Origin of the sequence: Coprococcus sp. RTP21428st1_C9_RTP21428_210409 (assembly GCF_040227395.1) — a bacterium.
Taxonomy (GTDB): domain Bacteria; phylum Bacillota; class Clostridia; order Lachnospirales; family Lachnospiraceae; genus Coprococcus; species Coprococcus aceti.
This window is the reverse complement of the sequence record NZ_JBEHVV010000009.1, coordinates 1-57,671: the sequence shown is the minus strand read 5'-3', so window position 1 is coordinate 57,671 and position 57,671 is coordinate 1. Positions and strand designations below refer to the sequence as shown.

General features: G+C 44.1%; 53 protein-coding genes (1 of these 53 running past the window's edge). 36 read left to right on the top strand and 17 right to left on the bottom strand.

Translation table 11 applies throughout. The features are described from left to right. From ABUA34_RS03435 to ABUA34_RS03425, 3 genes are all read left to right on the top strand, one after another. A protein-coding gene (locus ABUA34_RS03435) for an acetyl-CoA carboxylase carboxyl transferase subunit (protein WP_015534523.1) crosses the window boundary here: on the top strand, positions 1-910 show its 3' portion. It extends 827 nt beyond the left edge of the window; the window shows 910 of its 1,737 coding nt (coding positions 828-1,737); its start codon lies beyond the left edge, outside the window; it ends in the stop codon at positions 908-910. A gap of 154 nt (positions 911-1,064) precedes the next feature. Further along, on the top strand, positions 1,065-2,117 hold the full coding sequence (locus ABUA34_RS03430; RefSeq protein WP_022215986.1) for a glycoside hydrolase family 5 protein: 1,053 nt from the start codon (positions 1,065-1,067) through the stop codon (positions 2,115-2,117). A gap of 33 nt (positions 2,118-2,150) precedes the next feature. Further along, positions 2,151-3,113, top strand: a complete 963-nt coding sequence (locus tag ABUA34_RS03425; RefSeq protein ID WP_117550048.1) for a beta-ketoacyl-ACP synthase III — start codon at positions 2,151-2,153, stop codon at positions 3,111-3,113. 5 nt (positions 3,114-3,118) lie between these two features. Here ABUA34_RS03425 and ABUA34_RS03420 read toward each other — a convergent pair whose 3' ends face one another. Together ABUA34_RS03420 and ABUA34_RS03415 are read right to left on the bottom strand one after the other, a co-directional pair. Then, a complete protein-coding gene (locus ABUA34_RS03420; RefSeq protein ID WP_349822830.1) occupies positions 3,119-3,679 on the bottom strand; it encodes a M48 family metallopeptidase in 561 nt (186 codons plus the stop codon). Positions 3,680-3,685: 6 nt separating this feature from the next. Beyond that, complete coding sequence (locus ABUA34_RS03415; RefSeq protein ID WP_055147352.1) at positions 3,686-5,041, bottom strand: citrate synthase; 1,356 nt, start codon at positions 5,039-5,041, stop codon at positions 3,686-3,688. Positions 5,042-5,188: 147 nt separating this feature from the next. Between ABUA34_RS03415 and ABUA34_RS03410 the strand changes: the two genes are divergently transcribed. Then, complete coding sequence (locus ABUA34_RS03410) at positions 5,189-6,106, top strand: immunoglobulin-like domain-containing protein (protein WP_349822829.1); 918 nt, start codon at positions 5,189-5,191, stop codon at positions 6,104-6,106. 98 nt (positions 6,107-6,204) lie between these two features. Here ABUA34_RS03410 and ABUA34_RS03405 read toward each other — a convergent pair whose 3' ends face one another. Further along, on the bottom strand, positions 6,205-7,479 hold the full coding sequence (locus tag ABUA34_RS03405) for a transglutaminase domain-containing protein (protein WP_349822828.1): 1,275 nt from the start codon (positions 7,477-7,479) through the stop codon (positions 6,205-6,207). A 174-nt stretch (positions 7,480-7,653) separates the two neighbouring features. On the opposite strand from ABUA34_RS03405, the gene ABUA34_RS03400 reads away from it, so the two are divergent. Continuing rightward, on the top strand, positions 7,654-7,830 hold the full coding sequence (locus ABUA34_RS03400; RefSeq protein ID WP_022215981.1) for a DUF6472 family protein: 177 nt from the start codon (positions 7,654-7,656) through the stop codon (positions 7,828-7,830). Between the two features lie 67 nt (positions 7,831-7,897). Here ABUA34_RS03400 and ABUA34_RS03395 read toward each other — a convergent pair whose 3' ends face one another. Then, positions 7,898-9,730: an ABC-F family ATP-binding cassette domain-containing protein gene (locus ABUA34_RS03395; protein WP_349822827.1), complete on the bottom strand. Its 1,833-nt coding sequence runs from the start codon at positions 9,728-9,730 to the stop codon at positions 7,898-7,900. Positions 9,731-10,107: 377 nt separating this feature from the next. Between ABUA34_RS03395 and ABUA34_RS03390 the strand changes: the two genes are divergently transcribed. The 3 genes from ABUA34_RS03390 (at position 10,108) to udp (ending at position 11,568) form a co-directional block, all read left to right on the top strand. Then, complete coding sequence (locus ABUA34_RS03390; protein ID WP_015534531.1) at positions 10,108-10,353, top strand: HPr family phosphocarrier protein; 246 nt, start codon at positions 10,108-10,110, stop codon at positions 10,351-10,353. Between the two features lie 118 nt (positions 10,354-10,471). Continuing rightward, positions 10,472-10,705 (top strand): HPr family phosphocarrier protein, encoded by a 234-nt coding sequence (locus tag ABUA34_RS03385; protein ID WP_015534532.1) that lies wholly within the window; start codon positions 10,472-10,474, stop codon positions 10,703-10,705. Positions 10,706-10,803: 98 nt separating this feature from the next. Continuing rightward, on the top strand, positions 10,804-11,568 hold the full coding sequence (gene udp / locus ABUA34_RS03380; protein ID WP_055147365.1) for a uridine phosphorylase: 765 nt from the start codon (positions 10,804-10,806) through the stop codon (positions 11,566-11,568). On the opposite strand, the gene ABUA34_RS03375 is transcribed toward udp, so the two are convergent. From ABUA34_RS03375 to ABUA34_RS03365, 3 genes are all read right to left on the bottom strand, one after another. Further along, complete coding sequence (locus ABUA34_RS03375; protein WP_015534534.1) at positions 11,558-12,124, bottom strand: LOG family protein; 567 nt, start codon at positions 12,122-12,124, stop codon at positions 11,558-11,560. The two genes, udp and ABUA34_RS03375, sit on opposite strands and share 11 nt — an antisense overlap. Positions 12,125-12,309: 185 nt before the next feature. Next, positions 12,310-13,353 (bottom strand): hypothetical protein, encoded by a 1,044-nt coding sequence (locus tag ABUA34_RS03370; protein WP_015534535.1) that lies wholly within the window; start codon positions 13,351-13,353, stop codon positions 12,310-12,312. A gap of 39 nt (positions 13,354-13,392) precedes the next feature. After that, positions 13,393-13,614 carry an acyl carrier protein gene (locus ABUA34_RS03365; RefSeq protein WP_349822826.1) on the bottom strand — a complete coding sequence of 74 codons (222 nt, stop codon included), beginning with the start codon at positions 13,612-13,614 and terminating at the stop codon, positions 13,393-13,395. Positions 13,615-13,901: 287 nt separating this feature from the next. Here ABUA34_RS03365 and ABUA34_RS03360 point away from each other — a divergent pair, with 287 nt between their 5' ends. The 3 genes from ABUA34_RS03360 (at position 13,902) to ABUA34_RS03350 (ending at position 16,777) form a co-directional block, all read left to right on the top strand. Then, positions 13,902-14,855 (top strand): D-2-hydroxyacid dehydrogenase, encoded by a 954-nt coding sequence (locus ABUA34_RS03360; protein WP_117874382.1) that lies wholly within the window; start codon positions 13,902-13,904, stop codon positions 14,853-14,855. Positions 14,856-14,917: 62 nt separating this feature from the next. Then, complete coding sequence (locus ABUA34_RS03355; protein ID WP_015534538.1) at positions 14,918-15,718, top strand: DNA alkylation repair protein; 801 nt, start codon at positions 14,918-14,920, stop codon at positions 15,716-15,718. A gap of 39 nt (positions 15,719-15,757) precedes the next feature. Then, the gene (locus tag ABUA34_RS03350; RefSeq protein WP_349822825.1) at positions 15,758-16,777 is read left to right on the top strand and encodes a PTS sugar transporter subunit IIB; all 1,020 of its coding nucleotides are present in this window, start codon (positions 15,758-15,760) and stop codon (positions 16,775-16,777) included. Between the two features lie 20 nt (positions 16,778-16,797). Here ABUA34_RS03350 and ABUA34_RS03345 read toward each other — a convergent pair whose 3' ends face one another. Then, the gene (locus ABUA34_RS03345; RefSeq protein WP_015534540.1) at positions 16,798-17,331 is read right to left on the bottom strand and encodes a TetR/AcrR family transcriptional regulator; all 534 of its coding nucleotides are present in this window, start codon (positions 17,329-17,331) and stop codon (positions 16,798-16,800) included. A gap of 313 nt (positions 17,332-17,644) precedes the next feature. On the opposite strand from ABUA34_RS03345, the gene glgB reads away from it, so the two are divergent. The 6 genes from glgB (at position 17,645) to ABUA34_RS03315 (ending at position 25,593) form a co-directional block, all read left to right on the top strand. Continuing rightward, positions 17,645-19,522, top strand: a complete 1,878-nt coding sequence (gene glgB, locus ABUA34_RS03340; RefSeq protein WP_015534541.1) for a 1,4-alpha-glucan branching protein GlgB — start codon at positions 17,645-17,647, stop codon at positions 19,520-19,522. 12 nt (positions 19,523-19,534) lie between these two features. Then, positions 19,535-21,094 carry an ABC-F family ATP-binding cassette domain-containing protein gene (locus ABUA34_RS03335; RefSeq protein WP_349822832.1) on the top strand — a complete coding sequence of 520 codons (1,560 nt, stop codon included), beginning with the start codon at positions 19,535-19,537 and terminating at the stop codon, positions 21,092-21,094. A gap of 234 nt (positions 21,095-21,328) precedes the next feature. Next, positions 21,329-23,149 carry a bifunctional homocysteine S-methyltransferase/methylenetetrahydrofolate reductase gene (locus ABUA34_RS03330; RefSeq protein WP_349822824.1) on the top strand — a complete coding sequence of 607 codons (1,821 nt, stop codon included), beginning with the start codon at positions 21,329-21,331 and terminating at the stop codon, positions 23,147-23,149. Between the two features lie 140 nt (positions 23,150-23,289). Beyond that, entirely contained in the window at positions 23,290-24,459 is a 1,170-nt protein-coding gene (locus ABUA34_RS03325) for an NAD(P)-dependent malic enzyme (RefSeq protein ID WP_022215972.1), read from the top strand. Between the two features lie 154 nt (positions 24,460-24,613). Beyond that, positions 24,614-24,913, top strand: a complete 300-nt coding sequence (locus ABUA34_RS03320) for a helix-turn-helix domain-containing protein (RefSeq protein WP_161171382.1) — start codon at positions 24,614-24,616, stop codon at positions 24,911-24,913. After that, positions 24,907-25,593 (top strand): LytTR family transcriptional regulator DNA-binding domain-containing protein, encoded by a 687-nt coding sequence (locus tag ABUA34_RS03315; protein ID WP_055272066.1) that lies wholly within the window; start codon positions 24,907-24,909, stop codon positions 25,591-25,593. Before ABUA34_RS03320 ends, ABUA34_RS03315 begins: the two co-directional genes overlap by 7 nt. 11 nt (positions 25,594-25,604) lie before the next feature. Here ABUA34_RS03315 and ABUA34_RS03310 read toward each other — a convergent pair whose 3' ends face one another. Continuing rightward, positions 25,605-26,384, bottom strand: coding sequence for a YlmH/Sll1252 family protein (locus tag ABUA34_RS03310; RefSeq protein WP_349822823.1), 780 nt, complete (start codon positions 26,382-26,384; stop codon positions 25,605-25,607). A gap of 528 nt (positions 26,385-26,912) precedes the next feature. Then, complete coding sequence (locus ABUA34_RS03305) at positions 26,913-27,740, bottom strand: hypothetical protein (protein ID WP_022215969.1); 828 nt, start codon at positions 27,738-27,740, stop codon at positions 26,913-26,915. Positions 27,741-27,858: 118 nt separating this feature from the next. Between ABUA34_RS03305 and ABUA34_RS03300 the strand changes: the two genes are divergently transcribed. The 11 genes from ABUA34_RS03300 to ABUA34_RS03250 all read left to right on the top strand — a co-directional run bounded on the left by ABUA34_RS03300 (position 27,859) and on the right by ABUA34_RS03250 (position 42,801). Beyond that, the gene (locus tag ABUA34_RS03300) at positions 27,859-28,443 is read left to right on the top strand and encodes a transcriptional regulator (protein ID WP_015534548.1); all 585 of its coding nucleotides are present in this window, start codon (positions 27,859-27,861) and stop codon (positions 28,441-28,443) included. Positions 28,444-28,630: 187 nt separating this feature from the next. After that, complete coding sequence (locus ABUA34_RS03295; RefSeq protein ID WP_022217055.1) at positions 28,631-29,641, top strand: LacI family DNA-binding transcriptional regulator; 1,011 nt, start codon at positions 28,631-28,633, stop codon at positions 29,639-29,641. 511 nt (positions 29,642-30,152) lie between these two features. Then, positions 30,153-31,460, top strand: a complete 1,308-nt coding sequence (locus tag ABUA34_RS03290; protein WP_015534549.1) for an extracellular solute-binding protein — start codon at positions 30,153-30,155, stop codon at positions 31,458-31,460. A gap of 104 nt (positions 31,461-31,564) precedes the next feature. Then, entirely contained in the window at positions 31,565-33,001 is a 1,437-nt protein-coding gene (locus ABUA34_RS03285) for a carbohydrate ABC transporter permease (RefSeq protein ID WP_015534550.1), read from the top strand. Next, positions 33,001-33,843, top strand: coding sequence for a sugar ABC transporter permease (locus ABUA34_RS03280; RefSeq protein WP_015534551.1), 843 nt, complete (start codon positions 33,001-33,003; stop codon positions 33,841-33,843). The genes ABUA34_RS03285 and ABUA34_RS03280 overlap by 1 nt, the downstream gene beginning before the upstream one ends. Before the next feature lie 210 nt (positions 33,844-34,053). Continuing rightward, on the top strand, positions 34,054-35,895 hold the full coding sequence (locus tag ABUA34_RS03275; protein WP_022217051.1) for a DUF3863 domain-containing protein: 1,842 nt from the start codon (positions 34,054-34,056) through the stop codon (positions 35,893-35,895). Then, positions 35,868-36,080 (top strand): hypothetical protein, encoded by a 213-nt coding sequence (locus ABUA34_RS03270; RefSeq protein WP_015534553.1) that lies wholly within the window; start codon positions 35,868-35,870, stop codon positions 36,078-36,080. Before ABUA34_RS03275 ends, ABUA34_RS03270 begins: the two co-directional genes overlap by 28 nt. A gap of 141 nt (positions 36,081-36,221) precedes the next feature. After that, positions 36,222-37,349, top strand: coding sequence for a glycoside hydrolase family 53 protein (locus ABUA34_RS03265; protein ID WP_349822822.1), 1,128 nt, complete (start codon positions 36,222-36,224; stop codon positions 37,347-37,349). A gap of 195 nt (positions 37,350-37,544) precedes the next feature. Further along, positions 37,545-39,614, top strand: a complete 2,070-nt coding sequence (locus ABUA34_RS03260) for a diguanylate cyclase (RefSeq protein WP_173794994.1) — start codon at positions 37,545-37,547, stop codon at positions 39,612-39,614. A gap of 388 nt (positions 39,615-40,002) precedes the next feature. Continuing rightward, a complete protein-coding gene (locus ABUA34_RS03255) occupies positions 40,003-41,160 on the top strand; it encodes an FprA family A-type flavoprotein (RefSeq protein WP_015534555.1) in 1,158 nt (385 codons plus the stop codon). 294 nt (positions 41,161-41,454) lie between these two features. Continuing rightward, positions 41,455-42,801, top strand: a complete 1,347-nt coding sequence (locus tag ABUA34_RS03250; protein WP_349822821.1) for an MATE family efflux transporter — start codon at positions 41,455-41,457, stop codon at positions 42,799-42,801. Between the two features lie 199 nt (positions 42,802-43,000). Here the strand turns inward: ABUA34_RS03250 and ABUA34_RS03245 are convergent, their stop codons facing one another. After that, entirely contained in the window at positions 43,001-43,258 is a 258-nt protein-coding gene (locus ABUA34_RS03245) for a hypothetical protein (protein ID WP_349822820.1), read from the bottom strand. A gap of 268 nt (positions 43,259-43,526) precedes the next feature. Here ABUA34_RS03245 and ABUA34_RS03240 point away from each other — a divergent pair, with 268 nt between their 5' ends. From ABUA34_RS03240 to ABUA34_RS03230, 3 genes are all read left to right on the top strand, one after another. Beyond that, positions 43,527-44,150: a UBA domain-containing protein gene (locus tag ABUA34_RS03240; protein ID WP_349822819.1), complete on the top strand. Its 624-nt coding sequence runs from the start codon at positions 43,527-43,529 to the stop codon at positions 44,148-44,150. Between the two features lie 420 nt (positions 44,151-44,570). After that, the gene (locus ABUA34_RS03235) at positions 44,571-45,248 is read left to right on the top strand and encodes a response regulator transcription factor (protein WP_055147401.1); all 678 of its coding nucleotides are present in this window, start codon (positions 44,571-44,573) and stop codon (positions 45,246-45,248) included. 86 nt (positions 45,249-45,334) lie between these two features. Further along, positions 45,335-46,588: a sensor histidine kinase gene (locus ABUA34_RS03230; protein ID WP_349822818.1), complete on the top strand. Its 1,254-nt coding sequence runs from the start codon at positions 45,335-45,337 to the stop codon at positions 46,586-46,588. A gap of 19 nt (positions 46,589-46,607) precedes the next feature. Here ABUA34_RS03230 and ABUA34_RS03225 read toward each other — a convergent pair whose 3' ends face one another. The 4 genes from ABUA34_RS03225 to ABUA34_RS03210 are packed head-to-tail and all read right to left on the bottom strand — an operon-like array spanning position 46,608 to position 50,179. Then, a complete protein-coding gene (locus ABUA34_RS03225; RefSeq protein WP_015534560.1) occupies positions 46,608-47,237 on the bottom strand; it encodes a hypothetical protein in 630 nt (209 codons plus the stop codon). A 2-nt stretch (positions 47,238-47,239) separates the two neighbouring features. Next, positions 47,240-47,998 (bottom strand): ATP-binding cassette domain-containing protein, encoded by a 759-nt coding sequence (locus tag ABUA34_RS03220; RefSeq protein ID WP_022217041.1) that lies wholly within the window; start codon positions 47,996-47,998, stop codon positions 47,240-47,242. A 36-nt stretch (positions 47,999-48,034) separates the two neighbouring features. Beyond that, complete coding sequence (locus ABUA34_RS03215; protein WP_055147407.1) at positions 48,035-49,792, bottom strand: hypothetical protein; 1,758 nt, start codon at positions 49,790-49,792, stop codon at positions 48,035-48,037. Positions 49,793-49,813: 21 nt separating this feature from the next. Then, positions 49,814-50,179: a hypothetical protein gene (locus ABUA34_RS03210; protein ID WP_118649583.1), complete on the bottom strand. Its 366-nt coding sequence runs from the start codon at positions 50,177-50,179 to the stop codon at positions 49,814-49,816. Between the two features lie 132 nt (positions 50,180-50,311). On the opposite strand from ABUA34_RS03210, the gene ABUA34_RS03205 reads away from it, so the two are divergent. The 5 genes from ABUA34_RS03205 (at position 50,312) to ABUA34_RS03185 (ending at position 55,547) form a co-directional block, all read left to right on the top strand. Continuing rightward, entirely contained in the window at positions 50,312-51,055 is a 744-nt protein-coding gene (locus ABUA34_RS03205) for a LytR/AlgR family response regulator transcription factor (protein ID WP_349092869.1), read from the top strand. A gap of 39 nt (positions 51,056-51,094) precedes the next feature. Further along, on the top strand, positions 51,095-52,348 hold the full coding sequence (locus ABUA34_RS03200; RefSeq protein WP_055147413.1) for a sensor histidine kinase: 1,254 nt from the start codon (positions 51,095-51,097) through the stop codon (positions 52,346-52,348). Between the two features lie 62 nt (positions 52,349-52,410). Beyond that, on the top strand, positions 52,411-52,668 hold the full coding sequence (gene spoIIID, locus ABUA34_RS03195; protein WP_055222251.1) for a sporulation transcriptional regulator SpoIIID: 258 nt from the start codon (positions 52,411-52,413) through the stop codon (positions 52,666-52,668). A 117-nt stretch (positions 52,669-52,785) separates the two neighbouring features. Then, positions 52,786-53,838 carry a metallophosphoesterase family protein gene (locus tag ABUA34_RS03190; protein WP_022217036.1) on the top strand — a complete coding sequence of 351 codons (1,053 nt, stop codon included), beginning with the start codon at positions 52,786-52,788 and terminating at the stop codon, positions 53,836-53,838. Positions 53,839-53,858: 20 nt separating this feature from the next. Beyond that, positions 53,859-55,547, top strand: a complete 1,689-nt coding sequence (locus ABUA34_RS03185; protein WP_502880259.1) for an ATP-binding protein — start codon at positions 53,859-53,861, stop codon at positions 55,545-55,547. 105 nt (positions 55,548-55,652) lie between these two features. Here the strand turns inward: ABUA34_RS03185 and ABUA34_RS03180 are convergent, their stop codons facing one another. Continuing rightward, positions 55,653-56,852: a ribose-phosphate pyrophosphokinase gene (locus ABUA34_RS03180; RefSeq protein ID WP_015534565.1), complete on the bottom strand. Its 1,200-nt coding sequence runs from the start codon at positions 56,850-56,852 to the stop codon at positions 55,653-55,655. Positions 56,853-56,883: 31 nt separating this feature from the next. Beyond that, a partial coding sequence (locus ABUA34_RS03175; RefSeq protein WP_349822816.1) for an ATP-binding protein occupies positions 56,884-57,671 on the bottom strand: 788 nt, incomplete at its 5' end.

Here is a 57,671-nt window from a genome sequence, read left to right as displayed (position 1 = left end):
GGACACAATGTATGATCTCATCGTCACACATAAGCAGAGACAGGGCTATGCTAACTTTGACAGTGCTGTTGAAGATGAGAAATTTGACATAAGCGAGATCCTCAAGGAGAGACTCAAGGATGACGAGCCTAAGACTCCGTGGGAGAAGCTCAGAGGTGCTCGTCAGATGAGCAGACCTTCAGGTTTCGACTATGTGAAGTATATATGCGATGATTTCCGTGAGATCCACGGAGATAGAACCATGAATGATGACAGAGCCATTGTGGGTGGTATCGGTCATATAGATGGACAGCCTGTAACAGTTATATCACAGGTCAAGGGAGCTTCCATGGCAGAGTGCATGGAGAGAAACTTTGGTATGCCTCTTCCTGATGGCTACAGAAAGGCTCTTCGTCTGATGAAGCAGGCTGAGAAGTTCGGCAGACCTATCATTACATTTGTAAATACACCGGGTGCGTTCTGTGGACTTGAGGCTGAGGAGCGAGGAATGGGTGAAGCCATAGCGAGAAATCTCTATGAGATGTCATCACTCAAGGTTCCTGTACTCTGTATCCTTATCGGAGAAGGCGGAAGCGGTGGAGCACTTGCCCTTGCAGTCGGCAATGAGGTATGGATGCTTGAGAATGCGACATACTCAATCCTTTCACCTGAGGGATATGCGTCTATCCTCTGGAAGGACAGCAACAGAGCTGAGGAGGCTGCAGAAGTTATGCAGATTACAGCGCAGGATCTCAAGAGACTGAACGTTATCGAGCAGGTCGTACCTGAGTACGGCGGAGCAGATGAGCAGTCAGTTCCATATATAGGCAAGTACCTTAAGATGAACATTAAGGAATTCCTCAAGAAGTATTCAGACAAGACTCCTGAGGAGATCGCACAGGACAGATACGACAGATTCAGAAATCTGTAGATCACAGATATACTATAGATGAAAGGCATTTCTCAAGTGAGAAATTTATCTCACGGGGAATGCCTTTTATTCATGCATATGTTGAAGTGATGGTGTTTTTTTGGTAAACTTTATGTATATGGCTGAAGATACAGCTTGAATTGGAGGAGCGTTTATGAAGAAACAGATAAAGGTTACTTTGATAGTTATCGTGGCCGCCATCATTGCGGCAGCAATCATATGGTACGTGATGTACCTGCGGGGCAAGGAGCAGGATCTGCTGACACCTGTGGGAACACGTGCAGAATTTATCGGTGATACAGACAAATATCCTACCATGCTTACAGCGAAGGGGACTCAGATCCTGAATGCAGACGGAGAACAGGTTGTTCTCAAGGGTGTGATGGTTCCAGAGTCGCGCAGTCTGTATGAGGAGAAGAAGTTTAATGAGGATTTCTACAAGGATGTATTTGCCAAGGGTGGTAATGCCATAAGGGTGCCAATAAGCCCTGTGGAGTACAAGAATGACGATTACTATATGTGGAGATATCTTGACCGCATAGTTACCTGGGCCGGAGAGAACGATAACTATGTTATTCTCGACTGGGATTATACAGGTAACCCGATAGATGGTTCCGGGGATGAGATGCCGGATCTCGACGAGAATCCGCTGGATTATTCTGCTGAATTCTGGAAGAACATTGCGGATTATTTCAAGAACACTCCAAATGTTATATTTGAGATATACAATGAGCCGGTTGGCATGAGTGATTCAGAGTGGAAGAGATGCGCGGAGAGCCTTATAGGAGTTATAAGGGATGCCGGCGCAAAGCAGCTTATAATCGTTGGAAGTCCGGATTACTGTTATGATCTCGGATGGCTTGACGAGCTCGGCGTGAAGAATGACAATACTGCGTTCTCTGTTCATGTTTACCCGGACAAGGTGTTCTGGCAGAAGTTCCTGTCGGGCTATGTGACAAGTTATCCTCTTATAGTGACAGAGTGGGGATATGCAGACGATGATGTCGAGGTCAAGAATGAGAAGCTGAAGGGCACCAGAAATGTATTTGGAATAAAATTTACCAGATATCTGGAAAAGCATGATATAGGATGGATTGCAGTTGGATATGACGATACGGTGGAGCCATCCATGTTTACTAAGGGATATAAGAAACTCACAAAATGGGGCGAGTATGTGACTGAGCTGCTTGGAGACAAGGAAGAATAAAGAGAATAACGGATAAAAGGGAGAAAATATATAATGGCAATCAGAATATTAGGAACAGGAAGCTACCTTGCGGAGAAAGAGGTATCAAATGATGAGCTTGCAAAGTATGTTGATACATCTGATGAGTGGATATCTTCAAGAACAGGTATAAAGAACAGAAGAATAGCTGTTAAGGAGACAACGACGAGCATGGCTGCTGAGGCTGCTGAGAGAGCACTTGAGATGGCAGGGAAGTCCGCAGAGAATGTGGAGCTTATAGTGCTTGCCACAGTCACTCCGGATTATTACACACCAAGCGGGGCGTGTCAGGTTCAGGCGGCTATAGGTGCGGATAAGGCGATTGCGTTTGATGTGAATGCGGCATGCTCGGGCTTTGTATTTGCCCTCAATGTTGCAAAGATGTATATAGAGACAGGGTTTGTGAAGAATGCTCTTGTAATAGGTTCGGAGACGCTGTCAAAGATACTTGACTGGAATGACAGAGGTACATGCGTATTGTTTGGAGATGGCGCAGGTGCCGCTTATATAGAGGAGTCTGACAAGGGAATCATAAGCATTGTCCAGGGTTCAATCGGCAAGAAGGGTATGGTGCTAAACTGCGAGAGCAGAAAGACCAACAATATATTTGTAAAAGATGAGATCAATCATGACTATCTGTATATGGATGGACAGGAGGTGTACAAGTTTGCGGTGAGACAGTGTCCTAAGTGCCTCCAGGAGGCTCTTGACAAGGCTGGAATGACCGTTGACGATGTGGATTACTTCGTACTCCACCAGGCAAATGTAAGAATTATTGAATCTGTTGCCAAGAGACTTAAGGCACCGCTTGAGAAGTTCCCTACGACTCTCGACTACACAGGAAATATGTCTGCGGCGAGTGTACCTGTACTTCTCGACCAGCTCGTGAGGGAGCACGGGCTGAAGCGCGGCGACAAGATCGCCATGTCGGCATTCGGCGCAGGGCTCACATACGGCGCTGTGGTTATGGAGTGGTAGAGGCTTTAACACCTGTAATTTTTGAGGGCGGAACGGAGCTCCTTGTAGTTTGGGAGTACTTTTTCTACCTCGGCCCAGAAAAGTGCGGAGTGGTTCATCTGCTTTCTGTGACACAGCTCGTGGACTACCACGTAGTCTATGATTTCGGGAGTGGTGTTCATCAGTGCACAGTTGAAATTCAGGTTACCGGAGGAGCTGCAGCTTCCCCAGCGAGTCTTCTGATGCCTGATGGTGATCCTTCCGTAGGTCACGCCTATTATCTGAGCAAAATGTTCTACACGTGAAGGAATATATATCCGAGCCTGTTCTGACAATGCCTTTATATCGGCATCTGTCAGGGCAGTGCTTGGATTTTTTTCGTCTGACATATTGGAAATTCTTTTCTGCATGATTTCCAGATGGCTGCGGATCCAGTTTTGTCTGGAATCCACAAAGCTTTGGATCTGACTGTCGGTCATTCTGAGGGGCGCACGAACCTTTATGTTGAGGTCTCTGTCTATCTCGATACAGATAGATTTGCGCCTGCTCCTGACGACAGAATATTCGAATTTATCAGAATTGTTCATGGCATATTACCTGTCTTTGATAGGTACGTAGTCCTTAGGCTCTACAAGACTTGGATAAGCCGGACGCATTATCTTGTAGCTGTTGATCAGCTCCTCCATACGATGCGCACTCCATCCAACCACTCGGCCAATGGCAAATAGTGGTGTGTAGAGGGCGTAAGGGATCTTGAGCATCTTGTATAACAATCCGCAATAGTAATCTATGTTGATGCACACACCCTTGTAGATCTTGCGCTCCTCGGCAATGACCTCAGGTGCGATGCGCTCTATGAGCTCGTATAATTTGAATTCGTCCTTCTCGTGCTTCTCCTCGGCGAGCTTTTCTACATACTCCTTGATAATGACAGCTCTTGGATCTGACAGAGAGTATACAGGCTGGCCCATTCCGTATACCACGCCCGATTTGTCAAATGCTTCGCCGCGCACGATCTTCCTGATGTACTCACGGATCTGCTCCTCGTCCGTAACATCCTCGACATTGCAGTGTATGTTCTTCATCATCTCCATGACCTTGAGGTCTCCACCGCCGTTGAGCGGTCCCTTGAGTGAGCAGAGTGCTGCTGCGACTGTGGCATATGTATCTGAGCCGGATGATGTGACAACACGTGTTGTAAACGTAGAGTTGCTTCCGCCTCCGTGTTCCATGTGGAGAACAAGGGCAAGATCGAGAACCTTTGCCTCAAGCTGTGTGTACTTTCTGTCTGAACGGAGCATGCTCAGGATATTCTCCGCAAATGAAAGCTCAGGATCCGGCTTGTGTATATAACAGCTCTTGCCAAGCTCATAATGTCTGTATCCCTGGAAAGAATATACAGCGAGTCTTGGGAATACACTTATTATCATAAGACACTGCTGAAGAACGTTGTCCAGAGATATATCCGTCTCAGACTTATCGTATGATCCGAGGGCAAGGATACTCTTGGTCATATTTGAAATGATATCCTTGGTAGGGTTCTTCATTATGACATCTTGTATAAAGTTGTGTGGAAGGTCGTATGCAAGGTTGAGGACCTGTTTGAACTTGGCAAGCTCATTCTCGTCCGGAAGCTTTCCAAACAGTAACAGATATGTACACTCCTCGAAACCGAATCGTCCTTCCTTTGTAAATCCGTCTATCAACTGGCGGATCTCGTAACCTCTGTAATATAATTCACCGTCAGTAGGAGTATGCTTTCCGTCCTCCATTGTATACGCCCGGCTTAGTGAAATGTTGGTGATGCCGGCATTTATTCCTATTCCATTCAGATCACGAAGTCCACGCTTTACGCCGTATTCCTCGTAGAGGTTGTTATCTATGGTATCGTTCTCAATACAGAGACCAAGACGCTCCTTCGTAAATGAACTAAGATTATTGATTGACATATATAATACTCCTTTCAGGTAAGTCTTCATTGAATTATCTCACTTATTTACAACTATTGCAATCCGAAATGATTGTATGGGTGTAAAATATTATGTATAATGTACTGAGAATAAAGTTAAGACAAATGTTTTAGGAGGTAATATAAATTGGCAGACAGACAGGATATGGGGCAGAATAAAGGGAGCGCAGGAGCTCATAAGGGAACTGTGAGCCGTGCAACAACGAGCAGTGTGAAAAAGACACAGCCGGGCAAGGGAGTAGCGTCAGGCAGTCGGTCAGCATCAGGCAGCCGTCCTGTGTCGGGAAATCGTCCGGCATCGGGCAGCCACTTATCATCGGCGAGTCGTCCGAAAAGTGCAACTGCGCAGGACAAAAGGCGCACAAGTACGGGACGTCCACTTGAAAAGTCGGTGAAGTCCGTGTCTTCAGGAAGCAAGACCAGGAGACCGGCGAATAGCAGATCGTCAACAGGTTCCGGTAAAAAATCCGCGCAGAGCAGAAATAAAAAGAAGCGATATGAGCTGAATACGAAAATGATGGCCGTGGCGGCTCTGGTGGTTGGAATAGTGCTTGCACTTGTGATCACGATGATCATGAGATCCAGCATGCTCAGGGTCAAGCAGATCCAGACGGATTATAATATGGGTGATATATTTGATATAACAAACTATATTGAGCCGGACAGCAATGATGCCAGGCTGGAATATGACAACTCAGAATTTGCACCGGATAAGCTTGGTAAGTACACCATCAAATATAAGATCAGACGTGGAAAGTTAAGCAAGACAAAAAAGGCTGTGATAAATGTTGTTGACGAGGTAAATCCATACATAGACGGCCCGGACGAGATAGACGTTTCTATGGGAACGGATATAAACTGGAGTGATTATTACAATGTCACAGATGAGGATCCGGATGTGCAGGATTCGCTTAAAGCTTCTCAGGATGTGGACACAAGCAAGGAGAGAACCGTAACAGTGACTCTCACAGCGGAGGACTGGGCAGGCAACAAGGCGTCCAGACAGATCACCGTAAATGTACTCAAGAGTAACTTTGATGAGTAGGGTGTGAACGAAATAAAATATCTTGAAAAATGACAGAAAAAAGCTCAATGCTGACGGGGATGAAATCCGAAAGCATTGAGCTTTTTGATTTTAGTATTTTATGAGATAGGCGGCTTTCTCAGCTCTGCATCTAGCTCTGAGTTGTCAACCACTGTTGTCTTGGTCTTTTTAACCTTTTCCTTTTTCTTCTTCGATCTGCTCTTGTGTATGTTCTTGATGAGCATTACCACCAGAAGCAGGATAAGACCTATGCTTATGAGGACTACGGATAAACCGTATTTGTCCAGTATCTTGTCGATTATGTTGTAGCTTGACTTCTCCCACAGTCCATCCGCTTCAAGATCTGCCTGAACCTTTGAGAGGCAGTACTTTGTTCCGGTACACTTTGGTATACCCGGAAGTCTTGATGTGATGGCTGTAAGGTTGCTTGCCTGTTCGTCGGTTACATTGAAGTATGTATATGACAATGCCTCCTTACCTGTTGTGGTTATAGGATCGTCCAGACCGAGATTGATGAGATACCACTCTCCGCCGAGATAAACGGCATTCCATGCACAGTTGTTGATGTAACTCTCTTCTTTGAGCTGCTTCTGTGTGTCCATCGAGTCGTCCAGAAGATCTGAATTCTGTCCCTCAATGTACAGACATGGCACACCGACGTAATCCATAATGGCCTTGAAAGCCTTTGCATATCCGTAGGTGACTGCCGACTGATACTTGGAGTTGAACACGCCGTCTGCGGTGTATGCGTATATGTTGTCCTTGCTCTTAGATGTTGCATCTGAGGCATAATAAACTTTGTTGATGATCGAATTATGTATGAGATATACCTTCTCGTAATCCTTTGCGCTCTCATCCAGAGAAGCTGCATAATTCTTGACGGTCAGGTCAAAGTTGTTCTTGTATATGGAACGTGTATCTCCGTTGGCATACAGTGAATAGCACTCGATGGTGAGAGCTGTATATCTGAGTTCTCCCGAGGATTCCTGCTTGCACTGATAGCTGTCGGACATCCAGAAATACTCAGGATGATCGGCGAGCACAGCGTTGACGATCTGATCCATTCCATCGTTGCCGATAACTTCCCAGTCTTTGTTGCTGACCGACAATGTAAATGCTGTGTAATATCCGCCGTCCTGATAAGAAGCATTGGATGTCGACTCGTTGAATTCCTGAGCTGCATCGTTGATCTGTTTGTAGACGGTTCTGTACGCACTGTTGTCAAACTGGTCATAGAAATAAGTTCTGCCATCTATGGTATCGGTTTTGTTACTGCTGTCCGTATCATCTGTATCCGCCGCCTTTGCGACATATGGAGAAGATGATAATATCATGGTAAGCGTAAGCAGCAGTACAAGAAATTTTTTCTTCATAACTGGAACACACTCCTTCTTTTGCTTATGCAAAGCCCCTTTATATACTTCTTTCAATAATAACACATTATGGTTATTATTGAAAGAGAAAATGGGTTAAAGCGGTTGGATTTTGCTTCGCATATGTGTATAATAGTAAAAACCTGATGGTTAACGGATGGAAGGAGGAAACACATGGCTTCCAGTTGCGATATGTGTGCACACTATGTGTACGATGAAGAAGATGATTTTTATGAGTGCCTGGTGAATATGGATGAGGATGACTTTGCCAGATTTGTGGCAAGAGGCTACGACAATTGTCCGTATTTTCAGTTGGATGATGAATACAGGATAGTGAGACATCAGATGTGACGATTGAAGAAAAACGGGAGATGTGCAGCAGCGCGTCTCCCGTTTTTCTGGCAAATGATCAATGTGATCAGTTCTTTTCAAATGACTCCGCCAGCTCCGTGAGATACACATACCTCTCCAGAAGCTGATCCAGCTCTGATTCAAGCTGTTCCTTTTTCTGCGTGAGTTCGTTAAGCTTCACGAAATCTGACACAGAGTTGTTGATATCGGTCTCCGTCTGCTCTATCTCAGCTTCTTTCCGGGCGATGGTGTCCTCTATGGTGTCATATTCCCTCTGCTCATTGAAGGAGAACTTTTTCTTCACGGATGGATTCTGCGTTTTCTTTTTCTGGGCAGGTTCCTTGTCCGCTGTGCTGACACGCTCCGGCTTTGTCTGGGTATTTGCCCCTGCCGATGCGCTGTTGGCAAATGAACCGTGGGTCAGATAATAATCGGTATAACCGCCCTCAAACTGTGAGATCCCGCCGCAGCCGTCAAACACCAGAAGCTTTCTTATGACTCTGTCCAGAAAGTATCTGTCGTGTGATACGACTATCAATATGCCCTGGAAGGAATCGAGATAGTCCTCAAGTATACACAGTGTGGAAATGTCCAGATCGTTGGTCGGCTCGTCAAGGATCAGTACATTTGGCGATGATACGAGAACCTTCAACAAATACAGTCTTCGCTTCTCGCCTCCTGAGAGCTTCTCTATGCGCTGGTGCTGCAGAGTGCCGTCAAATAAAAATCTCTCACACATGGTGGATGCTGACATGAGACCTTCGGCGGTCTGGATATACTCTGCGGTTTCTTTGACGTAGTCGAGTACCTTCATGTTGGGATCCAAGGCTTCATTTTCCTGAGAGAAATATCCTATCCTTACGGTGTCTCCGATCTCTATGGTTCCGCTGTCCGGCTTGGTGACACCGGTTATGAGCTTCATGAGCGTTGTCTTGCCACAGCCGTTTGGGCCAACAACACCTATCCTGTCAGTCCTCAGGAAGTTGTATGAGAAGTCCGTTATGACCGGACTTGGTCTGCCCGGCCAGGTCTTGGCTATATGGGAGAGCTCTATTGTTTTGTTTCCCAGCCGGCTCGCGATTGAGCTCATGGTAACCGACTGAGTTTCCTTTATAAGCTCCTCACTTGCAAGCTTCTCATATCTCTGGATATGGGCTTTCTGCTTTGTGCTTCTGGCTCTAGCACCTCTCTGCATCCATGCGATCTCCTTGCGCAGGATATTCTGATGTTTGTTCTGAGTGGCAAGTGCGATGCTCTCACGCTCTGCCTTCAGCATGAGATAGCCTTCGTAGTTGGTATTGTAGCTGTAGGTTTTGCCTTTGTCGATCTCTACTATGCGGTTGCACACCTTGTCAAGAAAGTATCTGTCGTGGGTGACCATGACCAGAGCGCCCTTGTAGTTGTTAAGGTAATCCTCCAGATATTCTGTCATATCGTTGTCGAGGTGGTTGGTGGGCTCGTCCAGAACAAGAATGTCACATCTTGACAGCAGTGCCGCAGCCAGAGCGACCTTTTTTCGCTGACCTCCTGAAAGTGTGCTCACCATGAGGCTGGTGTCGTCAAATCCGAGACGGTGAAGAAATGCCTTGGCATCACCCTCTATGCTCCATTTGTTCTCCTCGTCGACATTTGCAGTGATGACATAGTCGTATATGCTGACCTTCTCTGCGAAGTCGGGGGTCTGTGGAAGATATTTTATGACCACGTTGTTTCCCTTTGACAACTGTCCTGAATCACATTCGTCTATGCCGGCTATGATCTTGAGGAGTGTTGATTTACCCGTGCCGTTTACGCCTATGACACCGATCTTTTCTCCTGAATTTACTGAAAAGTCTGCGTCATCGAACAGAATCTTGTCAGTGTATGCTTTTGAAAATCCTTTTATTGTAAGTAGGTTCATATATGTTCTTATGGGGCTTTGTGCCCGCCCTTTCGTCAAAATGAGCCGTGAAAACGGCTTTGCATGTAAGTATTATTGTAATTGGGGAGAATTGACGAGTCAAGAAGCATATCATAATAGAAATACCATTTGAGAATAATTAAAAATAGACGAAAATATATAAGACAATGATCTCCACCCGACAGTATATTTGTAAAAAAACATTCCTGAATTTATACAACATGACTAAAAAATAACCTGAAAAGGCGCTTTAGGTTAATAAAAACAAGCCATTTGCACAAATTGGTTTACAAAATTACAATTTTGTAATTTGCAAATTATTCCAAAAAGTAGTATAAATTGAACATTGATTACGGACAGGAATGGAGGTAATTATCATGGAATCAACAAATATCAGGGTTAAGCTCAATTCAGTAGAGCAGGTAAGACAGTTTGTAGAGACAATGAGAAAATATGATGGAGACGTTGATGTATATTCATCCAACAGGAATTATCTTGTAGATGGCAAATCAATACTGGGAGTTTTTAGTCTTGGACTTGATCAGGAACTCACAGTAAAGTTCTATAACGGAGCGACAGAGTCGTTTATAAATACATTACAGCCATTTATGCTGGCTGCATAAGGAGTATTTATTACAATAATTTTCATAGCTAATTCGTGGTCTGTATGCATTGACACATTCGTTGATGGAGTGTTAGAATGTCCTTATAAATATTAAGAGATATTAGGGGGCGCAGCCAATGCAGATTACAGAGATGAAAGCTAAAGTTAACACTATGGATGACATCAAGAAGTTTGTTGCATACCTGAATCAGTTTCCAAATGATGTTGACGTTTCATCAGCTCAGTACGTCGTAGATGGAAAGTCAATCTTAGGTGTGTTCAGTTTAAATCTTGAGAAGCCACTTACAGTGAAATTTCATGGAGAAGTTGCACCAGAGCTTCAGGCAAAGCTTGATGAGTTTAAGTGCTAATTCTATAGGATACATAAGAAAGCTTAGAAAAGCAGGCTGCAGATTTTCTGCAAGCCTGCTTTTCCTATGCTGTGAGACAAGTGTCAGGAGGGATGATTATGATATACGAAGCGGATCAGGGGTTGGAATACCATATAAAGGTAAATGAGGATATGATAGGCCAGTATGTTATCATGCCGGGGGATCCTAAGAGATGTAAGGCGATAGCAGCGTATCTCGAAGATGCGGAGCTGGTGGCGGACAGCAGGGAATTTGTCACGTATACAGGCTATCTGGATGGAGAGAAGGTCAGTGTCACGTCCACAGGTATAGGCGGCCCGTCGGCGGCCATAGCCATGCAGGAGCTGGTGCACGCCGGTGCCCACACTTTTATCAGGGTTGGAACCTGTGGCGGTATGCAGACTGAGATCGTCGGCGGAGACGTGGTGATCGCCACGGGAGCTGTCAGGATGGAGGGCACGTCAAGAGAGTATGCGCCTATAGAGTACCCTGCGGTTGCGGATATAGATGTGGTGAATGCGCTCAGAGAGTCAGCAGGAGCACTTGGAGTGACGGCACACACAGGTGTGGTTCAGAGCAAGGACTCATTTTATGGACAGCATTCGCCGGGAATCATGCCGGTTGGATATGAGCTTATGAACAAATGGGAAGCGTGGAAGAAGATGGGCTGCAAGGCCTCTGAGATGGAATCTGCTGCATTGTTCATAGTTGGAGCGTTCCTGCGGGTCAGGGTCGGTGCGTGCTTCCTTGTGGTGGCGAATCAGGAGAGGGCTGCAGCCGGTCTCCCGAATCCTGAGGTACACGACACCGATAAAGCCATACGTGTGGCTATTGAAGCTGTGAAGAAGCTTATCAGAACTTGAATACACGACCTATGTCTGTCTTGTAGCTTTCAAGATAGTCAAGGATCTCATCTGAATTATCCATGACGGTATATATCTCGTTGGTCGCAGGCGTCATAAAGCCTTTGTCCGACGTCTCTTTGAGCATGGACAGAAGATGATCGTAGAATCCGTTCTGATTGAAAATTACGATTGCTTTGCCGTGGCGTCCGAGCTGCTTGAGCGTGAGGATCTCAAAGAATTCCTCGAGAGTGCCAATTCCGCCGGGCGTTACGATGAAAGCGTCTGCCTTATCTTCCATGATCTGTTTGCGCTCTCTCATGGTCTCAGTGGTTATCAGCTCGGAGACATTCTCAAACAGTATTCCGTCAACATTAAAGAATGAAGGAGTGACGCCTATTATGGTGCCATTTTCCTCGTATACACCCCTTGCCACTGCGCCCATGAGCCCATTTGCTCCAGCGCCGTACACAAGAGTGTGGCCTCTTTTGGCGATTTCCCTTCCTAAATATTCTGTTTCTTCTATATAAGATCTGTCAATGTCGTTGCTTGACGCGCCGTATACACATATATTCATAAAAACCTCCAATGTGACAATGCCAGGTATTCCTGAACTGCCGAAAAACCATTTATTAAACAGTATATAGAAGTAAATGATAATTTGGAAGAAATTATTTATAAAATAATGTAAAATCGCAAAAAAATGCGGAGCAGCCATAGGACTGCCCCGCAAAGGGAAAACATGAAAAGAATGATATGAGATTACAGAAGCTCAACAACTTTGCCCAGAACTGCGATCTCTTTTTCTTTTGCACCCATAAGGTACTTCTCAAATCTGTCCATACAGTCAACCTTGCCTGTGATGGAAGTCTTGATGAGAAGGTTTCTGGCGGTGAGCATGGTGTTCTCAACCTCCATATAATCATTCAGGATATCACCGTTGAATTCGATATATCCGTGATCCATCATGTACTTGAGTCTCTCCATCATGAGAACCTTGTGGTCATACAGGATGTGAAGAGCACGTATATCAAAGTCTGGATCCTCTGCTGAAAGCTGCTTGCCGATCTGCTTCAGAACCGCATCGTAGACATCAACCCCAAATACTGTGTCCTTAAAACGATTCCTCATCATACGGAAGTGATTCTTGGTATCCTTTGACTCAAGGTACTCGATGATGGTATCCTTGATATACTGTGTGTCGAGTTCGTAGTATGTATCAGCCAGATTCTTCTGGATCACGTATATTCCACGGCGTCCCTTGTAGTCGTCCTTGAAAATATGATCCTCCTGGGCTGTGATTGTGTCGTAGCCGTTTCTCACATCTGAGTATGATACTTTTGAGTAGGAATAATGCTCGCCAAATGTGAAATCTCCAACATAGAACTGCTGCTCCTCGTCGTCATATCCGTAGATGAAGAGCTCGTGTGGGAATTTGTAGTCGGCACCGGAATCGCAGAGGATCTTAGCCTCGTCAAATACTCCGTATACATATCCGCCCAGATTGATGGTCTTCTTGATGAAAGTGAGAATATCTCCGCAGTAGCTCTCCACCTGCTCCTTTGTCATGAGAGAGAAGAGAAGATAAGGACATTCCTTAAGTGAACTGCTTCCCGGCATCATATCTGCAAGAAGCATCTCATCTCCTGTGAAGATCTCTTCGATGTTGTAACATCTTAACTGTATATAATTGCTGAATATCCAATTCTTGGCTTTCTCGTCGTCCCCTATGATCGAGAAAAGTGTGGCATGCCACTGCCAGGATGTTATCATTGGATAGCTTATTGGCAAAATCTTTTTGCTCATGTGCTTATTACCTCCATTTCATATTAAGATTACGTGATGTTAGCTGACCTTGGCTGCTACAGCCTTGACTACATCGTTCATGTCATAGTAGAGGCCAAGTGCAAGCTCAGAATCATCAAATTCAATGTTAAAAGCCTGCTCAAGTCCGACGATGAACTGAATGATGGAAACGGAATTCACGCCATATTCGGTGGTGAGTTCTGCAGTCATGTCCAGCTTGCCCGCATCTATGTCTGGAAGAATATCAGAAAAAACCTCCAATACTTTTTTTGTTAATGTGTCTTTGTCCATTTCAAACCTCCCATTCGTTTTGATATGTTACCAATGCACGTTACTTATATTTTAATGTGTTTGACAGTATTTTTCAATAAAATTATTCAATCCGTACAGAAATATTTGTGCATTTTTGTGTTAAATGTTAAAATTACCGTGAAGTATATGGTGTAAAATATGGTATAGTTGAATAAAATATTATAATTTTTTTAAAAAAATCAGACAGTTGATGTAAAATATAGAACAACAATATACGATAAGGCAGGGTGATGGACATGAAGATAGTTGTTCTGGATGGATGTGCGGCGAATTCCGGCGATATTAGCTGGGACAGCATTGGCAAGTATGGCGAGCTGACGGTGTATGACAGAACCGACAGGTCAGAGGTGGTCTCAAGGATAGGCGATGCGGAGATCATAACAACGAACAAGACGGTGATAGACAGGGTTGTGATCGAGGCCTGTCCGAACCTCAGATATATAGGTGTGCTTGCCACCGGCTACAATGTGGTCGATGTGGAGGCGGCACATGAGCATGGCATAGTGGTTACAAATGTTCCGGCATACAGTACGGATGCTGTGGCGCAGTTTACATTTGCACTGCTTCTGGAACTGGCAAACAGGGTCGGGGCGCATGATGCGTCAGTGAAGGACGGTGGCTGGGTTAGAAGTAAGGATTTCTCCTACAGTGTGATGCCGACCATGGAGCTTGCGGGCAAGACTATGGGTATCATAGGCTATGGCAGTATAGGTATGAAGGTGGCAGAGATCGCACATGCATTTGGCATGAGGGTGCTGGTGAACAGCCGGACGAGGAAAGCCCTGCCGGATGGCGATTGGATAAGCTGGGCTGAGAGGGATGAACTGTTCGCACAGTCGGATGTGATAAGCATACACTGTCCTCTGTTCCCTGAGACGGAGGGAATGATAGACAGGAGTGCGATAGGCCGGATGAAGAAGACTACATTCATCATAAACACTGCCAGAGGCGGCTGCATAGTGGAGAAGGATCTGGCAGATGCCCTGAACGAGGAACGTATAGCTGGAGCCGCGGTGGATGTCATAGCACAGGAGCCTATGGCGGCGGACAATCCGCTTCTCACGGCAAAGAATGTGATCATAACACCACATATCGCCTGGGCACCGAAGGAGGTCAGGGAGAGACTTCTCAATATAGCGGGTGGCAATATAGAGGCGTTTCTCAATGGAAAGCCTGTAAATACAGTATAAAAAGAATAAGATTAGCCATTGAGCAGAAATTTAGCTGTAAGAAGAAAGGATAGATCAGGAAGATGGAGAGCAGTTCTTTTGAGGATGTGAACAGACTGGTTAGGTCTGAACTGTATGAGCACATGGATCCGGAATTTGGCAAATATCTGGCCATGAACCTTCCGGGCTGTGGCAATATAATAGGTGTGAGGCTGGATGATCTGAAGGAGATAGCCAGACAGATAGCCGACATAAACTGGAAGGAGTATCTGAAGCATGCGCCGGATGATACGCTGGAGGATGTGGTCATTCAGGGGCTTGTCCTTGGATTCGCACAGGGCAAGCTGGAGGAGATACTTGCATATGCCGATGAATTTGTTCCCAAGATAGACAACTGGTGGGTGTGTGACTCGTTCTGCAGTACATTTGTGGCGGCATCCATGTACCCGGAGATAGTGTGGGAATTCATCATGAAGTATATGGGAGATTCCGAGCTGAATCCTGCGTGGAGAAAGAAGGAGGAGGCAGAGATTCCAGAGGGACAGGGAGGCATCGCAGTAGGAACCTGGCAGGATATGTCCGATGACTTCAGACTCAGGTTCGTGGCTATCATGCTGAAGTGCTACTTTGTGAATGACAAGTATATCGACAAATGCCTTTATGCATTTGAACATATGCAGGATGGCGGCTACTATGCAAAGGACGGTGTAGCCTTTGGCCTGGCGGAGAGCTATTTCGTGTTCCCGGACAAGACGATTGAGTACATAAAAGGTGCACAGTTTGACAGGCAGATTCTGGAGATGACTAAGAACAAGATAGAGAAGATATACAGGCTGCCGGAAGCGGATGTGAACAGGTTTGCGGAAGTTATAAATGAATATTAAAATTAAGAGAAGGACATTATATTTGCAGGAGGAATTCTTATGAGAAATTTGAATGCGGATATGGATGTCCTTTTTGCTTTGACTGGGATCAATGATATTGAAAATGAGTTTATGGTGGCAATGGTGCTGGTGATTGTCTGTTTGGCGGCTGCGGTATGTCTGACCGTATGGATAAGAAAATACGTCAGGGGAAATGCCTCAGGCAGTCTGGAAGATAGTCAGGATGAGCGGGAGGACAGGGAGTATTCATCGGAGGATAACTACATCGATGGTGATGCTGTAGCCATTGCCATTGCTGGAGCTTTGGGAGGAACAGCAAATATTTACAGTCTGAGGAGCAGTGATACAAGACTTAGAGTTACGGTGAACAACGGGGCGCTGGTGGACAGGAGAAAACTGAAAGCCACAGGAGCTCTGGGAATACTGGCAAAGGGCAGGCAGGTGCAGGTATTCTATGAGGATCAGGTGGAAAGGATATGCCGAGAGCTTGGAAGATATATAGATGGACACAGGAAAGATAATATTGAACAGGAGGCTGAGATCGATTATGAAAGAGTGCTTAAGAAGGTGTATGTGCCTGTTGAAGGTGATGTTGTGCGCGTATCTGATATACATTGCCTACAGAACCTGGGAGACGGGAGTGTCGGCTTGTGTGCGATTCGAGCCACACGGGGAGAGATCAGAGCGCCGTTTGACTGCAAGGCTGGATATAGTAAAGCCGGAGAAGGTCAGATAGAGTGTACATCTGAGGAAGGATACGTGGTCAGGATATATCTGATATCAGAGATCGACACCGGATGGCAGAGGACACAGAGCTATGTAGATATAAGACTTACATGTGGTGATGGTGAGAAGGTGCGAAAAGGAAGGCTGCTTGCAGAGTATCCATATGAGACGCTTGCTGGCAGAGGCGAAACTGTATATGCTGTGCTGGAGGTACATTCCGATGAAAATGCTGATACAGGTCATTCTGGTGGCATAGATAAAGGATATCAGCTTAAGATAAACCGGAGAGAGAAAGTGAATTATGAATATGTGGCATGCGAGCTTGTCGTCTGAAAAGCTCACATGCCATTTATTTACGCTCTGGTTGCCCTGTCTATGATCCCAGCAAGGGTATCTATGACCATAGCGGCATCCTGATCTTTGTATTTCAGGAAAGTATAAGCACAGCCTTGTACGAACATTGACACCTCAACATTCTTGGCAAGGTCATCTCTGAACTCGGGACGGGCGTCATATATCTTCTCCTTGATGAGGGCGTCGAGCTTGTTGGTCAGGACTCCATAGCTTCTATTGTCATCAGGAAAGAGTATGGAGAACAAATGTCCCTGGTTGATAAATGCGTTGCATAACTGCCTGCTTGCTTCTGCAGGATTGGTAAGCATATATTCTGGATTTGGAATGTCGCCGATCAGAGACAGGAGAGCATCGTTTTCAAGGTATTCCGACAGATCATATATATCCTGAAAATGCAGATAGAAAGTCTGCTTGCTGATATTGGCCTTTTCTGTGAGTTCCTTCACTGTGATCTTCTCCACAGGTTTGGTGGCACGCAGTTCGATAAATGCGCTGAATAAGCTGTTGCGTGTACGCTGAATCCTTCTGTCCATAAAAGCTCCTTTCTGATCATACAAAAGCTGTACGCGGGTAATGATTATAAATGGCTGTAAGCGCCCTGATGATGCTCTATGCATTATAATATAGAATACAACAAAAGAAAGATATAGTCAAAAAAACGTATATACATATTAAATCTAATTGTCAATAATTGTCTGGAGTAAATTATTTTACTTTTATCAAAAAACGAATATTCATATAGCGGATGTGCAACGGTATACTGAAGGTAATTTACTACAGTCAAGAAATGACTGAGAGGGCTTGGATGATGGAACTTGAATACTAACTTTGTATGGAGGAAAAGTTATGGATTTGTATGAGTTTTATTCGGGAAGGTGCTTTGATGCCTACAATGAGCTCGGCGCACACGTTGTGAAGGAGAACGTGGGCAAGAGCAGGAGGAAAGCAGTGACAGGAGTGGACTTTGTGACGTATGCACCGAATGCGGAGTCGGTGACGGTTACAGGTGAGTTCAATTCATGGGGAGAGACTGCCATGGAGAGGTGTTACGATGGCAGCTTTTTCAAGTGTTTTGTGCCGGGGGCAAAGGCCGGACAGATGTATAAATATAAGATATACCAGAGAGATGGATATTGTGTGGATCACTGTGATCCGTATGGATTCGGCATGGAGCTGAGACCGGCATTTGCATCTATAATAAGAGATATGGATGAGTATACATTTGGCGATGCAAGATGGATGAGGACACGGAATGAGTGCAAGGGTGGTCCGCTCAATGTGTATGAGATGCACATGGGCTCATGGCACTGCAAGCCGGTGTATGATGAGAATGGAAAACAGCTGACACCGGAAGAAGTCATTGAGACTGACCGAGTTGCTGAGGGCTGGTATACATACAGAGAGATAGCACCGATGCTTGTGGAATATCTGAAAGAGCAGGGCTACAATTATGTGGAGTTTATGCCGCTTTCGGAGCATCCATGTGATGAGTCATGGGGCTACCAGAATACCGGATTCTTCAGTCCGACGGCTAGATACGGAACGGCGGATGACCTGAAGTTCCTCATCGACACGCTTCACAAGAACGGCATAGGTGCCATCATGGACTATGTGCCTGTGCATTTTGCACTGGATGGATATGGACTTGCAAAGTATGACGGAACCAATCTGTATGAGCATCCGACCGATGATGTGGGCTACAGCGAGTGGGGTAGTAAGAATTTCATCCATTCCAAGGGAGAAGTTCAGACATTTCTCAAGAGTGCGGCGAATTACTGGCTCACAGAGTATCATTTTGATGGCCTAAGAATGGATGCCATCAGCAGGATAATCTACTGGATGGGCGACGAGTCTAGAGGTGTAAATGACAGGGCGGTTGAGTTTATAAAGGGGCTTAACCAGGGACTTAAGGACAGACACCCGTCATGTATTCTCTGCGCCGAGGATTCCACGGACTACAAGGGAACCACCAAGGAAGTCGGATACGGCGGACTGGGATTTGACTACAAATGGGATATGGGTTGGATGAATGACACATTGAATTTCTTCAGGACTCTGCCGTTTTGCAGAGGCGACCAGTATCACAAGCTGACATTCTCCATGATGTATTTTTATAATGAGAGATACATGCTGCCACTCTCGCATGACGAGGTTGTGCATGGCAAGGCAACCATAGCCCAGAAGATGGCGGGATCATATGAAGAGAAATTCCCAAATGCAAAGGCGCTCTACGCCTACATGTATGCGCATCCGGGCAAGAAGCTTAACTTCATGGGTAACGAGATAGCCCAGCTAAGAGAGTGGGACGAGAAGCGTGAGCAGGACTGGGATATACTGAAATACCCGAACCACGATTCATTTAACAGATTTATAAAAGATTTGAATAAGCTCTATCTGAAAGAGCCTGCGCTGTCAGGGTGGGATGATGATCCTCACGGGTTTGACTGGATACTTTGTGGCAAAGAGCAGGATGTTGTATATATATTCCAGAGAGTTATTGAGGAAAATAAGATAGTAGTAGTCATGAACCTATCAGGAAATACATACAGGGATTATCACTTCAGATACGGCGAGGGCAATTCCATGAAAGTCCTCATGAACACGGACTGGAATAAATACGGTGGAAACACTAAAGACACCGTGAAGAGTATCAAGGGCGTATGCGGTGACTTCGGCTTTGATCTTCCGGCTCTGTCTGTAATGTATTTAAAGCCGGTGGATTAGTAAAAAGGAGAGATTATGATATTAGATGTAAGCAACCTTAGCCATGGATTTGGTGACAGGGCAATATTTGAAAATGTGTCATTCAGACTTCTGGCAGGCGAGCACATAGGGCTTGTCGGCGCAAATGGTGAAGGTAAATCAACCTTCATGAATATAGTGACGGGCAGTCTCATGCCGGATGAGGGTACAGTGACCTGGGCGAAGAATGTGAAGGTCGGATATCTGGATCAGCACACGGTCCTTGAGCCGGGCATGACCATAGGCGGAGTGCTGAGGGATGCGTTCTCCAGACTTTTCGATATGGAGAAGAGGATAAATGAGATATGTGACAAGCTGGCGGAGGTCACTGACGAGGATGAGATGAACACTCTTCTTGAGGAGATGGGACTTCTTCAGGATCTTCTGGACAGCCATGACTTCTATATAATAGACTCGAAGGTTGAGGAGGTTGCCAGAGCATTTGACCTGCTGCAGCTGGGACTGGACAAGGATGTAACTGAGCTGTCGGGCGGACAGAGAACCAAGGTTCTGCTGGCGAAGCTTCTGCTTGAAAAGCCGGAGATACTTCTGCTCGACGAGCCTACGAATTATCTTGATGCACACCATATAGAGTGGCTCAAGAGATACCTTCAGGAATACGAGAATGCGTTTATTCTTATATCCCATGACATTCCGTTCCTGAATTCAGTTGTAAATATCATATACCATATGGAGAATTGTCAGCTGGGCAGATATGTCGGCGATTATGACAAGTTCCAGGAGGTGTATGCGGTGAAGAAATCCCAGCTTGAGGCTGCGTACAGAAAGCAGCAGCAGGAGATATCTGAGCTGAAGGATTTTGTGGCGAGAAATAAAGCCCGGGTTGCCACAAGAAATATGGCTATGTCCAGACAGAAGAAACTTGACAAGATGGATGTCATTCAGCTTGAGCGTGAGAAACCGAAGCCTGAGTTCAACTTCAAGGAAGCGAGAACCTCTGGTAAGGTCATATTCGAGACTGATGATCTGGTGATAGGTTACAGCAAGGACAAGCCGCTTTCCAAACCGATGAATCTCCGCATGGAGCGCGGTGACAAGATAGCCATCACAGGAACGAATGGTATAGGAAAGACGACATTCCTGAAGAGTGTGCTTGGACTTATCCCAGCTATATCCGGCAAGGCGCAGCTTGGCGACTATCTGCACATTGGATACTTTGAGCAGGAGGTCAAGCCGAGCGAGAATACATGCCTGCAGGAAATATGGGAGGAATTCCCGGGATATACCCAGTATGAGGTACGTGCGGCTCTTGCCAAATGCGGACTTACCACCAAGCATATCGAGAGCAAGGTGAAGGTCCTCTCGGGCGGCGAGCAGGCGAAGGTGAGACTTTGCAAGTTAATCAACACTGATACAAATGTGCTTCTGCTTGACGAGCCGACAAACCATCTTGACGTTGATGCCAAGGATGAATTGAAGCGTGCTCTTTCCGAGTATAAGGGGTCTATACTTCTGGTATGTCATGAGCCTGAATTTTATGATGGCCTTGTGACAGACTTGTGGAATCTGGAGCAGTACACGCTGCTCCAGTGATCAGATATTATAAAATTGTCAGGTTCAAATAGATTTTTTGAACCTGGCAATTTTTTAGCGTAAATTTGACTAATCGCAATTCCTATATTATTCTATATAGGACAGTTTAATATGGTAAAGTGCTAAAGGTAAATGCGCACTCAGCGTAGAAATAGATACATCTGCTCAAAAAGTACTGTATAATCGTACGGATATAGACGCAGGTGAAAAATAATATTAGGATGGAGATGTTAGATGAATATACTTGAGAGTTTAAAGGATAAATTACTTGTTGCAGACGGGGCATTTGGAACCTGTTATGTGGGAATGTACGGAGAGCAGGGAACTGTCGCTCCTGAGCTTGCAAACATGCGCCACCCGGAGCGGGTACTTGAAATCCATAAAGAGTATGTGAAGGCGGGAGCCGGGCTTATAAGGACAAATACATTTGCGGCAAATACAGCGAGCCTTGATGCTGACACGGATTATGTCATTTCAAATGTGCGTGCGGCGGTAAAGCTTGCGAAGCAGGCTGCGGACGGCGAAGCTGGAACGGATCACAAAAAGGTATACATTGCCGGAGATATAGGCCCAATACCTGCGGATGCCGGTCTTACACTGAATGAAAGGGTGTCACAGTACAAGCTGCTGGGTGGGGCGATGCAGGACATGGGAGTGGATATCATCTGGTTTGAGACATTTCCTGAGTTCAATGTGCTCGAGCCTGTGGTGAAGCACCTGAAGGCAAGAAAGGACACGCCGGTCATGGTGTCGTTCTGCGTGAACCAGTTTGGGTACAGCAACTGTGGATTTTCGGCAAGGGCATTGCTCTCCCAGGTGGCAGGAAATCAGGACGTGGACTGTGTTGGATTCAACTGCGGAGTTGGTCCGTACCATATGCTTCAGCTTCTGAAAAAGCTGGATATAGACTGCGGAAAGCCTGTATCAGTCATGCCGAATGCGGGATACCCGAAGTTTACACAGAGCAGACTGGTGTTCAATGACAACAAAGAGGGATTCATAGATAAGATCCAGGACATAGCGGCGCTTGGTGCAGATATCATAGGAGGATGCTGCGGAACAAATCCTGAATACATACATCAGATCATGGAGCGGGTGAAAACCGGAGATATTGCAAAGGCTGCCAAGGTTCATGTTGAAAAGGTACAGGCTGACAGTGCTGTAAAGGACAATTTCCTCAAAGGACGTCTGGAGCGTGGCGGGGCAGCCACAAAAAATGCCGACGGACACAAGCACAAGCTGATTGCTGTGGAGCTGGCACCTCCGGTGGATGTCAATGATCAGAAGCTGCTTGATGCAGCCCATATACTTAAGCAGTCACATGTGGATGTGGTGACATTCCCTGATTCGCCATCGGGAAGAACCAGAGCGGATTCCATACTCATGGCGGAGAAAGTGCATAAGGAGACAGGACTCAGGGTCATGCCGCATCTGTGCTGCCGTGATAAGAATGCCATAGCCATAAGGGGAAGCGTGCTCGGTGCACAGCTTAATGGCATAAAGGATTTCCTTGTCATAACAGGTGATCCGGTTCCGGTCATGTTCAGACAGACGACCAGGAGCGTGTTCAACTTTGATTCAGTCGGAATGATGAAGCTGCTGCAGTCTATGAACGAAGAGGTGTTCAGCGGGGATAAGATCACCTACGGCGGAGCGATCAACCAGAACAGACTTAACACAAAGTTTGAGATAGACAGAATAAAGAGAAAGATGGAAGCCGGGGCTGAATTCTTTCTGACACAGCCGGTGTTCTCCAGAGAGCAGGCACAGATCCTCAGAGACATGAAGGCTGAGACCGGCGCGACAATACTTGTGGGAATCATGCCGCTTGTCAGCAGGAGAAATGCCTTGTTCATGAAAAATGAGATGGCGGGCATAGAGATCCCGGACGAGATTATAGAGAGATACAGTGGAAATGCCACAAGGCAGGAAGGCGAGGAGTGCGGCATACAGATCGCCAGAGATATACTTGAGTACACTTCGGATTTTGCAGATGGATATTACTTCTCGTTCCCATTCAACAGAGTACATATGCTGGCACATATCGTTGACTAAAATGTGAGTCAAGGTTATTATGGAATAAGCGGTGTTGCCGGGGAAAACAGGGATTCTGGAGCAGCGCTATATAGGAGAGGCGCTGTTATATATACAGTAGATAAAATACAGGATGCGCGGGTGCGCAGAAAGGAACAGACATGGATTACAATAGTTTAAGTCTTAAGATGCATGAGGAGCACAAGGGTAAGGTAGAGGTAGTGTCCAAGGTAGCAGTGAAGAACAGAGACGATCTGAGCACAGCTTACACACCGGGCGTTGCAGAGCCTTGCAGAAAGATCCGTGACAATAAGGCTGACGTATACAAATATACATGCAAGGGCAACATGGTTGCCGTGGTATCAGACGGAACAGCGGTTCTCGGCCTGGGAGATATAGGACCTGAGGCAGCTATACCTGTAATGGAAGGAAAGTCCATACTCTTCAAGGAGTTCGGCGGAGTTGACGCATTCCCTATCTGCCTTGACACAAAGGATGTGGATGAGATTGTTGAGACAGTAAAGCGCATTGCACCTGTATTTGGCGGAATCAATCTGGAGGATATATCAGCTCCAAGATGCTTCGAGATAGAGAAAAGACTTAAGGAAGAACTTGACATTCCTGTATTCCATGACGATCAGCATGGTACAGCTATCGTTGTGTCAGCAGGACTCATCAATGCGTTAAAGCTTGTCGGCAAGCCGTTTGACGAGGCAAATGTGGTTATCAACGGAGCGGGTTCTGCAGGTATATCAATATGTAAGCTTCTGCTTCAGCTCGGTATAGGCAATGTGGTTCTTGTGGACAGGCAGGGTGCTCTGTGTCCTGGACAGGACTGGATGAATCCGGCACAGGCAGAGATGGCAGAGATTACAAACAAGGACAGACAGACAGGTTCTCTTGCCGAGATAATGAAGGGTAAGGATGTATTTGTCGGAGTTTCAGCTCCAAATATCGTGACAGCAGAGATGGTTGCATCTATGGCAGCAGATCCTATAGTATTTGCCATGGCAAACCCTACACCTGAGATCATGCCTGAGGAAGCGGCAAAGGGCGGAGTAAGAGTAATGGCGACGGGCCGTTCGGATTATCCAAACCAGATTAATAACGTTCTAGTATTCCCGGGAATATTCAGAGGTGCCTTGGACGCCAAGGCAACAGGCATAACTGAAGAGATGAAGATGGCAGCAGCCAAGGCTATCGCATCCATTGTAACAGATGATGAGCTCAAGGAGGATTACATCATTCCTGGAGCATTTGACGAGAGAGTTGCTAAGGTGGTTGCCAAGGCTGTAGCTGACGAGGCAATAAAGCTTGGAATTACAAAATAAGAATAAAAATAAAGTTTTTCGAAATATTTAGTAAATAAGTGTACTAAAAATCGCATCTTATGTGGAAAGTCCGCATGGGATGCGGTTTTTTATTTTGCGATTTTATTGTAAAGTAATATTGTTGTCCGCGGGGACGGATAGGGAGGAGAAAAAATTGAACAGTGTTATTATTGGGCAGAGAATAAAGGATGCCCGCAAGTCTATGAACCTCACACAGAAGGAGCTGGGGTATCTTATCTATGCAGATGGCAAATATATAAGCCGTCTTGAAAATGGCGGAAGTCTGCCGAGCCTGAAGCGGCTGGTGCTGTTGTCGAGGGTGCTTAACCGCACATGTGATTATTTCATATGGGATATCGATGTGATGGAGGAGGATATGACTCCGAGGGAGGAAATCGTTATCCGGGATGAACAGGAGCGGAAGCTTCTGCAGCTTTGGAGGGAGATATGCTGAAGATTGCTGTGTACAGTGAGGAGAAAGTAATGAGCCCGTTGTTGCAGGAGTACATGGGTATATGGCAGAGAGATGCGGGATGTGTGTGCGCTGTGAGATATTATGACAATGTGCATGCGATCATGGTCGACATGGATCTTGAAGGAATTTACGATGTAGTGGTGGTGTATCGTTCCTGGGATGTGGCCGATGTCTTGAAAAAAGACCGCAGGGTAGGTAGTCTCGTGATGATAGCAGCAGGAATAAACCGGAGATTGTATGATATCCAACCGTGTTATATTCTGTATGAACCTGTTAATGCGGCAAATTTCAAAAAGGTGATGACGATGGCGGTTGAGGGGAGCCGGGATGAGAGAAGATTCACATTTGTATCCGGAAGGGTGAGATACAGTGTAGATACCCGGAGCATAATGTATTTTGAAAGCGAACTGCGTCGCATAAATCTGGTCACAACGGAACAAAAATATGTTTTTTATGGAAGTATTGGCGAGATGGAAAAACGCATGAAGGTGGGCTACGGGGGATTTATCAGACCACATGAATCCTATCTTGTAAATCCGGATCATGTGAGCAGATGCACGGCTCATGAAATGATACTGACAAATGGTAAAAGTATACACATCAGCGCAACAAGACGCGCTGATGTGAAAAGATACTACAGTGAACTGATCAATTGCTAGTTGTTAGAAGATCAAATATATCTGAGTAATTCTATGTTCAGTCTGCCCTTCCGGGTTGCGCTGCCTGTCTCGACAAATTCATATTTGCCATATCCACGTATTGAAAATACGTCGCCCGGTTTTAACTGGTAGCTGCTGTTTTCGTACAACCTGTTGTTTAGTGAAAATTTCTTTTCCCTGAACAACAGGGATGTGCTGCTTCTTGAAAGGCCTGTTATTGTGGCGGTCACTGCGTCCGCTCTTGCAGATGCTGCGATTATGTGCAGAGGTTCCTTTTTTATCTGTATCTCATAAGTATCCTGGGTGCTGCAAAAAGTACATTTTACATTTGTGTGCCTTATCTTTGTCAGATTTTCTGCGATATAATCGGCAACAGTGTCCACACAGAATATATAGGCATTGTTGTGCTTGCCAGAATGAGTGGATTCGGTGACCAGTATATCGCCCACCATCTCCCTCTCAATGCCAAGATTCATAAGTGCCCCAAGGAAATCCCTGTGGTTCAGATCGTCTGAGAATTTGTCCGAAACAGCGGAAACCTTCATGGTGCAGATGGGAAAAGCCGGTGCGTAGCCGCAGTCGGCTTCATTTCCAAAGGCGATCATAACGCGGTCGCAGGATTCCCTGCCTCCAAAGATGGTATATCCTGCAAATGACAACGGTTCAAGATTACTGTAAAATACTTCCATGTCTGCAGCACTCAGAAAATTAGTATATGTATATCTGTTCTGGCGGAAGGCGGCATTTGCCAGATCCTTTAACCGCCCCTTTAGAATATCGTTTTCATTCATAGCATGTCCTCCGAGATGATTGACTTCTTACTATTATATTACAACACTCCGATCTTCGCCAACAGTCAAACGAATTTGACAGCTTTGCACGATAATCTGAAATTTATTGTTGCGAAAAGTGATCATAATGAACAATAAACCGTTCAAACGTGAAAAAAACAATCATTTTGCATTCAAAAATCTTCTAAAAACTATTGAAATGCGCAACTGTTGATAAATTACCACAAAAAAAAGCCTTCGTTTTATAAATTTTTGCGTATTTACAATTTCAAAGTGTTTTGATAGTATATGGGCATAACAAGGAGATGAGTTGTGATCAACAAGCCTTCTGGTTATAAAAAAGACAATCACTTATATTTTGATAGACGGAGGGTTCCCTTAGCACGAAATTCGTAGAAATCCCTTTATACGATGTAATGTAACCCCATAACCCCAAACCCCAAAACATAGGAATCCTCCACTCCCCCCTTCTTAACAGCCTGTCGCATAAGCGACGGGCTGTTTTTATGTTCTGAAAAACAGGGGGATTTAGAGTTTCATATTGGATGCGCTTATGGCGTTACCGAGTTCTGTGAGACTTTCCACGAAGGCTGCGTATTTGCATATGTCAGTCATCTTAGATTTTCTTTTGCTATTTCCGAGAATGCTATAGATATAATCTCTTGACTGTTCGATTATATATGTTGGCGTTGTGTCGTGCTCGTTGTTGAATAACATGGATTTGAAGTTCTGAAAAAAAGAATAAATTTCATAATCTATAGAATTGTCATTCCGCTGCATGTATTCGAGAAGCATATCGATATAGCGCAAAGCTGAGTGTACGTACAGGATAGAGTTTTCGTTTATGTACAGTACGGTTTCCGGCACAAAGAAAGATGGATGTGCGAAACCTTTTATGCTGTGCAGGGCTTCCATTTTCTGGGTGGCTGACTGGTTGAACGAGTAACGGTTTTTGTATTGTTCAATGATAGAGAGCGTGTCCGCTGAATTATTTTTTGCTATTACGCGCCGTCTCTCGTTGATGTACAGTTTTAACTCCAATAGAAGAAAATATATATCCGGGGATGAAAAACGCTGCGAGTTTTTGATATACGGAAATGAACCTGTCATTCTTCTGAAAAATGAGTCTGCTGTGGCATAATTGTTTATTATGCTGATGGCTGCATCTACATTGAAATTCTGGACAAATTCCCTGGTTGCGGGCTGATACACTGTCTCGTTGTCAATGCGGGATACATAGGAACTAAGAAAGATTATCTTCTCTTCTGCGGTGAGTTCGTATCCGTTGAGGTTACAATAATTGATGGCGGAACAGGGGGCATCGGTTTGTGTTTCGGCATTGTTTAAGTCTGTCATAATGATCTCCTTTGTTTTTGTATGGATAAAAATGTAGCACTTTAACGCGATAAGTGGTAGGATATTTATGGATACAAAATTGTACAATATGTATAAATGTATACAATGGAGGAGAGAGATGAATAGAAGGAGAACAAAAAAGGGGGCGTCGGATTCTACAGAAATGGTAGATACGATAGGCTTCAATATGCGGGATATCCGCAAAAACAGCAGATCTTCGAAGTATACGGTAAAGTATATGGTTGCGGAGATAAATGAGCTCCTGCCGGAGAATCATAAGATAACAGAAGGGATATATTACAAGTGGGAGAATGAGGAGAGGCTTCCGACAGCGCGGCACATTCCGGCTATAGCTAGTGTTCTCGGTGTGTCTGAGACTGCACTTTTTCACTGGCAGGGTATGAAGAATGGAACTGTCAACAGTAAATATAGTCAACTGGTTGAGAGCGTTAAAGCACTTGGAGATGACAAGACGGCTGATATAGCCTGGCTTGCATCGGGTTGGTCAGGTGACCTTAAAGCTCTGGTTGAATTTGACATGCTGTATGCAAGTCTGCCTGCGGAGGACAGACGGGATGTGGCATCTCTTGGAATAAGATTATATGATGTGTGCAGGAAAGAGGGCAGACTGAATCAGGATGTGCCATCTGTGGATTTCTCTTATTTGCAGCAGGCTCTCAGGGATCTGTGGGCATCAAAGTAAGATATAATTGCACAAATAAAAAAAATATCTTTGTTCTTTTTGACAAAATATCCAACTTGACATGGTAAAAATCAAAAAAATCTTGACTTGTGCACAAAAAAGGCTATGATAATATCAAGGGCAACCGATTGCGCATGGAGCGTTGCGCAAATGCGGAGATATGTGCTGAACAAAAGGAGACTTGAACATGGAGACAAAAGAGTCAGGCCAGAAGATGACCATTTCTGATGTGGCTGAGGCGTTAAATATATCTAAGACTACAGTATCGAGAGCGATTTCCGGAAAGGGAAGGATCGGTGCCGAGACAAGGCGGAGAGTTCTCGAGTATATAGAGGAGCATAATTATAAGCCAAGCGTTATAGCGAAGGGGCTGGCACAGTCAAAATCCTATAATATAGGATGGGTCATGCCGAGCGACTACAGCGTGGTGGATCTGCCGTTCTTTCAGAAGTGCCTGATGGGATTGCTGGAGATGGCTGCGCCAGTGGATTATGATGTGCTTGTGTGTACAGTGTCACCGGATGATATGAGCCAGTTGGAGAGAATTGTTGAGAATCATAAGGTGGATGGGGTTGTACTTGGAAGAACTCTTGTGAATGATGCCCCGGCAGAATATCTCAAGGAAAAAAAGATACCATTTGTTGTGGTTGGAAGTATGGATGATGACAATGTTGTCCAGGTTGATCATGATCACAGAAGTGCATGCCGTGAGCTTACATCTATACTGCTTGCCAAAGGAATGACTAAGGTAGCCCTCATGGGTGGCAATAAGAATCATGTGGTAACCCTCAACAGGTATAGAGGATATCTTGATGCGATGGAGGATATGGAGGTACCGGTAGATAACAGCCTGGTATACTTTGATATAGATAATTCCGTATTATGTGAACATGCCATTGAAGAGATAATGAAGCAGAAAGCAGAATGCATACTGTGTATGGATGATGGAATATGCCAGAATGTACTTAATATACTGGATAAGAAGGGCATAAAGGTGCCAACTGATGTGAGAGTTGCGTCATTCTACAACAGCTCACTTCTGAACAATTACCAGCCTGCGATCACATCGCTCCAGTTTGATCCGCGTGAGCTTGGAATGGTGGCATGTAAACTGCTGGTGGATTTTATAGAGGGCAACGAAGTTAAGAAGAAGACACATCTGGGTTATGAACTCAGATTAAAAGAGTCAACGAAGTAATTCATAGTTATATATCCTTCCTAGAGGGGCGTCAGTGTTTGGCTGACGCCCTGTTTTTATGTGAAAAGGGCCAGAATATGCGCAATATGCGCAAAAAATGATGCGCGACGGGCATGAAAATACACCATAGAATATTGCTGTTATAGCAATATTCTATGGTGTAACAAAGAGGAAAGTAATGAAAAAACGGCCTAAATGAGTGTAATAATGGCTAGAAAAGGAAATGAAACATGAAAATCTCACATATGGGATTGCGGATGATTAACAAATATTACCATATATAGTGTGCAACGCAAACGGGTGCGCAAAATATAACGAACATGGAAACGTTTCCGAATGAAGCGGCTTGTGCAAAATGTATATTTTTTTATTTTAAAAGTTATATGAATTAGTAGTTGACAACAATAAACAGAACTGATAATATATAACCATAAAGAACAACCGATTGCGCACGGGAAACAATAAGGGCAACTAATTTTCTTATTATTTATTTAAAGAGGAGGACATAAGAATGAGAAAGAAAGTTTTATCATTAACACTTGTTGCTGCGATGATGGCAGGATGCCTTGCGGGATGTGGCAACGCAGATTCAAAGGACGAAGGAACAACAGCAGCTGCTGGCGACAGCACAACACAGGCTGCAGCATCAGATGATGCGATTCAGAACTTAATTGATGCAACAACAGGAACTGTAGATCTTTCGGTATGGGCTTCTGAGGAAGATCAGGATCTCACAACACAGGTTATTGAAGAATTCAAGAAAAAGTATTCAGATGTTGACTTCAACATCACACTCGGAGCCGAGTCAGAGTCAAAGACAAAGGATGATATCCTGGTAGACGTTGAGGCTGCTCCTGATGTATTCGCATTTGCTGATGATCAGATCAATGAGCTGGTTAAGGCTGGAGCACTTCAGCCGGTACAGGCTACATATACTTTTGATGTTGCAAACGAGAATGTAGCAGCTTCTGTTGAGGCAGCTTCTGTTGATGGAACATTATATGCATATCCAATGACAGCAGATAACGGATACTTCATGTTCTATGATTCATCAGTATTCACAGAGGATGATGTTCAGTCACTGGATGCTATGATCGAGGCAGCAAAGAAGGCAAATAAGAAGATTGCTATGAACGTATCAGATGCCTGGTATGTATACTCATTCTTCCAGGGTGCAGGTCTTGACCTTACACTTAACGATGACGGACTTACAAATACATGTACTTGGAATCAGGCAGGCGGTACAGACGTAGCTCAGGCAATTCTTGATCTCTTTAAGACTGGCGCATTTGTAGATATGGATGATCCTACACAGGCAACAGCAATCGCTGAGGGTACGATCTGTGCAGCAGTTAACGGAACATGGAGAGCGGCAGACGCTCAGGCAGCATGGGGCGAGAACTATGCAGCAGCTAAGCTTCCTACATACACAGTTGCAGGCAAGCAGGTTCAGATGGCTTCATTCTCAGGATGCAAGCTTGTAGGTGTAAACCCACATTCAAAGAACGTAGGCTGGTCAATGCTTCTTGCTGAGTATCTTACATCAGAGGATACACAGGTTACAAGATTTAAGCAGAGAGGCCTTGGTCCTTCAAACATCAACGCTTCAGAGTCAGAAGAAGTTAAGGCTGATCCAGCTATATCAGCTCTTGCAGCTCAGGCAGCATATGCAACACCACAGCGTGTAGGCGGCAACTACTGGACACCAGCTGAGACACTTGGTTCAATCCTTGCCCAGGGTAATCCGGACGGAACAGATCTTCAGAAGCTTCTCGACAATGCTGTAGAAGGAATTGAAGCACCTGTATCACAGGAGTAATCTCAATTAAGAAGTACTTTGAATAATATTTATAGGTTATAATGAGAATGCCTCATATGTCATTCGTGGCATGTGGGGCATTTTAAAAAGAGAGGAGCTTTTTCATGAAGAAAATATCAGGATTCTTTAAAGCCATAGGAAGATACTTCAAGAATTTTGGTGTTGCTTTTGCAAAAGGTGATATATGGGTTAAGCTCTCAGCGGTTATCATGGGTGCAGGTTACTTCGCAAGAAAGCAGATCGTCAATGGTTTGATCATGCTCATCGTTGAGGCTGCGTTTGTGTTGATGTGCGTAGGCTATGCGGCACCAAACCTTGCCAAATTTGGAACTCTTGGAACTGTAAAGTTTGAGCAGGTATTTGATCCACTCACCATGCAGACAACCACTAATAATTACGACAATTCTTTCCAGATCCTTCTCAATTCGGTGGTTGCGTTGTTCATCATTCTTATATTCGTGCTTTTCTACATTCACAATATCAAGACAGTGTACAAGCTTCAGCAGATGAAGGAAAATGGAGAACATATAAATACATTCAAGGAAGATATGAAGTCACTCTTCAACGAGAAGTTCCACATAACACTTCTCACACTTCCTACAATTGGTGTAGTCATAATGAATATTCTGCCGATACTTATTCTTATAGCGGTGGCATTTACCAATTATGACCAGCAGCACCTTCCACCAAACTCACTGTTTACATGGGTGGGCTTCAAGAACTTCGCAAGCCTGTTCTCAAACAGCATGACAGTTACATTTGGATATTCATTCAGAAAGGTTCTTGGCTGGACACTTGTATGGGCGGTCATGGCAACATTTACCACATTCATAGGCGGTATCCTTCTTGCCAAGGCGATCAATTCCAAGACAACCAAGCTGCCAAAGATGTGGAGAACACTTTTCATCATATCAATAGCAGTTCCACAGTTCGTAACACTGCTTTTGGTTAGAAACTTCTTTGCTGATTCAGGTATTGTGAACACTATCTGCTCAAATATTGGTATCACAGACATGCTTAAGCATGCAGGACTTGTCGGTGAGCATCTTACATATATACCGTTCCTGACCGATCCTCACTGGGCAAAGGTAATGATCATTCTCATCAATATCTGGGTCGGTGTTCCATACCAGATGCTGATCGCAACAGGTGTTCTGATGAACATACCTACAGATCAGATTGAGAGTGCAAAGATTGATGGAGCAACAAATTTCCAGGTGTTCTGGAAGATCACAATGCCATATATCCTGTTCATTCAGGGCCCGGCACTTATAACAGACTTTGTAAAGAATATCAACAACTTCAACGTAATCTACCTGCTCACACAGGATGTATTCGTCACACAGAATCAGGCGCTTGCCAATTCGCATGCAAAGGAAGTTGACCTTCTTGTTACATGGTTGTTCAGACTTACAAATGAATACTACGACTACAAGATGGCATCTGTTATCGGTATCATAGTATTTATCATATGTGCAGCATTTACACTTATATCATTCTCAAGAATGATCTCAGGAGATAAAGAGGAGGAGTACCAGTAATGAAGAAAACAATAGGTTCGATCGTTAAACATATCGTATTACTTGTCCTCGCAGTTATCTGGCTGGTTCCGATCATCTGGCTGGTTGTCACCTCATTCAGCGGATATAAGGGAATCAACACAGCGCATTTCTTCCCAACTAGCTGGTCTATGGACAACTTTGTTCAGCTGCTCACAAGACCTGACTCGGTTGTGCAGTATGTGTCATGGTTCAAGAATACACTTATCATTGCAGTATTTACATGTATCATCTCTACTATATTTGTAATTATGGTCAGCTATGCGATGAGTTGTATGAGATTCAACGGCAGAAAACAGATCATGAGTGCGTCGCTGATACTCAACATGTTCCCTGGCCCACTTCTCATGATAGCAATTTACTTTATCCTGAAGATGCTGGGACTTACAAACAGCCATTTCGGTATGATCATAGTTTACTCAGCGGGATCGGGACTTGGATTCCTCATCATGAAGGGATTCATGGACACAATACCAATGTCACTTAAGGAGGCTGCCAGACTTGAGGGCGCTTCGGAGGCAAAGATATTTATGAAGGTAATTCTTCCTCTGTGTAAGCCAATAGTAGTGTATCAGGTAATCAGTTCTTTCCTTATACCTTGGGGCGATTTTGTATTCGCAAAGCTTATGCTCAACTCAGGAGTTTCGAAGGACTGGACAGTAGCTATAGGTCTTTACAATATGCTTGAAAAATCACTGGTCAACAAATACTTCTCAGTATTCTGTGCCGGCGGTATCGTGGTAGCTATCCCTATCTCAATACTGTTCGTCATCATGCAGAAGTACTATGTAGAGGGTGTAACTGGCGGTTCTGTAAAGGGTTAAGGCGGACGGTCTGAGAGAAATGAGAAAATTTATTTTGGGCAGGTGTCTGCGTACCGGATGGACCACATATGGATGGTGGTGTGGATGCCTGCTATAATTAGCCCTAAAATAGGGCAGACAGGATGAAAAATGAGGATATTGTCGCTTATTTGGGGACAATTATCTTTAGATCAAAAGGTTACAACATATACGAAATAGGAGATTTAAGATATGGAGAATACATTTATTGTAAACATTATCCATCGTCCTGAGATGGTTCCTGAGTATGCCGAGAAGGTTACAGGCCATGGTCAGGCAGAGGATATCGGAAGAAAAGCTCTCCTCACAGAGTCACTGGACATATTCAAGTTCCAGCAGGAGACAGCTCACAAGAACGGACTCAAGACTACTATTCAGATGACATATGCCAGTCTTTTCAATGAGGAGGCTGTGTCACTGGCAAAGGAGCACCACGAGAAGTACGGAGATGAGATAGCACTCTCTCTTCTTGGGCTTCCTTGCACAGAGTTCAGAGAGAAGTACAAGACCAAGGATTTCTGTATCTGGATGTTCTCAATGGAGGACAAGAAGAATATCGTTGATGACGTATTTGGAAAGTTCCATGATATATTTGGCTTCTACCCTGAATCAACTGGTTCATACTACATGGACGCAGAGCTCACAAACTACATTAAGGAGAAGTACCCATCAGTTAAGTGTGCAGTTGCAACATGCTGGGAGGAGGGTCCTAAGGCTTACCACACATGTAACAACTCATGGTACACACTGTTCGATGGCGGCCCATGGAATCCGTGGATACCTTCAAAGCAGAACACACATGCACCTGCAGCAAATGAGGCTGAGGACAGCGGAATCGTTGCCATCCCGCATCTTTCAAGAGATCTGCTGGCATGCTATGATGGAAATGGTTCTAACTTTGGTACACATCCACAGAACGTTCTCCGTGGAATGATCTATGACAGCAAGACATGGGAGTACCCATATCTGTACAACCTTATCGACCAGTATCGTCATCTGGCTAAGTTCAACAATGGATATTCATACAACATGATGTTCGTTGGACCAGGCTGGCTGAACAAGATGGGACGCTGGGAGGCTCCATACGAGCTGCTCAAGAAGAGCTACGAGGATGGAATGAAGTATTATGGCGACCTGAAGAAGGAAGGCAAATGTATCGACATGACAATGGCTGAATTTGCTGACTTCTACAGAGAGAACAAGACATACGAGGAGCCTGAGTGTGCTCTTTGGAAGGATATACTGTACGGATCAGACAAGCAGATATTCTGGTACTGCGATCCATACATGAGAGCCCAGATCAACATGGATCAGGGCGGTGCGATCGTTGACCTCAGACCATACGCTGCAAAGCTCAACTGGCCTGTAGGTATCGGAACTCCACATGTTCAGGATGCTTCATATCCATTCCTGATCCAGGAGAAGTACAGAGCAGGATATTTCACACACTATGCTGGAGAGGGTACTGTAAGAAGTGCCAAGATCAGCTACAAGGGTGAGGAGGTCGACCTCTGTCTGTGCAGAACAAAGGCAACATTCTCGCAGGAGGAAAGCACAAGAATCCTTACACTTGACCCAGTGGATATCGAGTTCTACGATCTGACAGTTAAACTTCAGACAAAGATATATTTTGAGGAGGGTTCATCCAAGATAAGACATGAAAGAACTATCCTCGAGATGAGCAACCCTGATGCAGAGGTTGAGATCAATGAGTACATGGTGGCATGCTACGGTACAACAGAGTACCCAGAGGACATGACAGGAATCACTCTCACAGCAAAGAATGCTTCAGAGAGCAAGTCACTCACATATGAGTACAGGTGCAGAGAAGAGGATCTCGCAGGCGCCGATGAGGTGTCAGCAGTTATACCTGCGATCGAGACAAAGGCTGCCATGGGAGCATCTGGCAGCGATGCAACAGGATATTTCAAAGAGGGATATGCGTTCTCGCCAATGTTCACTCTTGGTTATACAAAGACACTTAAGGATAAGGAGGTATTTTCAACATGGCTCAGTCTGGAAAAGGCAAATTAAATTACAGATGTCCAATGTGTTTTATGAGAGATCTGGATATAGATATGTTCTATGATAAGGACAAGAAGGAATACTACTGTATCCGTTGTCAGTATGTTGGACCAGAGGAGGACGTTCTGGCAAAGAACGAGCTCATCAGAATAAAATATGGAAGAATGTATGACAGGATTACATTTGACGACTAGGTGACAGATGTCATCTTGATAGAAGGCCGCCGACAGATGAAGATGAACTGGTACATCAGGGGTATGCAGAACATTTTTCTTCGGCGGCTGTTCTTGGTTATAACAGGCAGTAAAATAAATGCAGGTGAAGGAGACAAAAATATGGCAGATTATATAAAGGGCGTGGATCTCTCCGCTGTTGCCGAGGCTGAAGAGCTGGGTGCGAAATATTATGACAATGGTGTGCAGGGAGATATATTTGACATACTTAAGAACTATGGTGTGAATTCTGTGAGACTTCGTCTGTGGAATGATCCGTACACGGAGGACGGCGTACCTTATGGTGCGGGCACAAATGACCTTGAGGTATACAAGAAACTCGCGAAGCGCGCTATGGATCATGGAATGAGCATTCTGCTTGATTATCACTACAGTGATTTCTGGGCTGACCCGGGCAAGCAGAGGGTGCCCAAGGCGTGGAGAGGCATGGATGCGGATCAGCTTGAGCAGGCTGTGTACGACTACACAAGGGAGACTCTTTTAGAGATGAAAGATGCGGGCGTTCTCCCTCAGCTTGTTCAGGTTGGAAACGAGCTTACAAACGGACTGATGTGGCCGCTTGGGCAGAAACCAGAATATGACAATATCGCGAAGTTTGTGAGCGCAGGAATAAGGGCGGTCAGATCGGTTGGCTCTGATATTCCGGTCATGATACATCTCGACAATGGTGGCAACAATCCTATGTATGTGGACTGGTTTGACCACTACATGGAAAGAGGAGAAAATTTTGATATAATTGGAATGTCGTATTATCCGTTCTGGCATGGAACCATGAAGGATCTGGAGGCAAATATGCGGGATATGGCGGATAGATATGGCAAAAAGATAGTTATTGCTGAGGTTTCCATGGGATTTACCATGGAGGACTATGCTGACTATGAGAAACTGGGGCCTGACGATAGAAAGGGCTATGCCACAAAACCTTCACTGGTGGAGAATCTTGACTACTCTATGACACCTGAGGGACAGGCGGAATTTATGAACGACATAATGAAACTGATAGATGATGTTCCTGGTGGTGATGGCTTTTATTATTGGGAGGCAGGCTGGATACCAGTACCGGGAAGCGGCTGGGCTACGGAAGGTGCTCTGTCATATATAGAGGAGTCTGGACCATGCGGAAATGAATGGGCAAATCAGGCACTTTTTGATTATGACGGACATGCTCTGCCGGCACTTAAGACTATACGTGATTACAAGCCGCTGCACAGCGACTATCCACTTAAGTGAATTATGGGGACGGAGGTGTCTGTCCCCTCCGTCCCCGTGGTTTCTGATAGTAAAGTACATATTTTTGATACATTTGGATATGTTTTGGTTGGGCGGGTCTGTGTATAATATATACAGATGCGCCCTTTTAATATATTTGGCAAATTTACAGATGGGGGACAGGACGGGTTGTTCTGATTGATCAGGAGGTAAGGTATGAAAAAAGTAGCATTGTTCATGGATGGCTGGAAGAGGTATTTCACCTACGCCTGGCCGCTGGGATTTATGCAGAAGATAAAGGAGGCCAGGGCTGATGTGAATTTGTACATATTCAACAGCAATGGCAATTGGAACAGGGACGACGGTTACAGCTATGGAGAATACAATATATATAATCTGCCGGAGCTGACAGACTTTGATGGGATCATAATATCTGTCAACAATATCAAATATCCGGAAGTCACGGCGGAACTGCTGGACAGGATAAGGAAGAGCGGAGTTCCGGCTATAAGCCTCGAGACTGCTTTTGACGGTCTGCATTTTGTGGGTATAGACAATTATGATGCCATGTATGACATGACTCGGCATATGATAGAGAAACACGGTGCGAAGAAGGTGTGGTATCTTGCCGGACCGAAGGACAACTATGAGGCTCAGGAGAGATGCCGGGCATTCAGGGACTGTATGGATGAATATGGCCTGACTGTGGATGATGAGGATGTCCTGTTTGGAGATTTTGGTTTCAATGACGGTGTGACGGGCTTTGAGGAGCTGCTCAGAGCACATGGACATACGTGTATAAAACACGAGAAGGATGGACCTGATTACGGCGGCCCTGCGGAGGTGTACGGTGAGATAACCAGTGGCAGTTTTGCGGATTCTGCTCCGAATGCCGAGGCTTCGAATAATGATGAGATGGATGATAGAAGGCTGGAAGAACGGGAGATAGTGAAGAAGATCCTTCCAGATGCAATAATCTGTGCAAATGACAACCTGGCTGTGGGTGTGTGCAACAGAGCTGAAGCACTTGGACTTTCAGTGCCAAAGGATTTTAAGGTTACAGGATTCGACAACTTTGATAAAGCAGCGTACTATACGCCGCGCATAACAACGGTGAGCAGGATCCGTGAGAAGATCGGAGCTGCGGCTGCAGAGATCATGTTGAATATATGGGCGGGAAACAATCCGGATACCAGCTCCTATATAGATTATAATTGTATATTCACGGAGAGCTGTGGCTGCGGCGCGGATGCCATGCTGAACGGCAGACAGTACCTGAAGAATTATATAATGGGAGTTGTGGAACGCGAGGAGATAGATGAGAGCACGCTGGATTTCACGCATTTGCTCAGCAAATGTGGTGATTACAGTGGTCTTTATCCCTGTGTCCAGACGGCATATTCGCAGGCAGGGTGTAAGAAATGCGTTATGGTTGTCGACAGATCCCTTGTGGAGATGGGGGGAGCCGGCCCGACTCTCTCAGCAGCATACGATGAGGATGTATTTGCTGTGAAAGGCTATCCTCAGAGAATGCAGATCGTGTACAAGCAAGGCGTAGCGGATGATGGTGACGATACATACCATAGTATGTTTCCTCTTCTGGATGATGAGGCAGGCGGCAATATATTTTTATTTGCGCCATTTCATTTTGGAGAAAAGGCAGTTGGGTTCTGCTGTGTCGAAAATGGATATTACCTCATGGATAAGCAGCTTTGGTCAACTGTAATGAGCGAAGTGAATGTAGCCATGATAAACCTGTTCAACAAATGGAGGCTAGAGCAGATCAATCAGGAGCTTACGGCGATATCCATAAAGGATCCACTTACCCAGATATATAACAGGGAAGGTATGAGACAGATCGCCGCAAAGGCATTTGACAAGGCTGCGGGTCAGGGCAGGGCACTTCTCATAATGTTTGCCGATATGGACAAGCTCAAATATATAAATGACACTTATGGTCACGAGTACGGAGACAAAGCTATAAGGAGTGCCGCAAGAGCCATAGCAGGTGGAGGCGGAATAAGCAGTATTCCGGTTCGATACGGCGGAGATGAATTCGTATCCATATCTATATATGATGAGACGGAATCTCCTGAGGAAAGAAAGACGGCGATCCTTGAGAAAGCCAGGGAGATAGCTGCACAGGAGAAGCTTCCATTTGCCTTGGAGTTTAGTATAGGTTATGTTATAACAGCCCCGGATGGTGATAAAACCCTTGAGGAGTATGTGAGGGAAGCGGATCACAGCATGTATCAGGAGAAGATACAGAGAAGGGTAAGCAGATAATAATAAAAAATTATCAAAAAATGGAGAATCAGGTTTTATGTGCTGATTCTCTATTTTCATTTAGTATGTTATAATTAACTGTCATGATCCAATTCGCCGCTCGCCAATCATGCAAGCGTGTTGGCTCACTTGCGCTCATTATATCATATCGCCTGTCGGCTCAATGAGGACATTCGCATTATGACGTCTTGCGCAAGCGCATCCGTCGCAATGCTCATTATATCATGATTCGCACCTACGGTGCTTTTCGTTGCTGTCGCAACTATCATGATCCAATTCGCCGCTCGCCAATCATGCAAGCATGTTGGCTCACTTGCGCTCATTATATCATGTGGACACAACGTGGATTATTTATATTAGATACTTAGGATCAAAAGGAGGATATACAATGCTTAAGAATGTAACAGACACAGTATTTTATGTGGGTGTGGATGACAAGGACATAGACCTGTTCGAGAATCAGTACATCGTGCCAAACGGAATAGCGTACAACTCATATGTCATCATGGACGAGAAGATCGCTATCATGGACATGGTGGATGCAAAGTGTGCAGACCAGTGGTTTGCAAATGTGGCAGAGGTGCTTGGCGACAGAAAGCCGGATTATCTCATCATATCCCATCTTGAGCCGGATCATTCCGCCAATCTTGGTGATGTGCTTGCGAAGTATCCGGATATCAAGATCGTATCAAATGCCAAGCTTTTCGGAATGCTTCCAAATTTCTTCGAGGTTCCTGTGGCTGACAGAAGCGTGACAGTTGCGGAGGGACAGACACTCTCACTTGGAAGCCATACGCTCCAGTTCTTCATGGCTCCTATGGTCCACTGGCCTGAGGTTATGGTCACATATGAACAGAGAGAGAAGATACTCTTCTCAGCGGATGCATTTGGCAAGTTCGGCACTCTGGATACCGACGAGGACTGGGCATGCGAGGCGAGAAGATATTACTTCAATATAGTAGGAAAGTATGGAATGCCTGCACAGGCACTTCTGAAGAAGGCAGCAGGACTGGATATCCAGAAGATATGTGCACTCCACGGACCAATCCTCACAGAGAATCTTGAATATTACATAGGCAAATATCAGCTGTGGTCAACATACACACCTGAGGATGAGGGAATCTTCATCGCATACTGCAGTCTCCATGGCAACACAGAGAAGGCTGCAAAGAAACTGGCGGAGATACTTGAGGCGAAGGGTGCTCCAAAGGTTGCGATATCAGACCTCTCAAGAGATGACATGGCAGAGTGTATAGAGGATGCATTCAGATACGACAGACTGGTTCTGGCAGCCCCAACATATGATGGTGGTGTGATGCCTGTCATGGCGGATTTCATCAACCACCTGAAGATGAAGGCGTACCAGAAGAGAAAAGTGGCATTCATTGAGAATGGTTCGTGGGCTCCAATGGCAGCCAAGCTCATGAAGGAACAGATGTCAGCGATGAAGGATATAGAGATTGTGGACGAGCACGTGACCATAAGGTCTGCGTTCAAGCAGTCGGATGTGGCAGCACTCGAGGCGCTGGCTGGAAAACTGTTATAAGAGATAAGGATAATAAACATAAAGTAAGTCTGAAACCGACTTACATACGTAGTTATTATTCATCTAACAGGTGAGTTGCTACAATAAAGTTGTTACACAGAGTTGCTATACATATCGTGAGCAGGGAATTTGAGCCCGCCGGTCCTTAGGTGGCGCTGTGAGGCGGCACATTAGTACCGCTGCAGGGCGAAATAAGCGGAAGCGACCCAGCGAATGATATGTATAGCAGCTCTGTGTTCAAAGATAGAATTGGCAACTCACCGTCCTATCAATAATGTAAGGAAGGTGTAAGACATGGCTAAGTCCATGGTTTCCGGTAAGCCCCTCAGTCTGATGCTGCAGTTTGCCACCCCGCTCTTGCTCGGCAATCTGCTCCAGCAGACGTACAATATAATAGATGCGGCTATTGTGGGGCAGATACTGGGAGATAAGGCTCTGGCGGGAGTTGGAGCAAGCAGCAGTATACAGTTTCTGGTTCTGGGATTCTGTATGGGCTGTTGCACAGGATTTGGTGTTCCTGTTGCAAAGTTTTTTGGTGCAAATAATCTGCACAAGATGAGAAAGTATATATTTAACGGCGCGGTGCTGACGGGCATCATAGCGTTGATAGTCACGATTGTATGTTCGGTGTGCTGTAATCAGATACTTCATCTGCTTTCGGTTCCGCAGGATATATATGACAAGGCATATGCTTATCTTATAGTTATATTCCTGGGAATTCCGTTCACACTCATGTACAACTATCTGTCAAGTGTGCTCAGGTCTCTGGGAGACAGCAGAACGCCGTTCATGTTTCTGGCGTTCTCGGCAATACTCAACATATTCCTTGACCTGTTCTGTATAGTTGTCCTCAAATGGGACTGCGCCGGTGCGGCTATAGCAACCATCACGGCACAGGCGGTGAGTGGAATATTGTGTCTTGTATATATCTTCAAGAAGGTTCAGATCATGCATCTTGAGGCGGAGGACAGGGAGATAGAGGGATCTGCAGTGAAGGAACTTCTCGTCATGGGAATTCCGACAGGCCTGCAGTTTTCCATAACTGCCATAGGAAGTATGGTCATGCAGTCTGCAAATAACAAGCTGGGAAGTGTGTATGTGTCAGGCTTCACAGCCGGTATGAGGATAAAGCAGTTCACTATGTGTCCATTTGATGCATTTGCAACGGCGGCATCTGTGTTCTGCAGCCAGAACCTTGGCGCCGGACAGGCAAAGCGTATAAAGCAGGGCTTGTGGCAGGCGATTGCTGTTGCAGTTGGATACGGTATAGTCGCAGGACTTGTGATGATAATATTTGGAAGACCGCTCTCCATGATATTTGTCAAGAAGAGCGCAGTGGATGTGCTTGACGCATCTGCCAAGTATCTCAGATGTATGGGCTGCTTCTACTGGAGCCTTGGAATACTGAATGTTGCACGAATGGTGACACAGGGCCTGGGATATTCCGGCCGTGCCATATTCTCCGGCGTCACGGAGATGCTGGCAAGGATCATAGTCAGCCTTGGATTTGCCGGAACATTTGGATTCACGGCCATCTGTTTTGCTGACCAGACGGCGTGGGTCACGGCGACCATCTACATATTGCCGACATGCCTTTACTGTGTGAAGAAGTCTACGGCGAAGCTTGCGGCGGCGACGTAGTTGTATATTGTTATGGATAATTGGAAGTAAGAAAAAACACCTCGGTTTGAGGTGTTTTTTTAAGTATTCTTAAAACTAATAAATATAAAGTTCAGTTGGTGACGATAGGTCACCAACTGGTAATATTTTGTAACCGTTTTATTTGTGCCAGTGCAATGAGAAGGTTGATATCGAGATTACTATAATATACAACAATACATTAAATCATAAATTTGTTGACTGCATCATTTATCTCAAATTTAGTTTCTTTGTCTGAAAGTCCAATATCTATCATGCCACGGCCGTCAAGTTCATCGCCAGGAAATAATATCTCTAAGTGCTTACCTTGTAACAGGCATCCGAGATCCTCTTTTGAAATCGATATATTGACGTATCTCTTGCTTTCCTTTGCAACTTCAGCATTTGCCATGAAACTTCCGTCGTTTGAATTTTTTATATTATATTCAGGTTTGCTCATATTGATCGTCTCCTTGCTGTTATGTAATAATGCCATATTTAGGTATATCACTTCTTATTGTTATCATCAAGCAGTTTGGGAGCGTTTTACATATTGCTTTGAGTCAAAACTATCGGTCAAACCGTCAAATGTGTCAACTCTCAACAGGAACAGTGGAGGAAGTATTCCCACTTTGACATATCCATATATTCATTATAAAATTAACCTGATTTTAATCTTTCTCATATTTTAGATTAATCATCGGTTGGTATAGTAACAACATCAGTTGATGATATCAGCAGCAAACGATAAGAAAGATGACAGATCATCGGAAGACGATGAAACTAAGATAATGAGAAAGGGTGTAAAGATCATGGATAAACTGGAAAAGGTAGAAAAGTTAAGAGAAAAAACAGGTGTAAGTTACGAAGATGCGAAGAATGCGCTTGAGGCGTGTGATTACGATCTGCTGGATGCGATCATTTATCTGGAGAAGCTGGACAAGGTGAAAGCCCCTGAGGTGGAGAGCTTTACCACAGGCGCAGAGCAGCAGACATCAACAGAGTTCGAGCAGGCACAGCAGACATATACAAATGACTGCAACAAAGTGACGTTTGGACAGATGATGGACAAATTTTTCAAATGGTGCGGCAAGGTGTTAAAGAAGAGTGTGGACAGCACATTCATAGTAGAACGCAGAGGCCAGACCATGATAAACGTTCCTGTTCTGGTGCTTGTGATCGCACTCATACTTGCATTCTGGGTAGTGCTTCCACTTCTTGTTGTAGGTCTCTTCTGTGAGTGCAGGTACCATTTTGAAGGAATTGGTGACATCAACGTAAACCTTAATAGCGCATGTGACAAAATGGCAGACTCGGTTGACAACCTTAAGTCCGACGTCAACAACAAGTAATCAGAAAGATATATAAAAACAATATCAACACAGAATAAAAAGCTATATGTAATAAAAACAACGTATATATCAAGTTGGTATAAATTGAAAAAGAAAAATATTAAAAGAAAAAACAGACATAAAAAAGATGAAAACAGGAATATCTTTTAACGGTATTCTGTTAATTACTAGCTGATATAGTTTGGTTTTGAGAATGTAATGTCTGTGAAATATACCTCTGCAATGGGTAGCCGTGGCGACTGAGCTTTGGTGCTTCTTGCCGAGGCAGAGACCACAAACGTCCTTATCGCGGTCGGCGCCGAGTGCAGATAGAAGCAAGCCAAAGCGAAGGAAGATAGGCGTAATTGCAGAGGTATATTTCACAGGCTTACTTAAAAACCAAACTATATCAGCGTCCGTCATAAAAGAAAGGAAAAAGATATGGCACAGAAGATTCTCATTGTGGAGGATGAAGAGAAAATTGCAAGATTTGTGGAGCTGGAGCTGCTGCATGAGGGATACGAGGCGGAGAAGGTATTTGATGGAAGAACAGGGTTGGACAAAGCTCTGTCCGGTGGCTTCGACCTCGTGGTGCTGGATGTGATGCTTCCGGGACTCAACGGTCTGGAGGTGCTTCGAAGAATCCGCAAGGAGAGTGATGTGCCGGTCATCATGCTGACCGCGAGAGATGCGGTCATGGACAAGGTATCTGGTCTTGATGCCGGTGCAGACGATTATCTCACCAAGCCATTTGCCATAGAGGAGCTGCTTGCCAGGATAAGGGTTGCGTTGAAGAGACGCGGAGTTGCGGAGGTTCACACACACAGGATAGAGATCCGTGGAGTGTGCATGGACACCGACAGGCATGAGGTTACAGTGTGCGGCGAGATAGTTGAGCTGACAAACAGGGAATTTGAGCTGCTGAGAACACTCATGGAGAACAAGGACATCGTTATGGACAGGGAAAAGCTGCTGAATGCGGTGTGCGGATACGATTACCTTGGAGAGACAAACATCATAGATGTGTATGTGAGGTATCTGAGAACAAAGATAGATGACAGATTTGGCGTGAAGCTCATCACAACGGTCAGGGGCGTCGGATATGTTATCAGAGAATGACCAATGTGAATACCGGCACGGAGCAGACAGATATGTGACAAGCCAGCAACGCATGGCACGGATACGCACAGATAGAGAGAAAATACATGGGAAAGAAAACTAACGAAAACAAAAGAATGTCATCGATAGCCAGAAGGATAAATATGAGCTTCTGGCTCAAAGAACTGGGCAATGTGATACTTATAGATATCGTCATTGCCTTTCTTATTGTAAGTGTATTTGCCGTGTGGGGCAGGAAACAGCTGCCACAGGGCGTGGGCGGAATGAGATATTACGTTGAGAAAAATGAAGATGGCGGAGCGTATGAATATATAATAGAAGGGTCAGATGAGAAGAAGTACAGATATGACGTTAAGATCCTTTGGGATATCATAGAGCTTCCGGGCATTATATTGCTGGGGATGGAGACTATAGTGTTGTTTGCTGCGTTGTTCAGGACAGCGGATGTCAGAAGGAGATTAAAGCCGTTGAACGATCTGGCAGTTACGGCGGAAAAGCTCAGCAAAGAGCCGATGGATCACAATAAGATAGACGATCTGGAGAAAGCCATATCGCACCTGTCTGCGGATGATGACGAGCAGGTTATACACACCGGAGACAAGGATCTCCAGAGCATAGAGATCGCGCTCAACAATCTGCTCAGAAATATGAAGGAAAATGAGAAACGTCAGATGAGATTCGTGTCGGATGCTTCCCACGAGCTCAGGACGCCTATTGCGGTGATCCAGGGATATGTGAATATGCTCGACCGATGGGGTAAGGATGACGAACAGGTTCTGGAAGAGTCCATAGAGGCACTCAAAAATGAATCCCAGCACATGAAGGAGCTTGTGGAACAGTTGTTATTCCTTGCAAGGGGCGACAGTGGAAGGCAGCACCTGAACATGGAGAAAACCGATCTCAACCGCATGGTAAGTGAAGTGTGGGAGGAGTCCATGATGATAGACGAGAGCCACAGATATGAGTTCCGTGGTACTGAGAATGAGGCGTGTGTGCTCGGCGATGTGGCGATGATCAAGCAGTCCGTCAGGATATTTGTCCAGAACGCGGCGAAGTATTCTGAACCCGGCACGGCCATAATACTCGGTGTAAAAGAGGAGCCCGGTTATGTCAGTTATATGATAGAGGACGAGGGAACCGGAATGAATCCGGGCGATCTGGCTCATATATTTGACAGATTTTACCGCTCGGATGAGGCCCGGAATAATGAGACCGGAGGCTCAGGTCTTGGCCTGTCCATCGCTAAATGGATCGTGGATGCCCACGGAGGTACCATACAGGTAATATCCAGAGCGGATATAGGATCAAGATTTGTTGTGAGGTTTCCTAAAATTGCTTAAAAAGAGAGGTTGCATATATTTATTGGTAATCTGAGTATCTGTGGTTGCTGAACAATCCCAGAATACAGCCTGCACTTCCTAAAATTATGTATTCTTTCATAAAAGAGGCGAGAGTCTTAACTGAGTGAACATCAATATACCATGGTATGATAGCATTAAAGAGATTTCCTCCGCTAAGAGACAGGATGATCAGTGTAAATGATAAAATGATGGCTATGGTGATGTTCTTCGCTGTATATACTGTGCCGTAATATAAACCGCAGAAGCAATATATTATAATAAGATTTTTGGCTATAAATCTTTCTGGGTAGAGAATTGTCCTGAAGAACAACAACGATGTTATGGCACACATTAATAAAGACAGGTATAAAAATGGAATAATTGTTTCTACCCATTTTATTCTGTGGGCTATGTAAAAAAGTTCCCGGCTTGGGCTATATACAAACGGCATAAAGGTTATTGTATATAGCAGCATAACGCACACAGGATATGCTATGCAGTAACACTGCTGCAGTGCGTTTTCTTTATCCTGCAGATCAAGGGGTTTCATCATCATAAAGCCCGTAATAGCAGCTAAAACAGCTATAATTACACAGAGTATCATTCCCTTACGCAATATAAATAGTGAGTTATGTATTCTTTGCACCATAGTTACACTCCGTTCCTGTAAGACTTAAGAATATACATGTATCCATCTTCCAAAGTGGGATCAGCTGATGCAGGCTCTGAGGTATCAATAGAAGGGGAAGCCAAAAGCCTGGTCATGGCTGTTTTGATTCCGTCTGTAGTGTCTTTTGCAATTATATAGCCTTGATCGATAATTTCTATATAATCACACAAAAACTCCGCATCGTCTACGATGTGTGTGGATATAATAATTATCTTGTCATCACAATTGGTTTGTTTTATAAGATCCCTGAATCTGAGTCTTTCCTCAGGATCAAGACCTGCTGTCGGTTCATCGCATATTATTATAGGGGGATTGCCAAGAAAAGCCTGGGCGATTCCAACACGTCTCACCATTCCGCCAGACAGAGTATGAGCCTTTTTGTCAATATAACTTGATAAATTGACACTTTCTATAACTGATTCGATGTCTTCATCAAGACTACATGATGAAATACCCTTGGAAAATGCAATATAACGCATACATTCTCTTACGGTCATTCCGGGAAAAAGACCAAATTTCTGAGGCAGATACCCGATATCAACAGAATGTATATTTGCTCCGTTCAGGAGAATGCTTCCGGTAGCTGATGGATATAACCCAATAAGGGATCTCATGAATGTGGTTTTGCCGGCACCATTAGGACCGAGTAGTCCGTGTACTCCTGATTCAAAATTACAGTTTAAATTGTGAAGAATTGTGTTCCCTCCCAAAGTAGTTGTCATATTTTTTATTTCCAGCATAATAATCCCCCTTTATCTGAACGGATACAAGTTACTTTATTCTGTTGTTTCAGTGATGCCAAGTTCGTCGTATACATCTTCCTGAATCTTTTGAAGTTCCTCATCGGTGAGAATTGAATCAATATTGTACCAATTACCTGTCTGTATATAATTGGTGTAGTAAATATCCAAATTACCTGCAGCATCAAACATCACCATGTCAGAACCGTACATATATGCATTTCTGTGTATTGGTTGTATCAGGATTGTTTTCCCGATAAGGGAATAATCAGTTGCCTTTTCTTCAGGTGTATAGTTTATATATTTTTTTATCTGGCTTGTTATGTAGTGGTTTCGACTCGGATCGGTGTCCGCGCCAATATATGGGAAAATGTATCGCACATTATCAATAATCTGTTCTCTCCAAAATATGCCGGAAACAATGCTTAGCTGATCACTGAAACCACTGAACGTGTCACCGGACAAGCTGAGATTGCTATACGTAGTAAAATCAGAGTATATGGATACTGTGAACCTGCTCAGATCCTTAGGAAGCTGGCAATATCCGTTTTGAAATAAGTCTCCATTTCCAGCAATTGGGTAATACGGGAAGTTCCCAGGAAGATATGCACCATTTTCCCCTGTGTAGCAAATATTGTAGGATTTTCCTGTATACTTTATGTATATGGATGAGAGATTGCCGGCTTCGTTGTATATGCATAGCTTATTCCCATTTCTGCTATAGCGGATAGCATTATCCTTATCATCTGCTATATAGTCGATATTGTAATCTTTACAGAGTATAAAATGGTATTCAGGGAGACTGGTGTCTGATAGCTGCATATACATATCTGCGATCAAATTCTTCCTTATGTCAAAATGTATGTTATACTCTGTAACATAAAAATCTATTTCCTTTGTTGGAGTAAGTAATTCCTGTTCATTTGCAAATAAATCCGAGGAATCGTCTGCGTATCCAGGGTTACTACCATTATATGGGATGTTGCAGATATAAATAAAGGAAAACGAGCATAACACTGAAAATATGGTGGCAAAAATCAAAGATAACTTCTTGTATCTGAAGAAATTTGTGATCAAATATACGGAGATCACGCCAAATACTATATACAAAGGTTTGGACAGAAAATGTATATTTACAGGAATTAAAGCTGCTTCATCTGGAATATAAGTAAGAGAAGCACAGAATATATTGGATATTTCCTGTATACTGCCGATTTTATCTTCCGCAGGAAAGGTGAACTTACCCGATTGCAATATGGCAACTATAGTGAACCCAAATAATGCAAGATAGGCAAGGATAGTATTGTTGATATACGATATGATGAGCCCAGTCATAACCGCACAAGTGTTAACCATAAATACATGTGTGAAAATAGCCTTAATTGTATATATATAAAAGTCTGCAGAGGAAGAACCTGACAGTATACAAAGGCATATACATATAACTAACATGCACATACATAATAAGACATTTATGATAGAGAGAATAAGCAGTTGCTGTGATTCTCTTTTAATTGATGACATAGTGTATGTGCTTATGCTCTCTACCACATTGGTTTTTTTTACGATAGATGTGTATTCAAAGGACAAGTACAAAAACAGAATATAATAATATATGGAATTTCCAAGCATCATATCTGTATGTTCAACTATATCAATGTAGTTAAATTCTCTAAGCAGACTGTCTTCAATGAATTTGTATACTGAGTATAAAATACAAAATATGATAGCAGCGATGGAAGGCCAAAAGCATTGTGGAGTTTTCCTGAATAGTATGTAATTCTGTTTAAGCATTACCTGGTTCCTTTCAATATTTTAATAATCTATTCTTGCCCAGCCAATACCAGGTTTACTGGTATTGTTCTGATATAATTTTACTGTTAGTTTTTGGCTATAACCAGTTTTGGAGGAGTATATGTAATTAAAATTTGTATTAGGAATACATCCTCCAGTTATGTAGGTTTGTGATTTTGCATTATCAGTTATGCTGTATCTTATGCCAGTACCACCGTTTAGCGCTCCACCGTTTATTTGTGCACTAGCACAGCTTACTGTTGCACTTTTGCTTGTATCTTTCATTACAAGGCTTATTGACTTCGAACTAGCATTGGCTATTGTTGGTAATAACAACATAAAGCATAAAGCTAGTATAGATAATAGCATTGATTTAGAGTGTTTCATGTTTAATTTTCCTCCCATTTTAATAATAAGTATAACTACTTTACCTCCCATCATTAATAAATTATAATTAGTAAAGTTTAGTTGCTCTAAAATTTACGTAAGTTGTATTAATTGGTAAATGAAAGGCGGAAGATGTTAAAAGTTGCTATATGTGATGATGAGCAGAAGGATATAGACATTGCAGAAAAATGCATATTGGAGTATTCGTTTAAACACAATCTGGATATTGAATGCGCCAACTACAGGACGGGGCAGGAATTGCTGGACAAGATGGAATCTGGTGAACATTATGATTTTTTTGTCTTTGATGTGGAAATGAAGAAGGAGGATGGAATATATATCGCCTCAATTATCCGAAAAAGATACGACAAAAATGCAATTATCATTTTTGTAAGCAATTACCCGGGACATATGGGACGGAGCTTTTCTGTGCATGCATATAATTATATTCAGAAACCTCTTAAATATATAGAGTTGGAACAAGTATTATCTCAGGTTTTGCGTGAGATAAGGGACATGGAGTTTAATAAGTTGATTGTGCCAGCGGCAGATGGAGAAAGAGTTGTTAATATATCTGATATTATGTATATAGAAACCTCGAGAAAATTTCAAAAGAGTGTAGATATTCATTCTGCAAAAGAGATTATACAGGTTACAGGAAATTTAAAAAAATGGTTTAACTTGTTAAAGGACAAAAGGTTTGTATACAGCTTTAAGGGGTATATTGTAAATATAGATCACATAGTTACCTTGAGAGGCGGGGAGCTTGTTTTGGATAATAACGAGATTATTCCGTTGTCAAGGAAATATGAGGAAGAGGTAAGGAAGAGTCTTATTAATACGGTTATATCAGATGTGGGGAGCATCAGAGGTTAAAGGGTGAGTTATTTAGTATTAATTTTTATATCAGCAATTATGGATGCTGTGACTGTAAAAGTTTATGTAGAGAAATGGCTTGGAAAGCCTACGCTTAGAATATCGACAATAGCATATTGGGGTATATTTATTTTAACAGAGCTGGCTTCAAGAGGCGGACAGCTTTTCATGATAGACGTGTCACAGGAGAAAGCAATGGTCAGCCAGGTGTCCGCACATATAGTTATCATGCTCGTATTTATTTGCCTATATGATTCCCGTATAGCTGAATGTATATCTGCGTTTATTATATGGGTATTGGGTTATCTGGTGAGCATCGGTTTATCTGATGTAGTGGTAATTACAACGGATCAGATGCTGTATGACGGTGGAATAACTCATCTGATCTCGGTGATGGATATGTATGCACAGTTTATTATGCTGCCTGTCCTGATCATAATACTGGTAGTGAGAAATTATGTATCAGGTAGATATTCATTTAAACAGTTGGTCATAGTGCTTATAACTCCAATGATAAGTTGTTATCTATACTTGATAATACCAGAACAGATCGTGCTTTTGTCAGGGTATGGATTTATATTTGTGCTGATAATTGTGCTGGTCTTAAATGTTTTGAATTATTATCTGTTTGATAACATGGTGGATAATTATAAATTGAAAAATCAGGTAACAATGCTTGGTTATCAGTTGGAGCATCAGTCGGATAAATATGACCAATTGGTTCTTTCTTATAAGAAAATTGGCAGTATGGTTCATGATACCCAAAAGCATATAAGCTATATAAGGTCATGCATAGAAGAGAAAGAATATGACAGGATAAGAACAGTATGTGATAGATATGAGGAAGAATTAAAAAATAAATATGTTGTTTCAAAAACAGGAAATCTTGTTATTGATACATTTGTGAACAGTGCGTATACATTTGCCCAAAACAATGGCGTGAAATTTCATACGGATTTTAAGTTCGATAAAAATTCAATAATGGTCTCTGACTATGATATGTGTATAATAATAGGAAATCTGCTGGATAACAGTATCAATGCATGTAAGAAACAGAAGGAAAAAGAGGGGGTATATATAAAGCTGGCAATAGTGCAGACAGATCGGCATTTGGTAATAGATGTGAAAAATAGCAGTACACAGTCTGACGTGGGCGGCAGTAAGGATATGACTCATGGATATGGTATACAAAATGTGAAAAATACCATGGACAAGTACAATGGAATAATGGAGATAAAGAATACATATGGGGAATATGAAACACTTGTGCTGATCCCCATAAATCAGGATTAAATGTACATAAACCGCATGCCCCCGCATAGACTGTAAAAACAGAATATGCGGGGGCTTTTTCTTTGAAGGATTATATAGAAGAGCGGGCAATCGAAGCGGCAAATTATATCATAGACACAAGGGCGACTGTGAGACAGACAGCGGACAAGATGGGTATAAGCAAATCAACGGTGCACAAGGATATAACGGAACGGCTGGTCCGTATAAGACCCATGCTGGCGGCCCAGGCCAGGGTGGTGTTGGATGCCAACAAGGCGGAGAGACATATAAGAGGAGGGCTTGCCACGAGGGAGAAGTATCTGCATGTCACAAAGTTTTAACATAGCTTATGTTGTATTTTTCTCTGATTTGGGTTAAACTTTTGATGATTGTATAATAGCGGACTAAGTGTGGGCTATTAGAAAATGGCAGTTTAACTATAGATTAGAGGTTAGGATATGAGATTTATTCATGTTTCGGATGTGCATTTGGGGATGATTCCTGACAAGGGAAAGCCTTGGAGCGATGTCCGTGCGAAAGAGATAGAAGAGACATTTGACAGGATCCTGGATATTGCGGAGGAGAGAAAGGTAGATCTGCTCCTCATTGCCGGCAATCTGTATCACAGTGCGCCGAAGGCTGCGGATCTTGCAAAGCTTGATGCCAGACTTGCAAAACTTACAAATACAAGAACGGTGATCATTGCGGGCAGTAGTGATTACATTGAAAGTGGATCTCCATCGGAGAATTATGAGTTCACATCGAACACAGTGCTTCTTCCGGCTGGGGAGTTCAGCAATGCGTATTTTGAAGATATTAATACCTGTGTGACCGGTTTCAGCTATGGACAGGCGGAATACACGGAGGATTTCTCAGAGGGGATAGATGCCCAGACGGAAGGCGCTGTCAATATACTTCTCATGCATGGAGGAGATGCCAGCCACAGTCCATTTAATTTCCGAAAGCTGGCTGACACAGGATTTGACTATGTGGCACTCGGACACCTGAGAAAGCCGAAGCACATGGTGAAGAACCGTATGGCATATCCGGGATCGCCGGAGCCTTTGTCACCTTCTGACACAGGAAAGCATGGCTTTATTTATGGACAGATAATAAACGGAGAGACAAGGATAAAGTGGGAGCCTGTTGCCTGCAGGAATTACATCAACCTTGGACTTGAGATAAAGCCGGAATATACTGACAGACAGATCGAGCATGCTGTTCTGAAACAGATCGATAAGATGGGAACGCAGAACATATATCGGGTTATCCTGAAGGGTCAGAAGGGGCGCGGAGTGAGACCTCAGTTTGATGATGTGTCTCAGGATTACAAGATATATGAGGTTGTGGATAATACGATGTTCGAGTACAATGCTGATGGTCTCAAGAGGGACAATGAGCACAATGTACTTGGAAGATTTATCGCTGAGTTGTCCGGTGAGGATGACGAGGTCAGCAAAAAGGCACTTGAATATGGTCTTGAGGCGATCATAGCAACTGGAGAAAAGTAATGTATATAAATAAACTTTTTTTGAAAGAATTTGGAAAATTCAATAACAAAGAAATAAAGCTGGACAAAGGCTTGAATGTGCTCTATGGAGAGCCCGGAGCCGGCAAGAGTACGATCAGGGATTTTGTGTCCGGTATACTGTATGGTATGAATAAAACCAAGGGTCTTGGAGCCCGGGGAGACAATTTTGCATTAAGAAAGCCATCCGGTGGAAATGGATATGCCGGAAAGGCACAGGTGACAAATGCCGGAAAGAGTCATCTTATGGAGAGAAATTTCAACATGTCCACGGACGGTGCAACGCTCACTGATATAGAGAGTGGTAAGGATGAGAGACTTGTGTCTAAGAATTCCTACAGAGGTGTCCTGTTTGATATGGACAAGAGCACATTTGTGGATGCAATGTGTGTTGATCCGCCGGAGGAGATGGGCGGAGATGACAAAGCTTTGTGTGACAGACTCGAGAAGTATCTTCAGAATATGAAGGAGACGGGCTGCAGCGGAATAAACAGAGCAGACGCGGTGGCGTATCTTGAGAACGAAAAGAAGAAATATGACAATCAGAAGTATCTGGTTCAGATAGAAGAGCTGGAAGCCCAGATGGATGAGCTGGGTGAAGTTGATAAGGAGCTTGAAGACATCCGAACTGCCAGACGTGAGGAGCTTGATGCTTATAATATGGAGATCGCACGTTTGAAGAGAGAGGCAAGGCAGCTTGTGAATGAAAAGGATGCTGAGATCCCTGACGATGATGAGGACAGGGAGCGAAGCAGAATATTCCTCGAGGTTGAAGCTATAGATGATGAGGACGAGCTGAAGGAGAAAAAGAAGCAGGAGAAGAAGGACAAGAAGCTGACGGACAATATATTTGTCATAATGGCAACAGGAATACTGGTTGTTGCAGTGGTCATGCTAGTGGTTCACCTTGTTGGTTTTCAGAAGTCCATACAGCAGCTATTCACGATATGTACGATTGCGTTTGTTGCTATAACCATCATAGATGGATTGTTCAGGAAAGGCGCATTTGACAGTGATAAGCTTCCGTCTGAGGAGGAGTTCAGGAGAACCATATATGAGATGGGAAGAGCAACTGAGTCGAGAACGGTTCGCGTTGAGATAGACAGAGCTTTTCAGGAGGAGCATGACAGGAAGCTTGATATGTTCAAGTTCCAGGAGCATGATGCCATAGAGAAGAGGGATGCCTACTATGAACTCAAGGAGAAGAGAGACGCCATATTTGCCGATTATGATGTGCTTGAGACTGAGAAGAAGGCCATAGATAAGGCTATCAATACCATAATGGACATATCGGAGGAGTTCTCAGGACTGTTTGCCGGTATGGACGGCAGAGTATCGGATATTCTTAGCGCACTCTCCGGTGGACAGTATCAGGAGGCAAAGCTCGATGATGAGATGCATGTTGCAGTGAAAAAGGATGACCATTTCTTCCGGGCGGAGTTCCTGGGACATGAGGTCGTTCGGCAGGTGTATCTGGCTGTGCGGCTGGCTGTTGCAGAGATACTTAACAACGAGAAAATGCCACTTGTGCTGGACGATGTGATAGATGTAACCGATGAGAGTCAGCTCACGGGAGTGCTCAAGGCGATGAGTATGGTGAACACTGAGCAGACGATATTGCTTACATCCGATAAGGATCTGGTTAACAGACTTGAGGATATGCATATAGCATGCAATGTGGTGACATTGTAGAAAGTTTCTAATAATAAATAATTAAAAGACCTGCGGAAGCTTGCGATACATGGTATGTATCAGGTGAGCTTCCGTAGGTCTTTTTTGTAAGTCTATAATTGTATATTAGTAATTCTCGTAGTTATCTGAGATAGTGTGCTTCTCCTTGTACTCAGCAATTCTCGCACTGATTCTCTCTGATGGATCAAGAAGATCGCTGAGAGATGCATCGTGGTTGAGGTGATCGATAATGAGTGCAATGTACTTGCTCATGTCGGCTGATACATACCAGTCGCGGTCTGCAAGCTCAGGAAGCTGATAAGTGAGGTTGGTTGTGATGACCTTCTCAATGAGACCTTCCTCGTGACACTTGTCAAATACCTCAAGACCCTTGGTGAAGAGACCAAATGTAGCAAGTGCAAATACTCTCTTAGCCTTTCTTGCCTTGAGCTGCTTGGCAACATCTATCATACTCTCGCCTGATGCGATCATGTCGTCGATGATGATAACATCCTTGCCTTCAACTGAATCACCGAGGAACTCATGGGCAACGATAGGATTACGTCCGTCCACAACTCTTGAGTAATCTCTTCTCTTGTAGAACATACCTACATCTACACCGAGAAGGTTAGCGAAGTAGATAGCTCTGTGCATAGCACCCTCGTCAGGTGATATAACCATCATGTGGTCGTTATCTATCTCAAGATCAGGAGTTGATCTAAGAAGTGCCTTTACAAACTGGTAAGTAGGCTTTACGTTCTCGAAGCCGCTCTTTGGAATAGCATTTACAACACGTGGGTCGTGAGCGTCAAATGTAACGATGTTGTCTACACCATACTGCTGAAGCTCCTGGAGCATAACTGCACAGTCGAGGGACTCGCGTCCTGATCTCTTGTGCTGACGGCTCTCATACAGGAAAGGCATGATGACAGTGATCTTTCTAGGCTTGTCTGTCATGGCAGAGATGATTCTCTTCAGATCAGCATAGTGATCGTCAGGAGACATTCTCTGAGTCTGGCCACCCATGGTGTATGTGCAGCTATAGTTTCCTACATCAAGCATGATATATATGTCTTTACCGCGGACTGACTCGTTGACAATACCCTTTGCCTCACCTGAACCAAATCTAGGGCAGTCTGCCTTGATAAGGTAAGAGTCCTTCTCGTAACCGTGGAATACGATGCTTGACTTGTTCTCGTTCTGACGGTTCTTTCTCCATTTTACGATATAAGAATCGACCTTCTCTCCGAGAGGTACAATGCTCTTATGAGCAATGATTCCTAAGCTTCCTACAGGTATTGTTTCCAACTTGCTATCGTCTGGCATAATAAAAATCCTCCTAATCTGCTTTCGTTGTCTACCTTTTGTTCCTGGCTATGCTTTTCATTCTTTTTACATAGCGGATGTTATCTCCGTAGAGATTGAAGATGAGATAGCTATCAACTATTCGTGACATGATACGCTCTGTATACCTGTTCTTGAATTCCTGCAGATCAAGATTAGTAGAAATGAGAGTAGACTGTCTCTTGATAGTTCTCGTATTTATAATCTCAAATAACTGAGACAGGACAAATGAGTTGGTGTACTCTGTGCCCAGATCGTCAATTATAAGAAAATCGCAGTTATATATGTAGTCATACAGCATCTTCTGATGCGGTTCATGACCACCCTTTATTATAATGTCCTGTAAGATATTATCAAATAAATTTATCGCCGACAAGTATAAAACTGTATAACCTTTGTCTAAAAGTTCCTTAGCGATACAATTTGTCAGGAAGGTTTTGCCTGTTCCGGTCTCTCCATATATAAGAATGCCCGGTCTGCTGTCCTGAAAATTCTCTGTGAACTGTCTTGATGCAGACAATATGCTCTGTGCATTCTGGTAAGGAGTGTAATTGTAGCCAGCAATGTGTTCATCTCTGTAGAAATCAGGATTGAAGCTGGCAAAATTCTCCGTCTCCAGCACCTTCTCTATGGTGGACTGCTGGTACAACTGGCTGATGACCATGTGTTTCAGACATGAACATGGCTTACCATCTACATATCCGCTGTCTCTGCATGCGGGGCAGTTGTATATCGGTGCCAGATAATCGTCAGGGTATCCGGTCTGTGCCATGAGCTGATGCTTCTCATCGCGGAGAGCGT

Bases quoted from the DNA above. Each gene is read 5' to 3' on its own strand.
- ABUA34_RS03305 (WP_022215969.1), bottom strand. From the start codon at position 27,740: ATGACAGACTTAAACAATGCCGAAACACAAACCGATGCCCCCTGTTCC.
- ABUA34_RS03225 (WP_015534560.1), bottom strand. From the start codon at position 47,237: ATGGTGCAAAGAATACATAACTCACTATTTATATTGCGTAAGGGAATG.
- glgB (WP_015534541.1), top strand. From the start codon at position 17,645: ATGGATTTGTATGAGTTTTATTCGGGAAGGTGCTTTGATGCCTACAAT.
- ABUA34_RS03265 (WP_349822822.1), top strand. From the start codon at position 36,222: ATGGCAGATTATATAAAGGGCGTGGATCTCTCCGCTGTTGCCGAGGCT.
- ABUA34_RS03270 (WP_015534553.1), top strand. From the start codon at position 35,868: ATGGCTCAGTCTGGAAAAGGCAAATTAAATTACAGATGTCCAATGTGT.
- ABUA34_RS03240 (WP_349822819.1), top strand. From the start codon at position 43,527: ATGATATCAGCAGCAAACGATAAGAAAGATGACAGATCATCGGAAGAC.
- ABUA34_RS03280 (WP_015534551.1), top strand. From the start codon at position 33,001: ATGAAGAAAACAATAGGTTCGATCGTTAAACATATCGTATTACTTGTC.
- ABUA34_RS03350 (WP_349822825.1), top strand. From the start codon at position 15,758: ATGAGAAATTTGAATGCGGATATGGATGTCCTTTTTGCTTTGACTGGG.
- ABUA34_RS03200 (WP_055147413.1), top strand. From the start codon at position 51,095: ATGGATGCTGTGACTGTAAAAGTTTATGTAGAGAAATGGCTTGGAAAG.
- ABUA34_RS03360 (WP_117874382.1), top strand. From the start codon at position 13,902: ATGAAGATAGTTGTTCTGGATGGATGTGCGGCGAATTCCGGCGATATT.
- ABUA34_RS03385 (WP_015534532.1), top strand. From the start codon at position 10,472: ATGCAGATTACAGAGATGAAAGCTAAAGTTAACACTATGGATGACATC.
- ABUA34_RS03300 (WP_015534548.1), top strand. From the start codon at position 27,859: ATGAATAGAAGGAGAACAAAAAAGGGGGCGTCGGATTCTACAGAAATG.
- ABUA34_RS03315 (WP_055272066.1), top strand. From the start codon at position 24,907: ATGCTGAAGATTGCTGTGTACAGTGAGGAGAAAGTAATGAGCCCGTTG.
- ABUA34_RS03260 (WP_173794994.1), top strand. From the start codon at position 37,545: ATGAAAAAAGTAGCATTGTTCATGGATGGCTGGAAGAGGTATTTCACC.
- ABUA34_RS03275 (WP_022217051.1), top strand. From the start codon at position 34,054: ATGGAGAATACATTTATTGTAAACATTATCCATCGTCCTGAGATGGTT.
- ABUA34_RS03370 (WP_015534535.1), bottom strand. From the start codon at position 13,353: ATGAGCAAAAAGATTTTGCCAATAAGCTATCCAATGATAACATCCTGG.
- ABUA34_RS03190 (WP_022217036.1), top strand. From the start codon at position 52,786: ATGAGATTTATTCATGTTTCGGATGTGCATTTGGGGATGATTCCTGAC.
- ABUA34_RS03420 (WP_349822830.1), bottom strand. From the start codon at position 3,679: ATGAACAATTCTGATAAATTCGAATATTCTGTCGTCAGGAGCAGGCGC.
- ABUA34_RS03430 (WP_022215986.1), top strand. From the start codon at position 1,065: ATGAAGAAACAGATAAAGGTTACTTTGATAGTTATCGTGGCCGCCATC.
- ABUA34_RS03390 (WP_015534531.1), top strand. From the start codon at position 10,108: ATGGAATCAACAAATATCAGGGTTAAGCTCAATTCAGTAGAGCAGGTA.
- ABUA34_RS03230 (WP_349822818.1), top strand. From the start codon at position 45,335: ATGGGAAAGAAAACTAACGAAAACAAAAGAATGTCATCGATAGCCAGA.
- ABUA34_RS03180 (WP_015534565.1), bottom strand. From the start codon at position 56,852: ATGCCAGACGATAGCAAGTTGGAAACAATACCTGTAGGAAGCTTAGGA.
- ABUA34_RS03405 (WP_349822828.1), bottom strand. From the start codon at position 7,479: ATGAAGAAAAAATTTCTTGTACTGCTGCTTACGCTTACCATGATATTA.
- ABUA34_RS03250 (WP_349822821.1), top strand. From the start codon at position 41,455: ATGGCTAAGTCCATGGTTTCCGGTAAGCCCCTCAGTCTGATGCTGCAG.
- ABUA34_RS03295 (WP_022217055.1), top strand. From the start codon at position 28,631: ATGGAGACAAAAGAGTCAGGCCAGAAGATGACCATTTCTGATGTGGCT.
- ABUA34_RS03325 (WP_022215972.1), top strand. From the start codon at position 23,290: ATGGATTACAATAGTTTAAGTCTTAAGATGCATGAGGAGCACAAGGGT.
- ABUA34_RS03245 (WP_349822820.1), bottom strand. From the start codon at position 43,258: ATGAGCAAACCTGAATATAATATAAAAAATTCAAACGACGGAAGTTTC.
- ABUA34_RS03400 (WP_022215981.1), top strand. From the start codon at position 7,654: ATGGCTTCCAGTTGCGATATGTGTGCACACTATGTGTACGATGAAGAA.
- ABUA34_RS03310 (WP_349822823.1), bottom strand. From the start codon at position 26,384: ATGAATGAAAACGATATTCTAAAGGGGCGGTTAAAGGATCTGGCAAAT.
- ABUA34_RS03215 (WP_055147407.1), bottom strand. From the start codon at position 49,792: ATGCTTAAACAGAATTACATACTATTCAGGAAAACTCCACAATGCTTT.
- ABUA34_RS03375 (WP_015534534.1), bottom strand. From the start codon at position 12,124: ATGAATATATGTGTATACGGCGCGTCAAGCAACGACATTGACAGATCT.
- ABUA34_RS03395 (WP_349822827.1), bottom strand. From the start codon at position 9,730: ATGAACCTACTTACAATAAAAGGATTTTCAAAAGCATACACTGACAAG.
- ABUA34_RS03285 (WP_015534550.1), top strand. From the start codon at position 31,565: ATGAAGAAAATATCAGGATTCTTTAAAGCCATAGGAAGATACTTCAAG.
- ABUA34_RS03235 (WP_055147401.1), top strand. From the start codon at position 44,571: ATGGCACAGAAGATTCTCATTGTGGAGGATGAAGAGAAAATTGCAAGA.
- udp (WP_055147365.1), top strand. From the start codon at position 10,804: ATGATATACGAAGCGGATCAGGGGTTGGAATACCATATAAAGGTAAAT.
- ABUA34_RS03415 (WP_055147352.1), bottom strand. From the start codon at position 5,041: ATGTCAATCAATAATCTTAGTTCATTTACGAAGGAGCGTCTTGGTCTC.
- ABUA34_RS03355 (WP_015534538.1), top strand. From the start codon at position 14,918: ATGGAGAGCAGTTCTTTTGAGGATGTGAACAGACTGGTTAGGTCTGAA.
- ABUA34_RS03345 (WP_015534540.1), bottom strand. From the start codon at position 17,331: ATGGACAGAAGGATTCAGCGTACACGCAACAGCTTATTCAGCGCATTT.
- ABUA34_RS03425 (WP_117550048.1), top strand. From the start codon at position 2,151: ATGGCAATCAGAATATTAGGAACAGGAAGCTACCTTGCGGAGAAAGAG.
- ABUA34_RS03210 (WP_118649583.1), bottom strand. From the start codon at position 50,179: ATGAAACACTCTAAATCAATGCTATTATCTATACTAGCTTTATGCTTT.
- ABUA34_RS03330 (WP_349822824.1), top strand. From the start codon at position 21,329: ATGAATATACTTGAGAGTTTAAAGGATAAATTACTTGTTGCAGACGGG.
- ABUA34_RS03205 (WP_349092869.1), top strand. From the start codon at position 50,312: ATGTTAAAAGTTGCTATATGTGATGATGAGCAGAAGGATATAGACATT.
- ABUA34_RS03255 (WP_015534555.1), top strand. From the start codon at position 40,003: ATGCTTAAGAATGTAACAGACACAGTATTTTATGTGGGTGTGGATGAC.
- ABUA34_RS03290 (WP_015534549.1), top strand. From the start codon at position 30,153: ATGAGAAAGAAAGTTTTATCATTAACACTTGTTGCTGCGATGATGGCA.
- ABUA34_RS03220 (WP_022217041.1), bottom strand. From the start codon at position 47,998: ATGCTGGAAATAAAAAATATGACAACTACTTTGGGAGGGAACACAATT.